The organism is Gemmiger sp. An120, assembly GCF_002160955.1.
GTDB classification, from domain to species: domain Bacteria; phylum Bacillota; class Clostridia; order Oscillospirales; family Ruminococcaceae; genus Gemmiger_A; species Gemmiger_A avium.
In genome coordinates this window covers 56,558-112,368 of the sequence record NZ_NFLN01000008.1, presented here as the reverse complement: position 1 = coordinate 112,368, position 55,811 = coordinate 56,558, and the positions used below count along the sequence as shown (strand labels likewise).

Genomic DNA, 55,811 nt, shown 5'->3' with positions numbered 1-55,811 from the left:
CGTAGGCAATGTGCTTGTCCATTCTGTGCCGCCCCCTTTCACACCAGTTCCCGGTATCGCCGGACATAGATCGATTTGACGGCGGTCACCGTCAGCAGATAGAGCGCCGCTACCCCCGCCAGAAACACAAAGTAGACCGGCGGCAGCGGGGCCATGCCCGCCAGCGCCCCCAGCGGGGTGAAGGTCAGGGCGGTGAACAGCGCCAGACCCGCCGCCGTTACCGCCAGCACCCCGGCGGCGGGGCGGCTCTGGATAAAGGGCAGGCGCGGGGTGCGCAGCAGATGCAGGATCAGCACCTGGGTCCAGAGGGATTCCAGGAACCAGCCGGTCTGGAACAGCGCCGCGAACCGGGCCTGCCCCGCCGCGTCCAGTGCTCCGTAGGCCCCGCCGCACACCTGCGGGCAGAGCACAAAGAACAAGAACCCGAAGGTCAGCAGGTCAAACACCGAGCTCACCGGCCCGAATACCCCCATGAACCGCCCCAGCGTGCGGCCGGACCAGCCCCGGGGGCGGCGCAGCTGGTCTTCGTCGGCGGTGTCCCAGGCCAGCGCCAGGCACAGCAGGTCATACAGCAGCCCCAGCAACAGCAGCTGCACCGACGCCATCGGGAAGAAGGGCAGCGCCACGCTGGCCAGCGCCACCGCCGCGATGTTGCCAAAGTTGGAGGAAGCGGTGATCCGCAAATACTTGGACATGTTCACAAACACCCGGCGGCCCTCCCGCACCCCGTCCGCCAGCACGTTCAGGTCCTTGTGCAGCAGCAGTACCTGGGCCGCGCCCTGGGCGGTGCAGGCGGCCCCCTCGGCCGCGATGCCCACATCCGCCTGGCGCAGCGCGGGCAGATCGTTCATGCCGTCCCCCAGGTAGCCCACCGTGTGGCCGTTGGCCTTGAGAATGGCCAGAATATCCGCTTTCTGGGCGGGGGTCAGCTCGGCAAATACCGTGCCGCTCTCGGCCAGGGCGGCCCGGTCGTCCGGGCCGGCGGCCTCCAGATCGGCCCCGGTGTACACCCGCTCGCAGGGGATGCCCAGCCGCCGGCAGACCGCCCCGGTCACCTCCCGGGCGTCCCCGCTCAGCACCTTCACCGGCACCTGCAGCGCCCGCAGCCGGGCGATGGCGGGCCCGGCGCTCTTTTTCGGCGCGTCAAAAAAGGCCAGATAGCCCAGCAGGGTCAGGTCCTGTTCATCCTCCGGGCGCAGGGTGTCCCCGTCCAGATCCCGCACCGCCACCGCCAGCACCTTCATGCCGTCCCGGCGCATCTCGTCCACCACCGCCCGCACGTCCCGCTCGCTGTCCGGGCCCATGGGCAGGGTCCGGCCCCGCCACACCGCCCGGCTGCACCGGGCGCAGACGGCCTCCACCGCCCCTTTCACCAGCAGGCGGCCGCCCGCGCCGTCCCGCACCAGCACGCTGGCCAGCCGCCGCTCGTAGGTAAAGGGCAGCTCGTCCAGGCAGGGATGCTGCGTTTCCAGCCGGGCCAGCTTTTCCTGCCAGCCGGGGGCCTGGGCCATCCGCAGCACCGCCTCGTCCAGGTGGTTGCGCACCCCGGTATGCCAGCGGCTGTTCAGCCAGGCGGCCTCCAGCGCGTCGGCGCTCTCGTTGCCCAGCACGTCCAGATAGTATTCCAGCCGGATGTGGTCGCCGGTCAGGGTACCGGTCTTGTCCACACACAGCAGGTCCATGCCGCCAAAGGCCTGCATGGCGTCGATGTCCTTGATGATGGTGCCCCGGCGGGCCAGGGCGCCGCTGCCCCGGGCCAGGCAGGCGGTCACCACCATGGGCAGCAGTTCCGGGGTCAGCCCCACCGCCGCCGACAGGGCGAACACCGCCGCGGCCCCCCACTGCCCCTTGGTCAGCCCGCTGAGCAGAAAGATCGCCGGGGTCAGCACCGCCGAAAACCGCAGCAGCACCCCCGCGATCGACCGGGCCCCCCGGTCAAAGCCCGCCCGGCGGGGCTCCTCGTCCGGGGCGGCGTCCGGCCGCAGGGCCAGCACAACGCCCTCCCCGGTGCCGCCTACGACGGTGGAACCCGCCCACACCAGGCACCGCCAGGCGGCGGGCCGGGCGGCGGGGTCGGTTTCCGGGTCGGGGGTCTTTTCGGTCATGGCGCTCTCCCCCGTCAGCAGCGACTGGGACACAAACAGGTCCCGCGCCCGGGTCAGCCGCACGGTGGCCGGGGCCGGGTCGCCCGCCCGCAGCCGGATGCGGTCACCGATCACCAGTTCTTCCGCGTCCCGCTCCTGCCAGCGGCCCTCCCGCAGCACCGGCACCGTCAGCCGGGTGCGGCGCTGCAGCTGCTGGGCCTGCCGGTGGGCGCGCATCTCCAGCGCCAGCCGCACCAGCCCGCTGAGCAGCAGCATCCCGGTCATCAGGGGGGCGGTGCCCTCGTGAGCAAGTCCGCCGCCCGGCAGCAGTTCGGTCACCCAGGCCAGAACGCACAGCGCCAGCAGGGTCAGGCTGAACGGATTCAAAAAGGCCCGGCGCAGCCGGGGACCCAGCGCCCGGCGGGCAGCGGCGGGGCGGTTGGCCCCGTATCGCTCCCGCTGCTGGGCGGCCTGCCGCTCGGTAAAACCGCCCTCCGGCAGCTGCATCTCCCGGCAGACCGATTCCCACCCGGCGCGGGCGTACCCCGCCAGGCGGGGGTCCAGTCGTGTATTCGGCACAGCGCGGGCCTCCTTTCCCGGGAAATTTCCCGTCCCTTTCATCATACCATATCCGGCGGGGGGAAGATGTTGCGAAATTCTTGCTTTTGTGTGGTACAATAGAAATTACAGAAAAGGAGGTGCGCGCTTTATGGAGGAGATGGAGATCGTCCGCAGTGCCCAGATCAGCGGGCTGCATCTGTTTTTGGATTCTCTGGCCTACCGTACCCCTCATATGCACCGGGAGTTCGAGCTGCTGTGGGTGCTGCGGGGCGCGCTGACCGCCAAGGGCGAGGGGTTCGACTGCACCGCCGGGCCGGGCGGGCTGCTGCTGTTCAACCCCTGCCAGACCCACGAGTTCCGTGCCGCCGACGGGCCGGAATGTCTGTTCCTCTGCATGCAGCTGGCCCCGGAACTGGTGCAGACCGCCTACCCCGCCGCCGACAAGCTGCGGCTGAACCGGATGGACCCGTCCTGCCCGCTGCCGCCGGAAACCGCCGCCCGCGTCAAGGCCGGTCTGCTGGCGGCCACCCGGGCCTATCTGCGCCGCCCGGCGGGGTATGAGCTGTTCTGTGCCGGGCAGGCCCAGCTGGTGCTGTTCGAGCTGATGCAGGCGCTGCCGGTGCAGCTGCTTACCGAGGCGGAAAAGGCCGAGCAGGAAAAGCGCAGCGCCCGCCTGCTGCGCCTTTTGCGGTTTGTGGACGAGCGGTACGCCGGGCCCTGCCGCCTGGGGGATTTTGCCGCCGGGGAGGGCCGGTCGCTCAGTTACCTGTCCCATTTTGTGCGCCAGGCCCTGGGCCAGAGCTTTCAGGAATACGTCACCGGCGTGCGGTTCAACGCGGCCTGCCGCCGGATCGCCGCCGGGGAAAACCGGATGCTGGACGTGTGCCTGGCGTCGGGGTTTTCCGATTACCGGTACTTCTGCCGGGCGTTCCGCCGCCGGATGGGGGTCACGCCGGAAACCTACCGCCAGAACCTGCACCGGGCCGCCCCGCCGGACACCGTCACCCACCACAGCCTGCACTCGCTGGAGCGGTTCTACACCCGGGGCGAGAGCCTGCGCCTGCTGGACGAGCTGGCCGGGCCGAACACATAAACCAAAACGGGCACGCCGTCAGGCGTGCCCGTTTTGTTGTTCAGTTCAGTTCCAGCGGCAGGGGATACCAGTCCTCGGTGCCCTCCGGCCGGTACAGCAGGGTGGGCCGTACACCCAGTTCCACCTGTACCGAGTCCAGGGTGCAGGGGCGGCCCAGATCATCCCGGGCGGTGCACAGGCCGCCCGCGTCCAGCCGGGCCTTGAGCGCCGCCAGCCGGGCCGGGTCCTGTTTGGACAGCCCCGCCTGGTTCATCCGGAACACCAGCGGCACCTCCTGCCCGTCCACCGGGTAGGGGAAGATGCAGAAGGGGTCGTCTGCCTCGTACCGGTCCGGATCGGGGCCGAACACCGCCAGCGCCCGTTCCAGCCCCGCCGCGTCCAGCCGGATGCAGGCCAGGCACTGCTGCTTGTCAAACATGTCGTTCTCGTCCGCCCGGCCCTCCTGCAGCAGGGCGTCGCTGGCCGGGTCGATCCAGTGGTACTCCATCTCTTCCAGCGTGGCCCCCGCCTCGATCTCCCGGCGCAGGGTGCGGAACTCGTAGTCCCCGGGCACCAGTTCCAGGCCCCGGTCCGCCGCGGCCAGGGCCCCGGCCCGGTCCCCGAAGTGGCTGCGCAGGCGGCCCAGCAGCAGCCACACCCAGGGGTAGCCCGGTTCCTGCCGGGCGCCTTCCTCGGCGTAGCGCCGGGCCTCTTCCAGCCGCCCGCAGTAGACCAGCGCCGAGGCGTACCGGTAGTACCAGGTGCCGCAGCCCGCCGCGTTCTTTTCGGAATCGGGCATCCACTGGGTCACCTGCCAGTAGTTCAGGTAGGTGTCCAGGTTGTTGTTCGCAAAGGCGTACCACAAAGCGATCTGCAGATCCTCCCGGGCCTGCCGGTAGGAAAAGCGGTCCTCCTCCACCCCGTTCTGGATAAACTCCTCCAGATACTGCAGCATCCGGCCATAGTAGCCGCTGGTCTTTTCCTCAAAATCCTGCAGGGTCTGGAGATCCGCCATCGTCAGCAGGGAGCCGGTCTCCGGGTCCACCGGGGCGGGGGTGTTGTCCGCCAGGCGCACCGTGCCCACCGTCCGGCGGAAGCTGTGAAACGCCCCCCAGGCCACCCGGCTGCCCTGCAGGAAATCCGCCGCCGCGTCCAGCACGGCGGGCAGATCCCAGGCGATCAGATCCAGGTACTGGGCAAACAGCCCCTCGGCCCAGCCGGTGCAGGTCACCGCATCCGGCCCGGCCTCCCGCTCCAGCGCCGCCTGCAGCTCGTTCCGGAAGTCCCGGGCGGCCTGGCCCGGGTCGGCTTCACAGGCAAAGGTGTCGGTAGGGAACAGCAGGAATCCGGCCACCGCGCCCTGCCGGTGCAGCCGGTCCATGTGGTCGGAGCGGTTCTGCATGTACTCCGCCACCAGCCCCGGGCAGCGGGTCACGCCCCGGGAAACGTCCATCCGCCAGTCCGCGTCGGAATCCCTGTCCGGCTGCCGCTCGTAGTCCAGATCGCTGGTCTCCAGCCAGGCGTCGACGCTGGCCGGGGCTTCCAGCCCCAGGGCCGCCAGCCGCCGGGGCAGCTGATCCAGCGAAAAATCCCCCCGGCCCAGGGGCTTGTTCTTTACCTCGAACCCGTCCACCAGGGCCATGGCAGACAATTCGCCCAGCACCTGGTCGGTGAGCAGACTCAGCAGCCACCAGACCTGATCCTCGTCCTGCTTCCACAGATCGGACAGCTCCGGGCAGTACAGGGTCAGCGCCGCGCCGTGCTCGGTCTTTTTGGCCTTGACCCGCACGGTTTCGGGCCGCACCTCCCGCCCGGCCGCCTGCAGGGTGAAGCCCGGGCTGGGCTGGCGGCCCATCTGCACGTTCCAGTGCGCCGCCACCGGGGCCGGAATCCGCCGGGCAAAATACGCCAGCACAAACAGCTGGGTGCGGTCCCCGTTGGGGCAGAGCACCAGCTCGTGTTTCTGCCCGTTGAAGCCCAGTTCAAAGGCCGGGTCGTCCAGCGCCAGCTCCAGCGCGGCGGCGCACCGGTCCAGCAGTTCCTGCTGGGTCTTGGCCCTATCCGGCGCGTCGATCAGCGCCCGCAGCTGTTCCTCTGCCTGGCCGAACGCGGCCCAGGCCTCCTCCACCCGCTGGCGGAAGCTGCGGTCAAACTGGGGCAGGGTCAGCCGGTGGCGGCAGTCGTCGATGAACTGCTGGGTATCCTCGTCGCCGGGGCGGGCTTCCAGCGCCTGTTCAAAGTAGTGCAGCGCCGGGCCCTCCTCGTCCAGGTAGTACCAGGCGTACCCCATGCGGAAGTTCCAGCAGTGGTCGTTCTGAAAATACGCCTCGTGGGGGGCCAGCAGCCGGATGGCCTTGCGGAACAGCTCCTTGTCCCCCGGCCCGGCCAGGTTGTTATAGGCCCGGGCCAGCTCGCTGTCCAGCTCGGGGGTGCGCTGGTCGGCGGGCAGCGCCTCGATGGCGTCGATGATGTTCTGGTACGCGCCCTCTTCGTGCCAGCGCGCGCATTGCTGCAGCAGATCCATGGTCGGTTCCCTTTCCCGGGCTTTGTGCCCGCAAAAAGATAAATCGGTAGAAATTGTCTTTATTTTATCACGCCCCCATCCGCAAGATGTTACGGAAAAATGAAAACCGGCCGCTTTCCTGCCGAAAGCTGCCGGTTGATGAGGATTTCGGGCCGCGTACACAAAAAGGCCCGCAGGGCTGGGGCCCCCGCGAAAGTTTGCGAAGCAAAGTTTCGTGGGGAAAAGGAGGAATGACGGAGCGATATGAGAAAAGCCCGGGCAAAGCCCGGGCTTTTTGAATGGAGCGCAGTCCATTCCGACGTGGTTGGGTTGGCGGGATTCGAACCCACGCATGCGGGAGTCAAAGTCCCGTGCCTTACCGCTTGGCGACAACCCAGAGAAAAGAAAAAGCGGAAACCGTGCTGCATAACAACCGGGATCCGCTTTCTCTGTGGGGTGGCTAGTGGGGCTCGAACCCACGGCCTCCAGAGCCACAATCTGGCGCGCTAGCCAACTGCGCCATAGCCACCACGTATGGTGCGCCCAAAGGGACTCGAACCCCTGGCCCACTGCTTAGAAGGCAGTTGCTCTATCCACCTGAGCTATGGGCGCACGCCAAAGGTCATTCCCGACTGGGACACGCTGCGCCATATATAATACTATACTTTCTCCATTTCGTCAAGGGTTGTGGCGGATTTAATGAAAAAATTTTTGCCGCGCCTCACATCCGCTTTTCCAGCAGGCTGCTGATCCCGATCAGGATCAGCGGGTTCACCGTGATCAGCCCCCACACCACCAGCGCCGGCACCGTGTAGCCAAGGCCCAGGAACACCACCGCCGCTATCCCCATCAGGGCCAGGTTGGCCGCGTTGGCGATGTTGCCGGCCTTTTCCCTCAACGCCAGGTTGCGCTCGTCCAGCACCGCCACCCGGTAGTCCGGATCGGTGCGCAGCATCTTCTCGTGCAGCAGGCTGGTGTGGCACACCCCGACCAGGGCCGCCGCCGCTACACCCAGCGCCAGCCGCACCGCCTCGGGCACACCGCCCCACACCGCGGCGGCCGCCAGTATCGCCGCCGCCGGATAGCCCAGATACCACAGCTTCTGGTTACGCTTCATCGCCGCTCTCCTCCTCGTAGATAAAGATCTCCTCGATGGGCAGCCCGAAATACCGGGCGATCCGAAAGGCCAGCAGGATGCTGGGGTTGTACCGCCCGTTCTCCAGCGAGCCGATGGTCTGGCGGGACACCTCCAGCGCCCGGGCCAGTTCCTCCTGATTGATGCCGCGCGCACGGCGCAGTTCTTCCAGCCGGTTTTTCAATCCTGTCCCTCCAATGGAAAGTTTGCTTTCCATCCACAGGATACCATGACAGAAACAAAATGTCAAGCATACTTTCCGTTTTGAGGGCGGATTTCAGCCGCAAGGGCCCGGTTTTTTGCCGTCCGGGGTGGAAAAAACGGCGCATCCGTGCTACAATAAGGCGTGCAAGGGAAACACACGCGGCCCCTGGCCGCCTGCGAAAGGAAGAGAGAATAATGGGTAACATTTGGCATGATATGAACCCCGCCCGTATCACCCCCGAGGACTTCGTGGCCGTGATCGAGATCGAAAAGGGCTCCAAGAAGAAATACGAACTGGACAAGGAAACCGGCTTCATCATTCTGGACCGGATCCTGTACACCTCCACCCACTATCCGGCCAACTACGGCCTGATCCCCCGCACCCTGTCCGATGACGGGGACCCGCTGGACGTGCTGGTGCTGTGCAGCGAGACCATTGAGTCCATGAGCCTGGTTCGCTGCTACCCCATCGGCGTGTTCACCATGCTGGACGGCGGCAAGATGGACGAGAAGATCATCGCCATCCCCTTCAGCGATCCCACCTACAATACCTACAAGGATATCAGCGAACTGCCCGCCCATATCTTTGCTGAGATGCGCCATTTCTTCAGCGTCTACAAGAGCCTGGAGGAAAAGGAGACTGTGGTAAACGAGGAGCAGGGCGCGGAGGCCGCCAAGGAGGTCATCCGCAAGTGCCGGGAGGCCTATATCCAGAAATACTGCTGACCGCGGCAGGCCGGCGGCGGCGCGTGTGCGCTGCCGCCCTTGCTTTGCCCTGTGCCTTATTTTCATACAGAAAGGAACCGATGCGATCTATGAACTGCACTGTGAACATTGCCCGGGATACCTGGTGGCTGGGCGCCAGCGACCGGCGTCTGGCCCGGTTTGAAAACCTGTTCCCTCTCACCCGGGGGGTGGCCTACAACAGCTACCTGATCCTGGACGAGAAGACCGTTCTGCTGGACACCGCCGACTGGTCGGTGGGCCGCCGCTTTTTTGAGAATCTGGCCGGGCTGCTGAACGGCCGCGGGCTGGACTATGTGGTGGTGCACCACATGGAGCCGGACCACGCCGCCACCCTGGGCCAGCTGCTGGCCGCCCATCCCGAAACCACCGTGGTCTGCAACGCCAAGACCCTGGCGATGATCAACCAGTTCTTTGCCCTGCCGCTGGAGGGCCGTACCCAGCTGGTGGCCGAGGGCGGCGAGCTGTGCACCGGCGCGCACACCCTGCGCTTCTGCATGGCCCCCATGGTGCACTGGCCGGAGGTCATGGTCAGCTACGATACCCTGACCGGGGCGCTGTTCAGCGCCGACGCTTTCGGCAGCTTCGGCGCGCTGGAAGGCGATATCTTCACCAACAAGCAGGATTTTGCCGCCAACTGGCTACCGGAGGCCCGCCGCTACTACGCCAACATCGTGGGCAAGTACGGCGCACCGGTGCAGGCGCTGCTGAAAAAGGCCGCCGGGCTGGACATCCGGCTGGTCTGCCCGCTGCACGGGCCGCTGTGGAAAGAGGATATCGACTACCTGGTGGGCCTGTACGATACCTGGAGCCGGTATCAGCCGGAAGAGCGCACCGTGTCGGTGCTGTACGCCAGCATGTACGGCCACACCGAGGCCGCCGCGCTGCGCCTGGCCCAGCTGCTGGCCGAGCGGGGCGTGGAGGGCGTAACGGTGCATGACGTCTCCGGCGAGGATACCAGCTGGCTGATGGCCGAGGTATGGCGGTGCAGCCATCTGGTGCTGGCCGCCCCCACCTACAACGGCGGGCTGTATCCCAAGATGGAGAACCTGCTGGCCGATATGAAGGCCCTGGCCGCCCAGAACCGCACGGTGGCCCTGATCGAGAACGGCAGCTGGGCCCCCGCCGCCGCCAAGGTGATGCGCGGCGAGCTGGAAAGCCTGAAAAATGTAACGGTGCTGGAGCCGGTGGTCACCATCAAGTCCGCCGTGAGCCCCGCCCAGGAGCAGGCGTTGGCCGATCTGGCCGACGCCCTGGCCGCCGATCTGGCCAAGGGCTGATACACAAAACAAAAACGAGGCACGCTGTTCAGCGTGCCTCGTTTTTTATGGTTCAGTTCCGGTCCATGCGGCCGATGGCTTCCTGCGCACCGGCCACATCCTCCAGGTTTTCCAGCCGGAAATACTGGCGGCCCCGGCGGCCGTAGTACTCGGTGACAAAAAGGATGGTACCGGTTCCGTCCCGGTTCAGATGGATGTCCATGGGGGGCAGGTCCCGCCCGTCAAACACCTGTACGTGCTGCCCGGCCCGGATCAGCAGCTTTCGGTTGGTGATCACATAGCAGGTGCGGCCCCGCAGCCGGATGGCGTTCAGCGGGCGGCCCACCAGCATATAAAGACCCACCAGAATAAAGGGCACGCCCCACAGAACCATGAAATTCCCGCCGCTGCGGATGGCCATATACTCCCAGTACCCGCAGAACGCCAGCCAGGGAATGGCAAACAGGGCGGTGGACAGGTAAAACGGATCCAGCAGCCGGACCTTGCCCGGCTTGCCCTGCCAGAGCACGTATTCCCCGCCGCTCAGATAGGACTGTACAAAGGAAAATTCATCCATGCGGTATCCCTCCCGTTCAGCTCTGTGCCATCTGCATGACAGCGTCCTGGGCGGCTTCGGCGTCGGCCAGGTTTTCCAGCGCAAAGTTGCCCCGCAGCCGCCGGCCGTAAAACAGCAGGGTGCCGGCGCCGTTACGGTGCATCCGCAGATGGGGCACCGTCAGTTCTTCCAGCGGGTGAGACACGACCCGGTCCCCCTCCTTGATCAGAATCTGCCGGTTGGTCACCACATACCAGGTCTTGTCCCGCAGCCGGGCGGTGTGCAGCGGTTTTGCCGCCACGATCAGCAGCCCCGGGATAACCAGCACCGCCCCCAGCACGGCCAGCGCCCAGGACCGGTCCTGCCAGGCTGTGAACAGGCAGTCGCCCGCCAGAAACAGCCAGGCGGCCCCGATGATCAGCACGATCGGCTCTGCCGCGGCAAATACGCCGCCCTTCTGCGGCTTGCCCTGCCAGAGAATCTGCTCACCCTCCTGCATACGGGAGCGGCAAAAATTGTATTCGTCCATTGTTGGCCTCCCACCCCGGCGCACGGCCGGTTCTATCAGCGCCAGTATAATCCGTCCGCCCGGCTTTTACAACCCCGTGGCCTCCCCGGCGGAAGCCCGGCGCAGCAGCCAGAGCGCCGCCGCGCCGATCACCACCGCGGTGGCGGGGTAAGCGGCCCATACGCCCTGCAGGCCCAGACCGGTGAGCGGCAGCAGGAACAGGAAGATAGGCTGCACCACCAGCGGTTCCCCGTAGGCCAGCAGGGACGCGGCCCGGGCCTGGCCCACCGCGCAGAAATAGCTGCAGGAGAACCGGGCCAGCCCCACCAGCGGAAAACTGACCACCAGATACCACAGCGCCTGTGCCGCGGCGGGGATGGTGGCCTCCCCCGCGCCGAACAGCACCGGCAGCATCTCCCGCCCGGCAAAGCAGAGCAGGCTGCACGCCGCGCCCGCCGCCAGCACCGTGGTCAGCCCCTTGCGGCGCAGATGCACCAGGGCGGTGTGATCCTTGGCACCGTTGGCGTAGCTGATCAGGGGCTGGGCACCGTCGCCCACGCCGGTCATCAGCGGCAGGAAACTGCCGGTCACATAGCTCAGGATGGCGTACACCGCCACCGCGCCGGTGCCGCCGTACCGCTGGGCCTGAATGTTGTTGAGCAGCAGCACGATGCTGGTGGACACCGACAGCCCGAAAGGCGAAGCCCCCAGCCGGATGATCTGCCGCAGCAGCATCCCCCGGGGCCGCAGATCGGCGGGACGGGGGGCGGCGGTGCGGCCGGTAAGCACCAGCGGCAGGGCCACCGCCACGCAGCCGCCCTGGGCGGCCATGGTGGCCACCGCGGCGCCCCACAGTCCCCACTGGAACCGTTCAATGAACAGCCAGTCCAGAAATATGTTGGCCACAAGCCCCAGAATCATCACCGCCATGGCGGTCATGGAGCGGCCGGTGCCCCGCAGCAGGGGTACCAGACCGTTGGCAAAAATCTGGGTAAAGGCCAGCGCGCTGACCACCCGCAGGTATTCGCAGGCCAGCGGCATCAGGCTTTCGTCCGCGCCCATCCAGGGCAGCAGGTAGGGATGAGCAAAGTAAAAGACCAGGCTGATCACCACCGAGGCGGCGGCCAGGGCGGTCAGGGTGTTGCCCACCGCCCGGCGGGCGGCGGCCTCGTCCCCGGCGCCCAGGGCGGTGGCGGCGCAGACCGAACCGCCTACCCCCAGCGCCAGACCCACCGCCAGCAGCACCTGCACCAGCGGCCAGGCCACGTTGATGGCGGCCAGGCCCGCGTCGCCCATGTTGCGGCCGATGAAAAAGCCGTCCACCACCACAAAAAAGCCGCAGAGCAGCTGGCTGGCCATACTGGGCAGCACAAACCGGAAAAATTGCCGCTCCAGCGGCTGATCCTGTCGCATGGTATACCTCCTTTAAAAGCCAATATGGGGGTGCGTGGGCTGCGGGCGCAACAAGGATGCGCCCGCTCTGCTTTGCAGACCGCCCTGCCGGTCCAAGGCCACATCGTGGCCTTGGCCGCTTCGCGGGCCCGGCCCCCATGCCCCCATTCTGCGGACGAAATATCGTCCGCGGGAATGAAATATAAACAAAAGCATCCTCCGGCGGGACATCAATACCGTCGGGGGATGCCTGTTCCGCCCACCGGGGGCGGGGCGCGGAGAAATCCGCGCGGATGTCGTTCACAGGTTTAGTATAGCATACCAGTTTTTTGCCGTAAACCCCCGCCCATAAAAAAGGCCCGCGCCGAACCGTTCCGCGCGGGCCTTGTTCTGTATAAATTCCCAGGGCCGGAGTATTCCGGCCCGATTTCCGGGGGTCTGGGGGAGATGTTATCTCCCCCAGATTGGCTTTATCAAACGCTGAGCTCCGCGTTCTGCCCCACGCAGTCGGGGTTGGCGGCCAGCACCGGGCGGATCACCTCGTCCAGGTAATGCCGCACCTGGGCGGGGGCCAGGCCGGTGAAATGCTCCGGCTGCAGCACCGCCTCGATATCGGCGCGTTCCAGGCCGAAGGCCGGGTCGGCCACCACCCGGTCGATCAGGTCGTTGGGCAGGCCCTGCTCCTTGACGCAGGCCGCCGCCGCCACCGAATGCTGACGCAGCCGCTCGTGCAGCTCCTGCCGGTCGCCGCCCTTCTTTACCGCCTGCATCATGATGTTCTCGGTAGCCATGAAGGGCAGTTCCGCCATCACGCGGGCACGGATCACCTTCGGATATACCACCAGCCCGTTGCAGACGTTCAGCAGAATGTTCAGGATCGCGTCCGCCGCCAAAAAGCCTTCCGCCATGGCGATCCGCTTGTTGGCGGAATCGTCCAGCGTGCGCTCAAACCACTGGGTACCCGCGGTGAAAGCCGGATTCAGCACGTCCACCATCAGATACCGGGCCAGGGCACAGATACGCTCGGCACGCATGGGATTGCGCTTGTAGGGCATGGCGGAAGACCCGATCTGATGCTTCTCAAACGGCTCCTCCATCTCCTTGAAGTTGGCCAGCAGGCGCAGGTCGGTGGCAAACTTCATCGCGCTGGAGGCAAGCCCCGCCAGGGCGTTCAGCACCATGGTGTCCACCTTGCGGCTGTAGGTCTGGCCGGATACCGGCACCACCTTGTCAAAGCCCAGCGCGGCGGCGATGTCCGCCTCCACCGCCCGGATCTTGCCCTCGTCACCCTCAAACAGCTCCACAAAGCTGGCCTGGGTGCCGGTGGTGCCCTTGGAACCCAGCAGCGCCAGGCTGGCGATCCGGTGATCGATCTCCTCCAGATCCATGTACAGCTCGTTCATCCACAGGGTAGCCCGCTTGCCCACGGTGGTCAGCTGGGCGGGCTGGCAGTGGGTGTAGGCAAGACAGGGCATATCCTTGTACTTGTCGGCAAAATCCGCCAGCAGCGCCAGCACGCCGATCAGCTTCTTGCGCACCAGCTGCAGGCCTTCCCGCATCACCAGCACGTCGGTGTTGTCGCCCACGTAGCAGCTGGTGGCACCCAGATGGATGATGCCCTTGGCCTCCGGGCACTGCAGCCCGTAGGCGTAGACGTGGCTCATCACATCGTGGCGGCATTCCTTCTCCCGGCGGATGGCGTCCTCGTAGTTGATGTCGTCGGCATGGGCCTCCAGCTCGGCGATCTGCTCGTCGGTGATGGGCAGACCCTGCTTCTGTTCGGCCTTCGCCAGCGCGATCCACAGACGCCGCCAGGTGCGGAACTTGTTGTCCTCCGAGAAGATGTACTGCATCTCATCCGAGGCGTAGCGGGTGGAAAACGGCGAAATATAACGGTCATGGGACATAGGTTTTGTGTTCCCCTTTCTTGGTTTTACAGCGCGAAGTAGGCCACGCCGCCCTCAAACAGCGGCTGCCAGGTGTCGCCCGGCACGTTCTTGTACAGGTTTACGCCCCGGCGCTCGGTGTGGCCCATCTTGCCCAGTACCCGGCCGTCCGGGCTGGTGATGCCCTCGATGGCCCAGACGCTGCCGTTGGGATTGTACCGCAGATCCATGCTGGGCACGCCCTCCGGCGTGGTGTACTGGGTGGCGATCTGACCGGCGGCTGCGAGCTGCTGCAGCAGTTCCGGGCTGGCCACAAACCGGCCCTCGCCGTGGCTGATGGCGATGGTGTGCCGCGCGCCCGGCTCGCACTTGGACAGCCAGGGCGACAGGGTGGAGGCCACGCGGGTGGTCACCAGCATGCTCTGGTGCCGGTGCAGGGTGTTGAAGGTCAGGGTGGGGCAGCTTGCGTCGATGGGCCGGATCTCGCCGTAGGGCACAAGCCCCAGCTTGATCAGCGCCTGGAACCCGTTGCAGATGCCCAGCATCAGGCCGTCCCGCTCTTTCAGCAGCCGGTGTACCGCCTCGGTGACCGCCGGCGCCCGGAAGAAGGCGGTGATGAACTTGGCGCTGCCGTCCGGCTCGTCGCCGCCGGAGAAACCGCCCGGCAGCATCACGATCTGGCTGCCGTCGATGGCCTTGACCAGCGCCTCGCAGCTTTCGGCCACGGCGGCGGGGGTCAGGTTGTTGATCACCAGCACCTGCGGATCGGCCCCCGCCTGACGGAACGCCCGGGCGGTGTCGTACTCACAGTTGGTGCCCGGGAATACGGGGATAATGACCTTGGGCCGGGCCACGCCGATCTTCGGCGCGCGGCGGCTTTCCGGCTTGTAGCTGATGACCGGGGCCTCGCCGGGGTTTGTGCCCCGGTAGGGCATCACCGGCTCCAGCTTGCCTTCCCAGATCTCCTGCACGGCGGCCAGATCCACCAGCTCGTTTTTGGTGCGGAAGGTGTAGTCCCCGGTGGTCACGCCCAGCACCGCGCCCAGCGGCTGCTCGTCCTCCATCTCCAGCACAAAGCTGCCGTAGGCCGGGCGGAACAGGCTGTCCACATCCACGCCGGTGGACAGGGCAAAGCCGATGCGGTTGCCCAGACCCATCTTGAACAGGCACTCGGCCACGCAGCCGTAGCCCGGGGTGGCGCAGGCCAGCACCTTGCCGGAGGCAATCAGCCCCTGCACGATGGCGTACAGGGCTTTCAGGCTGTCCGCGTCGGGCACAAGGCCGTTGTATTTGGGCTGCAGCAGCATCACCTTGCTGCCGGGCAGCTTGAATTCAGGGCTGATGATGCGGCGGGTGTCCCCGATGGCGGCGGCAAAGCTTACCAGCGTGGGGGGCACGTCCAGCTTTTCAAAGCTGCCGGACATGCTGTCCTTGCCGCCGATGGCCGCGAGACCCAGATCCATCTGGGCATCCAGCGCGCCCAGCAGGGCGGCCAGCGGCTTGCCCCAGCGGGTGGGCTCTGCGCCCAGACGCTCGAAGTATTCCTGGAAGGTCAGGTAGGCGGCCTGATGGTCAAAACCGGTGGCCACCAGACGGCTCACGCTCTCCACCACCGACAGATAGGCGCCCCGGTAGGGATCCTGCTCCATCAGGTAGGGGTTGAAGCCCCAGGCCATGCCGCTGCAGGTGGTGGTCTCCCCGTCCACCGGCAGCTTGGCCACCATGGCCTGCGCCGGGGTCAGCTGGGTGCGGCCGCCGAAGGGCATCAGCACGGTGGCCGCGCCGATGGTGGAGTCAAACCGCTCGGAGAGGCCCTTCTTGCTGCAGACGTTCAGATCGCCGGCCAGCGCCTTGAACCGCTCGCTCAGGGTATTCCCCTGCCAGCTGCGGGCGTACTGGCCCGCCGCCGTCACATGGGCCGCGGCGTGCTTCTCCGCACCGTTGGAGTTCAAAAACTCCCGGCTGATGTCCACGATGGTGGCGCCGTTCCAGGTCATGGTCAGGCGGGGGGCTTCGGTGACGGTGGCCACCACGGTGGCTTCCAGGTTCTCGCCGTTGGCCAGCCGGATGAATTCCTCCACATCGCCCGGGGCCAGCACCACGGCCATGCGCTCCTGGCTTTCGGAGATGGCCAGCTCGGTGCCGTCCAGACCGTCGTACTTGCGGGGCACCGCGTTCAGGTCGATGGCCAGGCCGTCGGCCAGCTCACCGATGGCCACGCTCACGCCGCCTGCGCCGAAGTCATTGCAGCGCTTGATCAGGCGGGTGGCCCGGGGATCCCGGAACAGCCGCTGCAGCTTGCGCTCCACCGGGGCGTTGCCCTTCTGTACCTCAGCGCCGCAGGTTTCCAGGCTTTCCAGCTTGTGGGCCTTGCTGGAACCGGTGGCGCCGCCGCAGCCGTCACGGCCGGTGCGGCCGCCCAGCAGCACCACGATGTCGCCGGGGGCGGGCACCTCGCGGCGCACGTTGGCCGCCGGGGCCGCGCCCACCACCGCGCCGATCTCCAGGCGCTTGGCCACATAGCCCGGGTGGTACAGCTCGTCCACCTGGCCGGTGGCCAGGCCGATCTGGTTGCCGTAGCTGGAATAGCCCGCCGCCGCGGTGGTCACCAGCTTGCGCTGGGGCAGCTTGCCGGGCAGGGTCTCGCTCACCGGTACCAGCGGGTCGCCCGCGCCGGTCACACGCATGGCCTGGTACACATAGCTGCGGCCGGACAGCGGGTCCCGGATGGCGCCGCCGATGCAGGTGGCCGCGCCGCCGAAGGGCTCGATCTCGGTGGGATGGTTGTGGGTCTCGTTCTTGAACAGGAACAGCCAGTCCTGCTCTTCCCCGTCCACGTCACAGGTGATCTTGACGGTGCAGGCGTTGATCTCGTCGGATTCGTCCAGATTCTTCAGGATGCCCCGCTTCTTCAGCGCCTTGGCCCCGATGGTGGCCAGGTCCATCAGGCAGACCGGCTTCGGGGTGCGCCCGGCGTATACCTCCGCCCGCAGGTCCTCGTACCGGTCCCAGGCGGCGGCCACGGCGGGCTCGTCAAATTCAGCTTTGTCCAGAATGGTGCCGAAGGTGGTGTGGCGGCAGTGATCGGACCAGTAGGTGTCGATCATCCGGATCTCGGTGATGGTGGGGTCCCGCTGCTCGCTGCGGAAATACTGCTGGCAGAACGCGATGTCCCCCTCGTCCATGGCCAGGCCCTTTTCGGCCACAAAGGCCGCCAGACCCGCCTCGTCCAGCTGGTTGAAGCCGGTCAGGGTCTCCACAGTGGTGGGGATGGGGTACTCCACCGCCAGGGTGTCCTTTTCCTCGAGAGACGCCAGGCGGGCCTCCACCGGGTTGATAACGTATTTTTCGATGGCGGCCAGCGCCTCGTCGGTGATATTGCCGGTCAGCAGATAGACCCGGGCTGTGCGCACGGCGGGCCGCTCGCCCTGGCTGATCAGCTGGATACACTCGCTGGCGGAATCCGCCCGCTGGTCAAACTGGCCGGGCAGATACTCCACCGCAAACACCCGGTCGGCGGCGGGCAGCTGGTCGTAGGTCACATCCACCGGCGGTTCGCTGAACACGGTGGGCAGGCAGGCCTCAAACAGTTCCCGGCTGATGCCCTCCACGTCGTACCGGTTCAGCAGCCGCAGGCCGGTCAGGCCCTGGATGCCCACCAGGCCGGTCAGCTCGTTCAGAAGGCCCTGGGCCTCCCCGTCAAAACCGGGCTTTTTTTCCACATATACGCGATATACCATGGGCACTCCCCCTTATTTGTTTTGCTCGGCCAGGGCGGCAAGGGCCCGGCGGCCGATGTCGGTGCGCTTGTGCGCCCCCTCGAACCGGATGCAGGCGGCGGCGGCGTAGGCTTTGGCCAGCGCCGCGGGCAGGTCGGCCGCCGTGGCGGTGACGCCCAGTACCCGGCCCCCGGCAGTCACCAGACCGCCGTCCTTGGCCGCGGTGCCCGCGTGGTAGACCACCGCGTCGCTCTGGGCCAGCTGGCCGTTTTCCGCCAGGCCCTCAATGGGCAGGCCCTTGGGGTACTTCTGGGGATAGCCGCCGCTAGCCAGAATCACGCAGGCGGCAGAGCCCTTGTCAAACTCCACCGGGGTGTCGGCCAGGGTGCCGTTTGTGCAGGCCTGCATGATGGTCAAAAGATCGCTGTGCAGCAGCGGCAGCACCACCTGGGTCTCCGGGTCGCCGAAGCGACAGTTGTATTCGATCACCTTGGGCCCGTCCGGGGTGAGCATCAGGCCGAAGTACAAACAGCCCTTGAAGGGGCAGCCCTCCGCCTGCATGGCCCGCACCGTGGGCAGGAAGATCTCCTCCATGCACCGCTCGGCCACCGCCGGGGTGTAGAAGGGGTTCGGGGCGATGGTTCCCATGCCGCCGGTGTTCAGACCCTCGTCGTTATCCAGCGCCCGCTTGTGGTCCATGCTGGACACCATGGGCTTGACCGTTTCGCCGTCGCAGAAGGCCAGCACGCTGACCTCCGGCCCGGTGAGGAATTCCTCCACCACCACCCGGGTGCCGGAGGCGCCGAACACCTTTTCCTCCATCATCTCGTGGAGGGCTTCCCGGGCGGCGGCCTCGTCGGGGCAGATCAGCACGCCCTTGCCCAGGGCCAGCCCGTCGGCCTTGATGACCACCGGGTACTTGCCCTTTTGCTGGATGTAGGCCAGGGCGGCGGCGGGCTCGGTAAACACCGCGTAATCGGCGGTGGGGATGCCGTACTGCTTCATCAGGTTTTTGCTGAATACCTTGCTGGCCTCGATGCGGGCCGCGGCGGCATTGGGGCCAAAGGCCGGGATGCCCGCTTCGGCCAGCCGGTCCACCAGCCCCAGGGCCAGCGGATCGTCCGGGGCCACCACCACATAGTCAAAGGCTTCTTCCTTGGCAAAGGCCGTCATGGCGTCCAGATCGGTGGCGGGAATCGCCCGGCAGACAAAGCCGTCGGCGGCAATGCCGCCGTTGCCCGGCGCGGCCCACAGCTCGGTGGCCGCGGGGCTTTTGCGCAGCGCGCGCAGGATGGCGTGTTCCCGCCCGCCGCCGCCTACTACGAGAATTTTCATAGCGTGAATGCTCCCCTTTCCGTTGGGCTGAGAAACCGCCAAAGCCCCGGGCGCGAAAACTCGTGCCGGGGCGGCGGTAACTGATTAGTGGTGGAACAGCCGCAGGCCGCAGAAGGCCATGGCGATGCCGTACTTGTTGCAGGTGTCGATGACCTGCTGATCCCGGATGGAGCCGCCGGGCTCCACGATGGCGGTCACGCCGCTGCGGCGGGCCCGCTCGATGTTGTCGCCGAAGGGGAAGAACGCGTCGCTGCCCAGGCACACGCCGGTGACCTTGGCCAGCCACTCCTTTTTCTCGGCGGCGGTCAGGGGCTCGGGCCGGGTGGTGAAGGTCTCGGCCCAGACGTCCTCGCCGATCACGTCCTCGTACTCGTCGGAGATGTACACGTCGATGGCGTTGTCCCGGTTGGGGCGGCTCACATCCTCGCGGAAGGGCAGGGCCAGCACCTTGGGATGATGGCGCAGCTGCCAGATGTCCGCCTTGTTGCCCGCCAGACGGGTGCAGTGGATGCGGCTCTGCTGGCCGGCGCCCACGCCGATCACCTGCCCGCCCTGGGCGTAGCAGACCGAGTTGGACTGGGTGTATTTCAGGGTGATCAGGCAGAGCACCAGATCCCGCTTCTGCTCCTCGGTGAGGGTCTTGTTCTCGGTGACCAGGTTCTCCAGCATACCCTCGTTGATGACCAGGTCGTTGCGGCCCTGCTCGAAGGTCACGCCGAACACCTGCTTGCGCTCGATGGGCGCGGGCTGGTAGTCCGGGTCGATCTGCACAATGTTGTAGTTGCCCTTGCGCTTGGATTTCAGGATGGCCAGCGCCTCGGGGGTGTAGCCGGGGGCAATGATGCCGTCGGTCACCTCATGCTGGATGACCTTGGCGGTGGACTCGTCGCACTCGTCGGAGAGGGCGATCCAGTCGCCGAAGCTGCTCATGCGGTCGGCGCCGCGGGCCCGGGCGTAGGCACAGGCCAGGGGGGACAGCTCCAGCCCCTCGCAGAAGTACATCTTTTTCAGGGTGTCGTCCAGGGGCAGGCCGTAGGCCGCGCCCGCCGGGGACACATGCTTGAAGCTGGCGGCGGCGGGCAGATTGCCGGCGGCCCGCAGCTCCTTGACCAGCTGCCAGGAGTTCAGCGCGTCCAGCAGGTTGATGTAGCCGGGCTTGCCGTTCAGCACGGTGATGGGCAGCTCGCCCTGCTCCATGAACACCCGGGCGGGTTTCTGGTTCGGGTTGCAGCCGTATTTCAGTTCCATTTCGGTCACGATGTCTACCCCCTTTTATTCCTCGTCCCCGGCTTCGTCCCACACCGGGTCGTATTTGTTGATGATCACGTCCTCGGTCTCCTGGGTGGCCAGGTCGATGGCCCGCACAAACAGGCTGACCTTGTTGTCCTCGTTCAGGGCGTTCCAGATATCCACTGCGAAGTCCTCGGCCTCCTCCGGCACGCTCACCCGCTCCGGCTCGCCCTCAAAGCTGGGGATGGGGCTGCCGTCGCATTTGTAGGTGTGGATGAAATGGCCCTCCCCGGCCACCGGCTGGGGATACTCGAAGAAGTACCGGCGGCAGCTTTCGCCGTTGCCGTCGGCGCTTTTCAGGATGGACAGCTTGTAGGCGCATTCGCCGCCACTCACTTCCACCACGCCGCTGATGCGGGGGGTCCAGTTGGGACCGTCCGGCTCAAAGGTGCGGGTGCGCAGCGCGTCCTCAAAGCTGCCGCCCGCCGCCAGGAAGTCATACACCGTGTCGGTCTGGTCGCCGTTGGTGGCGATGGTCACGTCGCCCCAGGTGCGCACCGGGTTGTAGATGATCAGGCTGGGGTCCTCCAGCTTGGCCGGGTCGGCAGCCTTGGTGCAGATGCCGTCCAGTTCGGGCAGCGGATCAAAGATACGATTGCGGCTGTTGGCGCTGCGGCCCATGATAAAGTAGGCGATCAGGGCCTTTTTGCCGCTGGGGGCCAGCCCCAGCACGATGCCCCGGCCCGGATAGGTGTTCTCCCGCAGCAGGGCGTACAGATCCATCTTTTCCATCGTCGGCTCCCTTTCTTACGGCGGATGCCGTATACAAACTGTATAATTTTACTTGTCGTATTCTTTGCAGAGCATCTCCACGGCGGCGGGCAGCAGCTTCCATTCGGCCTGCTCCATCACCCGCTTCTGCAGGATCTCCGGGGTGTCGCCGGGTTCAACATCCACCGCTTTCTGCAGCAGGATGCGGCCGCCGTCGCACACCTCGTTCACCAGATGCACTGTGGCGCCGGTCACCTTGACCCCTTTGGCCAGGGCGGCCTCGTGTACCCGCAGGCCGTAGAACCCCTCGCCGCAGAAGCTGGGGATCAGGCTGGGATGCACGTTCACGATCCGGTCCGGATAGGCCGCAATGACCGACGGCCCCAGAATCGACAGAAAGCCCGCCAGCACCACCAGCTGGATGCCGTGGCTCTGCAGGGTGTGCAGCAGGGCCGCGTCAAAGGCCTCGGCGCTGGGATAGTCCCGGCGGCTGACCACCGCGCTCTCCACACCGGCCCTGGCGGCCCGTTCCAGGGCGTAGACCCCGGGTTTCGAGGCCACCACCAGGCTTACCTGCCCGTGGGGGATGGTCCCGGCGGCCTGGGCGTCCAGGATGGCCTGCAGGTTGGTGCCGCCGCCGGATACCAGAACCGCTACTTTCAGCATAGCTCCACCCCGCTGCCGGCGGCGATCTCGCCCAGTTTCCAGGCGCCGGGTTCGCCGTTCTCGTGCAGCACGGCCAGGGCCTTGTCCGCATCGGCGGCGGCCACGGTCAGCACCATGCCCACGCCCATGTTGAAGGTGTTGAACATATCCCGCTCGGGGATGTTGCCCACCTTGGCGATCAGGTCAAACAGGGCCGGGGTGCGCACGTCCGCCTTGCGGATGCGGGCGCAGCAGCCCTCTTTCAGGCTGCGGGGAATGTTCTCGTAGAAGCCGCCGCCGGTGATGTGGCTCACGCCCTTCACCGTCACCTGCTCCATCAGGGCCAGCACCGGCTTCACATAGATGCGGGTGGGCTCCAGAAGCGCTTCGCCCAGGGGGCGGCCCAGTTCCTCGGTGTAGCGGGTGAGAACCTCGGGGTCATGCTCCAGATCGAACACCCGGCGCACCAGCGAGAACCCGTTGGAGTGCACGCCGGAGCTGGGCAGGGCGATCAGCACGTCGCCGGGGGTCATGGTGCTGTTGTCCAGCAGGCGGCTCTTGTCCACCGCGCCCACGGTAAAGCCCGCCAGGTCGTACTCGTCCTCCGGGTAGAAACCGGGCATCTCGGCGGTCTCGCCGCCCACCAGGGCGCAGCCGGCCTGCACGCAGCCCTCGGCCACACCGGCCACCAGCTGGGCGATCTTCTCCGGCACGTTCTTGCCGCAGGCAATGTAGTCCAGGAAGATCAGGGGCTTGGCGCCCGCACAGATCACGTCGTTCACGCACATGGCCACGCAGTCGATGCCCACGGTGTCGTGCTTGTCCATCATAAAGGCCAGTTTCAGCTTGGTGCCCACCCCGTCGGTGCCGCTGATCAGCACGGGATGGGGCATATTGGTGCAGTCCAGTTCAAACAGGCCGCCGAAGCCGCCCAGGCCGCCGATGCAGCCGGGGGTCAGGGTGCGGGCCACGTGCTGGCGCATCAGTTCCACCGCCCTGTAGCCGGCGGTGATGTCCACGCCGGCGGCGGCGTAGCTGGCGGAATAGCTTTTTTCCATGACGATGGCTCCTTTGTTATTGTCAGTCCATGCTCTCGGAGAGCTTCTTCTCAAACTTGCTCTTTTCGGTCACGGCGGGGATGTCGGCGGGGTACTGGCCGGTAAAGCAGCCGGTGCACAGGCCCAGATTGCAGCCCTCGGCGATCTTCTTGACCCCCTCCAGGCTCAGGAAACCGAGGCTGTCCACCCCCAGGATCTCCCGCATCTCCTCCAGCGTGTGGTTGGCGGCGATCAGGTTTTTCCGGCTGTCCACGTCCACGCCGAAGTAGCAGGGGTACAAAAATTCCGGCGCGCTGGACAGGAAATGCACCTGGGTAGCCCCGGCCTCCCGCAGCAGCTGCACGATCTGGCGGCTGGTGGTGCCCCGCACGATGGAGTCGTCCACCAGCACCACCCGCTTGCCCCGCACGGTGTCCGCGATGGGGTTCAGCTTGATGCGCACGGTGTTTTCCCGCTGCTTCTGGTTGGGCTGGATAAAGGTGCGGCCGATGTACTTGTTCTTCAAAAAGCCGATGCCGTAGGGGATGCCGCTCTGCTGGGAGTAGCCCAGCGCCGCGTCCAGGCCGGAATCCGGCACGCCGATGACCACGTCCGCCTGCACCGGATGCTCCAGCGCCAGGAAGGCGCCGGCCCGGCGGCGGGCCCGGTGCACCGAGGCCCCGTCCACCACCGAGTCGGGGCGGGCGATGTAGACAAATTCAAAGGCGCACAGGCTGGTGGGCTGGCCGCAGTGGGTGCGGATGGAGCGCATGCCGTTCTCATCAAAGATCACGATCTCGCCGGGCTCCACGTCCCGCACGAATTCGCCGCCGGCGGCGCTGATGGCGCAGCTTTCGCTGGCGATCACGTCGCTGTTGCCCAGCTTGCCGATGCACAGCGGGCGGAACCCGTGGGGGTCCCGGGCGGCGATCAGCTTGCGGGGGCTCATGATGACCAGGCTGTAGGCCCCTTTCAGCAGGGGCATGCTCTTTTCCACCGCTTCCTCGATGCTGTGGGTCTCCAGCCGCTGGCGGGTGATGGTGTAGGCGATCACCTCGGTGTCGCTGGTGGAGTGGAAGATGCCGCCGCCCAGCTCGATGTCCCGGCGCAGCTCGTAGGAGTTGGTCAGGTTGCCGTTGTGGGCCAGCGCCATGGCGCCCTTGATGTGACGGATCACAAAGGGCTGGGCGTTGGCGCGCAGCGGGGTGCCGGTGGTGGCGTAGCGGCAGTGGCCGATGCACATCCGGCCCCGGGGCATGGTCTCCAGCACCTGCTTGGTGAACACCTCGTTCACCAGGCCCAGTTCCCGGCGCTTGTAGATCACGCCGTCATCGTTCACGGCCATGCCGCAGCTTTCCTGGCCCCGGTGCTGCAGCGCGTACAGACCATAGTAGGTGGTGGCCACCACGTCCTGGTCCTCGTCCCGGCGGTAGATGCCGAACACGCCGCATTCTTCATGCAGTTTTGCGTCGATCGTTTCCATAGTTTCCCTTTCCCTCAAACAGAATACGGCGGCTCAGCCCAGCAGACGGGCCATGACCTCCTGGTAGGCTTCCTCCTCGCCGCCCAGATCCCGGCGGAACAGGTCCTTGTCCAGATGGGCGCCGGTGGTGGCGTCCCAGAAACGGCAGGTGTCGGGACTGATCTCGTCGGCCAGCACGATGGTACCGTCGGGCAGGCGGCCGAACTCCAGCTTGAAGTCGATCAGGCGGATGTTGAAGTTCAGCAGGTAGGCGCTCAGGATCTCGTTCACCTTGAAGGCGTACTCGCTGATGGTGTCGATCTCTTCCTGGGTGGCCAGGCCCAGGGCCAGGGCATGGTAGTGGTTGATCAGGGGATCATGGTACTCGTCGTTCTTGTAGCTGAACTCCAGGGTGGGGCATTTGAGCGGGGTGCCCTCGGTCACGCCCAGACGCTTGGAGAAGCTGCCGGCGGCCACGTTGCGCACGATGACCTCCAGGGGAACGATCTGCACCTTCTTGACCAGGGTCTCCCGGTCGCTCAGCTCTTCCACGTAGTGGGTGGGCACGCCTTTTTCAGCCAGCATCTTCATCAGGTTGTTGCTGAGCTTGTTGTTCACAACGCCCTTGCCCCGGATGGTGCCCTTCTTGGCGCCGTCGCCGGCGGTGGCGTCGTCCTTGTAGTCCACGATCACCAGGTTGGGATCGTCGGTGGCGAATACCTTCTTGGCCTTGCCTTCGTACAGCTGTTCACGCTTTTCCATTTTTCTCTTCTCCTTTTTATGTATAGATGGGTGTGTGGATACAAAGTTGGGGGATCAGCCGTTCAGCTCCGCCTGGAGCGCGGCTTCCTTTTTGGCGATCTGCTCGGCCATGGCGGCGCGGGCGGCGTCCAGCCGGGCGGCCAGGGCCTCGTCGGCCACGGCCAGGATCTGGGCGGCCAGCACGGCGGCGTTCTTGGCGCCGTTCAGCGCCACGGTGGCCACCGGAATGCCGCTGGGCATCTGCACCGTGGCCAGCAAAGCGTCCAGCCCGTCCATGGCGCCGCCCTTCATGGGGATGCCCACCACCGGCAGGGTGGTGTTGGCGGCGATGGCGCCCGCCAGATGGGCGGCCATGCCGGCGGCACACAGGATCACGCCAAACCCGTTGGCCCGGGCGTTTTTGGCAAATTCCGCCGCGGCGGCGGGGGTGCGGTGGGCGCTGAGGATGTGGGCCTCAAAGGGAATCTCCCACTCTTTCAGCTGGGCGCAGGCGGCCTTGACCACCGGCCAGTCGCTGTCGCTGCCCATCAGAACGGCTACTTTTTTGGTATCGCTCATAACAAGATGCCTCCCTTACAAATGAAAAAAGGCTGCAGTTTACACTGCCGCCTTTTAGAATTGGTTGCTCGTATCCCTGCAAGAAGCCCCATGCCCGTACCGGCCGCCGAAACCGGCCTTGCCTTTTTGCTTGAACATTCCAGCAGCCCTCCTACACGAAGAATCAAACAGGTTACTTTAAGTGTAAACGCCGTGTAAAGGAATTGCAAGCCCCCGCCGGTTTTTCTCCAAAACCAGCCAGCCGCCGCCGGGATTGTGTTTGCTTTTTGGCATAAATCACAAGGCAAATGCCGCAATAGTCATACTTTCCTTTTTCGACACCCCGCGGGCCCCGTTTTTGGTCGCTTTGACCAAAAAAAGAGGAAAAGCGGCGGCCCTCAGCCGGGCATCCGCTTTTCCATGAGCAGGTTGGTCAGGATCACGCCCCGGCGTTCCACCTGCCGGGTGTGTACCACCCGGTAGCCCCGGGCCTCAAAAAAGGGCCGGGCGGTCAGAGAGGCGTGCACCGTCACCTGTGTGCCGGGGGCCAGCAGCCCCTCCAGCGCGTCGCACAAAGCGGTGCCCACCCCCTGCCGTTGGCAGCCGGCCGCCACATACAGCCGGTCCAGATACCCGGCGGCCACATCCATGTCGGCAAACCCCAGCAGACGGCCCGCCTCGTCCTCCGCCACCAGCGCGGTGTGCTGGCGCAGCGAGCTGTCCCAGCGGGCCGTGTCCGGGTCGGCCGGGGCCCAGGCGTCCAGCTGGTCGGGGGCGTAATCCCGCCGGTTCACGGTGTGCACCGTGTGGTAAAACAGCGCCAGCACCGCCGGACAGTCGGCGGCGGTATAGGGACGGATGCGCATACAGGTTCCTCCTTTTCAACAAGTAAAGTCCAGAATGTTGAAAACCTGGCCGTGGTTGAAAAAAGGCGGGACGAATTCCGTCCCGCCGGATAGCCGTTTATTCGGCGTGCTGGTACGCCAGCCGGGGCGAGCCGTCCCGGGTGTAAATCACGCCGCAGTACACAAACCCGGCCCGGGCCAGGGTGCGCTGCATGGGCAGATTGTCCTTGTGGGTGTCGATCCGTACCCGGCCCCCGGCCTTTTCACAGCACCAGGCCAGGCACTCCCCCGCCACGCCCCGGCGCAGCCCGGCGCTGGCGATCCGGTGCACCACCCAGTAGGGTTCCTCGTCCGGCCAGCGGCCCTCTTCGATATGGGCGTAGGTGGGATCGGGGCCCGGGGCAAAGTAGAACACCGCCTGTACCGCCCCGTCCTCACGGGCCAGATACAGCCGCCCTTCCTGGATATCCGTGTCCACCTGTTCCGGCGGCGGGTAGCCCCCGGCCCATTGGGTGGGGTTGCCGTGCCCGGCCATAAAGGCGCGGGCCCCGGCGTAGATGGCCAGCGCCGTGTCCCGGTCGGCGGGCGCGGCGGGCGTGATGGTCAGCATCCGGCACCCCTCCTTACGACTGGCGCAGATGGGCCTCAAAGCCCTCGGAATACACAATGGCGCCGTCGGTCAGCATCCACATGGCCTCCACGTTGTCCAGGCTCTCCACCAGGGCCTGGCCGTCTTCCAGATCCATGCAGAACAGCCCGGTGGACAAACAGTCCGCCCAGCCGCTGTCGTCGGTGTACACCGCCACCGCGTCAAAATAGCGGGCGGGCATCAGGGTATCCATGTCGATCAGGTGGTGGTAGTTCACACCGTCCACCGTGTAGTAGCGCTGGTAGTCGCCGCTGGTCACCAGGGCCGCGTCCTCCACGTTCACCACCTGCACGTAGCTCTCCCCGGCGAAATACTCGGTCCAGGGATTTTCAATGCCGCCGGTCCAGGCGGTACCGTCGGGCTTGTGGCCCACGCCCCGCAGGTTGCCGCCCACGCTCAGCAGAAAGCTGGTCAGACCCCGCTCCTCGGCGGCACGGGCCACCTGTTCCACCGCGTAGCCCTTGCCCACGCTGCCCACGTCCAGCCGCATATCCGGGTCGGCCAGGTAAACGGTGCCCGCCTCCCGGTCGATCTGCACATTGGCCGGATCGGTGTGGGCCATGGCCGCCTCCAGCTGATCCATGGGGGGCAGCGCGGCGTTGTCCGGGTCATCCAGACCGGCGGTGCGGTAGTCGTGCCAGATGCTCAGCATGCTGCCCGCCGCCACATTCATCTTGCCGCCGGTCTTTTCATAGCCTTCCAGCGCCATCTCCAGCATGTCCAGCACCGGCTCGTCCACCGCTACCGGCTCCTGCCCGGCGGCCGCGTTCACGGTGGCCAGGTTGTTCACGCCCTCGTAGGTGTTGTAGATGTCAAACAGCTTGTGGTAGTACAGCAGGTCCTGGTGCATGGCCTCGGCCTGCTTGTCCCATTCCTCCTGGCTGGGGGCATAGCCGGTCAGGATGGTCACGGTGTCGAATACGTCAAACCAGTAGGCGGAATATTTCTCCCAGCCCCGCATGTCCGCGTCGCCGCTGCCGCAGCCGGCGGCCAGCAGGCAGAGCGATGCCAGCAGCCCGGCGGTCAGGCGCCGGACCCAATGTGCGTGTTTCATTTGTCCTCCTGTGCGGCACGGATGGCCGCGTGTTCTTCGGTCAGTTCTTCCATAAGCCGGGCAAAGGGCCAGGCCCGGTTGTGGGCGGTGACCACCGCCTTCAGCGGGATCTGTACCCCGGCCGCGCGGATGGCGGCCAGAAGCCCATCCAGCTCCGGGCCGGACAGCCCGCAGAATACCGCTGCCGCCGTGGCAGGCACCGGCAGCGCGTCCGCGTTCCGGCCCTCGGGCAGCCCGCACAGGCGGCCCACCGTCAGCCCGGTCTCGGCCGGTTCCACCATCCGCAGGGTCAGCCCCGCGGTACGGCAGACTGTTTCCAGCGCGGCGCGGTCCGCGTCGGGCAGCGCCCAGCCCAGTACCAGGCGGGGCAGCGCGGCAATATGTGCTTTCATGGCAGGCACCTCCGGCATGCAGTTTGCTTTACTATTATACACGAAAAACGCCGGGAGTCAAAAAGAAGCGGGATTTCGCCGTTCATCGGCCCCGGGTCTTGCGGCGGAAAAACCGCCAGGATACCGCGCCGGGGATCCCCAGCCAGACGCAGAAAGCCGCCAGGGTGACCGCCTGGAAGTCCGGCACCGTCGCCGCGCAGACGGCGTACAGCAGCGCGGCGGGCAGCGACACAGCCCCCAGCACCCGGTGGGCCAGGTTCCAGGTTTCCTCGTCCAGCACCGTCCAGGGCAGCCGCAGGCCGATGTGGCGGTTGTAGGGCATCCGGGGGGCGCTGCCGCCGGCAAACAGCATCAGCGCAATAATAAGCCCCGCCGCGAACCGCTTTTCCCCCTGTTCGGTCACCGGCAGAACGCCCGCCGCCTGCAGCGCGGCAAAGCCGGCACAGGCCGCCAGCACCGCCGCGGATACCCCGACCGTCGCCCGCAGCGTCCGGCGGCCCGGCCCGTCCTCCACGCCGGTGAGCAGCTCCATATGACGCCACAGGATTCCCGTGGCCGCCAGAATGCACCCCGCCGCCAGCAGCACCGACACCACCGGGTTCCGGATAAGGCCGGCCAGCGCCATCGCCCAGAAGGTGAGCGCCAGAATGCGCCCCCGCACCCGGCCCGCCTGCCGTGCGCGCTCCGCCTGCTGCCGCAGACTGGCCAGTTCCGCCCGGGCCTGTTCCCCGGCCGGGTCGGGCGGAAGGTCCAGCAGCCGTTCTGCCGGTACGTCCAGCGCCCGGGCCAGCTGCAGCAGAAGCTCCGCGTCCGGCACCGAGGCGCCCTTTTCCCATTTGGAAACGGTCTGCCGCACCACATGCAGCCGTTCGGCCAGCTGCGCCTGGCTCAGCCCCTTTTCATTCCGGAACTGCCGTATCCGTTCGCCCAGCATACTTGTCTCCTCCTGTACGGAATCTCTCCCTACCAGTATGCCGCCAAACCGGCCCGGGCGCAAGCAATGAAAGCTGACATAATAAAAACCGCGTGGTATTTTGTGTGGTATAATAGAAAAAACCGGAAACCGCAGAGGAGAACCATCATGAAAGTTGAATGCGTTTGGGAGCACAATGGCGATGACACCCTGCTGTATGCGATCAACCCCGTTGGTGTCTGCACAAGGGGGCCTGACCTGAAAATTGCGCTGGAGAAAATGCAGCAGGAAGTGATCTCCTGCCTGAAATGGCAGAATGCTCCCGTGCCGGCCGATATATGCGCTGCAATCGTACAGGAGAAAAGCAGTACCCTGCATATCGCCGATGCGGATTCGGATGTTATCTTTGAAACGGAAACACTTCCGTTAAGTATGGAAGAATACATCGCCCTGAAACGCCTGGCCTTGAAGTCAGCGGAAGATTTTCTGCAGCTCTATCTGTCCATACCCGACGCGGATGTCAGTTCCAATCCCGGCCGGGAAACCTTTTATGGCAAGGTCCCGCGGACCGCACAGGAAATGTATGAGCACACAAAGAATGTGAATGCCTATTATTTTAACGAAATCGGAATCCCCGCGGATAACGAGGGAACGATCCTGGAGTGCCGTGAAAGAGGGTTTGCCCTGCTGGAGAAATCCGCCAGTTTTTTGGACAATCCCGTTGTGGAAGGCAGCTATGGCGAAATCTGGTCCTTGCGAAAAGTGCTGCGGCGGTTTTTATGGCACGATAGAATTCATGCAAAAGCCATGTATCGGATGGCGCAAAAAACCTTTGGCAAGACCGGATGCAATCCCTTTATGTTTGCGCTATAAAGCCTGGCTTTCAGGCAAAACGGCGGGCCGGAATTTCCGGCCCGCCGTTTTAGCGGTCAGTTCACCCGCTTGCCCAGGTAGCCGGCCAGCGGGGCAATCTGGCCCATCAGGGCGGCAAACTGGTCGGGGGTCAGGCTCTGGGCGCCGTCGCACAGGGCCCGGGCGGGGTCGTTGTGCACCTCGATCATCAGCCCGTCCGCCCCGGCGGCCACCGCCGCCTTGGCCAGCGGCTCGACCATCCAGGCGATGCCCGCCGCGTGGCTGGGATCAATCACCACCGGCAGGTGGGTCATCTTTTTCAGCATTGGCACCGCGCTGATGTCCAGGGTGTTGCGCATACTGGTCTCAAAGGTGCGGATGCCCCGCTCGCACAGAATCACCTGGTCGTTGCCCTCCGCCATGATGTATTCCGCGCTCATCACCAGTTCCTCCAGCGTGGCGGAAAGCCCCCGCTTGAGCAGCACCGGCCGCTTCATCCGGCCCACCGCCCGCAGCAGTTCAAAGTTCTGCATATTCCGCGCCCCCACCTGGATCAGGTCCACGTCCTCAAACAGGGGCAGATGCTCGGTGTTCATGATCTCGGTCACGATGGGCATGCCGGTCTTTTCCCGGGCGGCGCGCAGCAGTTCCAGCCCCTCGGCCCGCATCCCCTGGAACGAGTAGGGCGAAGTGCGCGGCTTGAACGCCCCGCCCCGCAGCAGGCTTGCCCCCGCGGTCTGCACCGCCCGGGCCACCGTCAGCACCTGCTCCTCGCTCTCCACGCTGCAGGGGCCCGCGATCACCGCAAAGTTCCCCCCGCCGATTTTGGTGTTCCCCACCTGCACCACCGTGTCCGCCGGGTGGAACTTCCGGTTGGCCTTCTTGTAGGGCTCGGTCACCCGGCGCACGTCCTCCACCACCGGGTTGGCCCGCACCCAGCTTTCCGCGATGGCCTTGGTGTCCCCCACCAGGCCTAGGATCCGGGCCTCGCTGCCGGTACTGGCGTGGATCTGCAGCCCCCGGGCTTTCAGTTCGTCACACAGCGCCTGCACCTGCTGTTCCGGCGCGTTCTGCTTTAAAATGATGATCATGGCGTTTTCTCTCCTTATCGGCAGCCCGCCCGGCGGGGCGGTGAATTCTCTGTGTGGCCTAGTATAATACATTAAATCGTTAAAGTCAAGAGAGACTTGCACACGCGCGCGCGGGGGAGTATAATCCGGGGCAGAGAAATGAAAAAGGAAGTGGCAGCCATGGCCAAACACAACGCCATACAGAAAACCAACGCGATGCGGATGCTGGACAAAGCCCGCACCGCCTACGAAGCCCGGGAGTACCCCCACAAGCCCGGCGAACCGGTGGACGGGGAGACGGTGGCCGCCCTGCTGGGGCAGGACCCGGCCCGGGTGTTCAAGACGCTGGTGACCCAAGGGGCCGGCGGCGGGTATTTTGTGTTTGTGGTGCCGGTGGCGGCCACCCTGGACCTGAAAAAGGCCGCCCGGGCGGTGGGCGAAAAGAGCGTGGCCATGATCCCGGTGGCCCGTATCGAGCCGGTCACCGGCTACGTGCGGGGCGGCTGCAGCCCGGTGGGCATGAAGAAAGCCTTCCCCACCGTGCTGGACGCCACCGCCGCCGACGGGGACACCATCATGGTCAGCGGCGGGCGGATCGGGCTGCAGATCCAGCTGGCCCCCGCCGATCTGCTGGCGGCCTGCGGCGGCAAGCTGGCCGACCTGTGCGCGGAATAAATACAAAAAAGAAAGGAGTGCGTGCCCCGCGGGGTACGCGCTCCTTTTCTGTACGAAAAACTTACTTGAGCATCGCGGCCAGCTTGCTCTCGGGAACCAGGCCCACCGACTTGTCGGCCAGCTGCCCGTTCTTGAACAGCAGCACGGTGGGGATGCTCATGATGCCGTAGCGGCGGGCCAGATCGGGCTGCTCGTCCACGTTCACCTTGCCCACCTTGTAGGCGCCGCCGGCCTTGCCGGCCAGGGACTCGATCACAGGGGCCAGCATACGGCAGGGACCGCACCACTCCGCCCAGAAATCCACCAGCACGGGCACGTCGGAGCCCAGAACCTCTTTTTCAAAATTCTCCACAGTAAACTGCATCGCCATATCCGGCACTTCCTTTCTTTGCGTATCGGGCGCTTGCGGCGCCCTGTTGTTCGTTTGTTGTGACCTGAGTATACCACGCCCGGCGCCGCCTGACTGTGACCGGGTCACACTGGGCGGTTATTCCTCCGCAGGCTCGAACTTGATCGCTGCGTCCCGGGGCAGGGCCAGGCGGCACTCGGCCTCCACGCATTTCAGGATGCCGCCTATCACCGGGCAGGCCGCGTGCACCGGGAAATGCTCCCCGGCCCAGTCGTACAGCGGGCCGGTGCCGGGCTTGGTCAGACAGAGTTCGTAGGCGTCAAAGGTGTCGCCCAGCTCTTCCATCATCTTGCGCACGCTCTCGCAGCCGCTCTTGACCTGCACGGTCACCTCCATCTGATCCTCGCTGTGGGCGCTCACAGTGGTCACAAATCCGCACACGCCCGGTTCAATACGCACTTTGGTCATGGTTTATCTTCTCCTTTTTGTTCTAAAGTATGCGGGGCGGGCGCCTCGCCGGTAAACATCCGTATAATCAGCCCTACAAACTGCTCCAGGTTCATCCGGCCCGGGTCCTGCAGCCAGCGGGCCAGCATCGCCTGCAAGCCGGACAGATGGTATTCCAGCAGCAGTTCGCTTTCGGTGTCGGTGAAGCCTTTCCCGTCCAGCACGTACCGGCGCAGCACCGGCGCCAGCAGTTCCTTGAACCGGGCCGCAAACCGGGGGTCGCCCCGGCTGCTCAGCAGCACCGCGCCGTACTCCGCGTGGATCAGGTTGATCCCCACCACAAAACTCATGTATTCGCTCAGATCGTGCTCCAGCACACCGGGCAGACGCTGCTCCAGCAATTGCTGCAGCTCGTCCAGCAGTTCGTCCTCGATCTGGTTCAGCAGATCGTACACATCCTGGTAGTACAGGTAAAAGGTGCCCCGGTTGTACCCGGCCAGGGCGGTGATCTCCCGCACCGAGATCTTTTCCAGCGGCTTCTGGGCATACAGGCTCCAGAACGCCGTGCGCAGGTTGCGCTTGGTCTGTTCGGTCAGTTCGGGCCGTTTGTTCATGCCCCATCCCCTCCCTGTTTTTCTCCAGCATACCACGCCTGCGGCCGGTGCGCAAGGTGCTGTTCACAGCCTGTTCACGGCCTGTTCACACCCGTCACAGAGCTTTCACGGGGTTTCGACAGCGGCACCGGGATTGTTGATTGATGGGCCCTGTTCCTGTGACGTATAATTATAACACAACATGGTGTTCAGTGCATGGGAGGCCATCCCGTGCGCGGAAGGGAGGGTGCCATGTCCTACATAGAATTCAACCACATCGTCAAGGAATACGCCACCGGCGGTGAGGCCATCCGGGCGCTGGACGACGCCAGCTTTGCTGTGGAAAAAGGCGAGCTGGCGGTGATTTTGGGCGCGTCCGGCGCGGGCAAGACCACCGCGCTGAATATTCTGGGCGGGATGGACACCGCCACCTCCGGCCAGGTGCTGGTGGACGGGCAGGATATTACCCGCTATACCCAGCGCCAGCTGGTGGGCTACCGCCGCACCGATATCGGGTTTGTGTTCCAGTTCTACAATCTGGTGCCCAACCTGACCGCGCTGGAAAACGTGGAGCTGGCTGCCCAGATCTGCAAGGATTCCCTGGACGCGGCCGAAACCCTGCGCAAGGTGGGGCTGGGCCACCGGATGGGCAACTTCCCGGCGCAGCTGTCCGGCGGCGAGCAGCAGCGGGTGTCCATCGCCCGGGCCCTGGCCAAGAACCCGAAACTGCTGCTCTGTGACGAGCCCACCGGCGCGCTGGACTACAACACCGGCAAGCAGATTCTGCAGCTGCTGCAGGACACCTGCCGCAAGGAGGGCATCACCGTGCTGATCATCACCCACAACTCCGCCCTGGCCCCCATGGCCGACCGGGTGATCCGGTTCAAGAGCGGCAAGGTGACCGACATCACCCGCTGCGACGCCCCCACCCCCATTTCCGAGATCGAGTGGTGATACCATGAACACCGCCTACCGTAAAGACGTCCGGCGCACCGTTGCCGGGCATAAAAAACGATTTTTCTCGCTGCTGATCATCACCACCCTGGGGGTGGCCATGTTCACCGGCCTGCAGGCCTCCTGCCGGGACCTGCGGCTGAGCGCCGACGCGCTGTTTGACAGCCAGAAGCTGTTTGACATCCGCGTACAGTCCACCCTGGGGCTGACCGGTGAGGACGTGGCCGCCCTGGCCGCGCTGGACGGGGTAGAACAGGCGGAGGGCGGGGTGAGCATCAACGCCGACACCCCGGCCCAGGGCGGCACCGGCAAGGTGGAGATGCGCACTCTGAGCGGCGCCGGCCTGAACGAGCCCTATCTGCTGGAGGGCAGCCTGCCCGCTGAGCCGGGCCAGATCGCCGTGACCCAGAAATACCTGGACGATACCGGCAAGACGCTGGGCGATACCCTGACCCTGATCCCGGAAGAGGACGAGGAAGAAGAGGAAGAGGAAGAGCCCGCCGCCGAAACGGACGAGGACTGGGACATCCAGGTGGAGGACACCGGCGCGTCCGAGCCGGCACTGACCCGCACCGAGTTCACCATCACCGGCGTGGTGCTGGACCCGATGGACGTGAACAGCGGCGGCAGCGCTTCGGCCTTCCGGGTGAGCAGCAACACCGATTATACCTTCTTTGTGCTGCCGGAGGATATCGAGAGCGAGATCTACACCGCCATCTACCTGCGGCTGGACGATACCGCCGACCTGAACTGCTATTCCGACGCCTACGACGACCGGGTGGCGGAGATGGTGCGGCAGATCGAGGACGAGATCCAGGCCCAGCGGGAGCAGGCCCGGTACGACCAGCTGCAGGCCGAGGGGCAGCAGACGCTGGACGACGCCCGGCAGGAGATGAACGACAAATTTGCCGAAGCGGACGAGGAGTTTGCCGACGCCCAGCAGGAGCTGACCGATGCCCGCACCGAACTGGATGACGGCTGGGCCGAACTGAACGACGCCCGCACCGAGCTGGATGACGGCTGGGCCCAGTGGCAGGACGGACAGACCAAGCTGGCGGAGAACGAGCGAACCGCCGAACAGGGCATCAACGACGCGGCCGCCCAGCTGGAGGAGGGCCGCCGCCAGCTGGAAGAGGGCGGCAAGACCCTGGACGAGAGCCAGACGCAACTGGACGCCGCCCGCACCGAGACCGAGCAGCAGCTGACCGATGCCCAGGCCCAGCTGGACGAGGGAAAGGCCCAGGCCCAGCAGGGGCTGGAGCAAGCCCAGCAGGGCGAGGCCGCGATCGCAAACGCGGTGGCGGGGATGGGGATGGCCGCGCAGTGGGAGCCCTGGAAAGCCGCTGCCGTAGCCGCCTGGACCCCGGTGGGCGAGGTGACGGTGCAGGCCGAGAGCCTGCAAAAGCAGCTGGACGCCCTGCCCGCCGACGATCCCCAGCGGGCGGAACTGCAGGCCCAGCTGGACGCGCTGAACACCCAACTGGCCCAGGCCACCGCCGCCGCCCGGAGCGACGCGGCCACCGCCGAGGCCCGGCAGGCCTTTAAGGATAATACCGGCGGCCTGATTTCCGAGGAAATGCTGAATCAGCTGGACACGCTGGCCCAGGGCCTGGGCACCGCCCAGGGCGCGGTGAACGGCATGGACGCCCAGCAGGCCGCTTTTGATGAGCAGGCAGCCGCCGCCCGGGCCCAGTTGGACGAGGCGCAGGCGAAGATCGACGCGGGCCGGGCCGAACTGGCGGCGGGCTGGAAGCAGTTCAACGACGGGATGGCCCAGTTTGAAGAGCAGGCGGCGGATATCCGCGGCCAGATTGCCCAGGGCAAGACCGAACTGCAGGACAGCCTGACCGAACTGCAGGACGGCGAAGCCGATTACGCGGACGGCCTGGCGGAGCTGCAGGACGGCGAGACCGAGTATCAGGACGGCGTGGCCGAGTACGAGGAGAACAAACAGGACTACGACGAGGCCCGGGCCGAGGCGGAACAGAAGCTGGCGGACGGCGAGGCGGAACTGGCGGATCTGGAGATGACCCACTGGTACGTGCAGGACCGCACCAGCCTGAGCAGCTATTCCAGCATACAGAGCGATACCGCCAGCATTGAGGCGCTGGGGGTGATGTTCCCGGTGATCTTCTTCACGGTGGCGGTGCTGATCAGCCTGACCAGCGTCACCCGCATGGTGGAGGAGGAACGGGGCCTGATCGGAACCTACAAGGCGCTGGGCTTTGGCCGGGGCGCCATCTACGGCAAGTATCTCACCTATGCGGCGGCGGCCTGCGTGCTGGGCGCACTGCTGGGCGAGGTGGGCGGCTATATCCTGATGCCGCTGTTCATGCGGTATATTTTCCAGGAAATGTATACCATTCCCCGGTATCTGCTGGGCTTTGATGCGGCGTTCGGCCTGGGCGGCCCGGCGCTGTTCCTGGCGGGGATGCTGGGGGCCACCGCCCTGGCCTGCCGCAGCGAGCTGAACCAGACCCCCGCAGCCCTGATGCGGCCCAAGAGCCCCCAGGCCGGGTCCCGGGTGCTGCTGGAACGGTTCCCGAAACTGTGGAACCGGATCCGTTTTTTGAACAAGGTCACCATCCGGAACCTGTTCCGTTATAAAAAGCGGCTGACCATGACGGTGTTCGGCATCGCGGGCTGTACGGCCCTGATGGTCTGCGGCCTGGGGCTGCACGATTCGGTGGTGGCAATGATGCCGCTGCAGTACGAGCAATATTACCAGTACGACCTGCTGGTGGCGGGTACCGGCGAGGATGACCCGGCCCTGCTGGACCGGCTGGCCGCGGACGAAGCGGTGGAAGCCATCCAGCCGGTGTATATGGAGACGGTGACCCTGCGGGGCGCCGACGGCCATGAAGAGAGTGTGCAGCTGACGGTGTTCCCGGAAGGCGTGTCCACCGAAGGGTGGTACGGGCTGGTGAACGGCGAGGGCGAAAGCCTGACCCTGACCGACGGGCAGGTGATCCTGACCCGCAACGCCGCCGAGCTGATGGGCCTGACGGAGGGCGACAGCCTGACGGTGCGGGATATGGAACTGCGGGAGGCCGATACCACCATCGGCGCCCTGGCGGAGAACTGCCTGGGCAACAGCGTGTACATGACCGAGGCCACCTATGAGGAACTGTTTGAGGCGTATACCCCCAACGCGGCGCTGGCCCGGCTGAAGATCGACGAGAGCGAGCAGCGGGCCTTTGCGGACGAACTGCGCCGGGAGGACGGGGTGGCCAGCGCTACCAGTACCCAGGCGCTGAAGGAGGATTTCTCCCAGAATTTCGCCATGATGAACGCGGTGGTGTATCTGCTGACCGGATTGGCGGCGGGGCTGGCGTTTGTGGTATTGTTTACCCTGTCCACCACCAATATCAGCGAGCGCCAGCGGGAACTGGCCACCATCAAGGTGCTGGGATTCTATGACCGGGAGGTTCACGCCTATGTGAACAAGGAAACCCTGCTGCTGACCCTTATGGGGATTCTGGTGGGGCTGCCTTTCGGCCGGCTGCTGACCGGCTGGCTGATCGGGATGCTGTCCCTGCCGGCGGCCCAGGTGCCGGTGGTGCTGAACCCCACCAGCTACCTGCTGGCGGCCGTCGCCAGCTTCGTGTTCGCCCTGGCGGTGGACCTGCTCACCGATCGTATCCTGGACCACATCGACATGGTCGAAGCCCTCAAGAGCGTAGAGTGACGGAAGTTAATCTGGGGGGAATCAACAAGGGCTGCGGGCGCGACAATCATGCGCCCGCTCGGCTGCGCCGACCGCCCTGCCGGTCCGGGTCTCCACCGGAGACCCGGCCGCTTCGCGGACCCGGGCCCCCAGACCCCCGGAACCCATGGCCGGAATACTCCGGCCCTGGGGAAAAGAATATAACAAGGCCCGCGCAAGCCATATCGGTTTGCGCGGGCCTTATTTCTATAAAATATTCCTATGGCCGAATATATTCGGCCATGATTTCCGGGGGGTCTGGGGGGAATCGTTGATTCCCCCCAGATCAGCCATGCCTCACAGCCCGAACCGGGTATAGGGATGCCAGCAGTCCAGGCAGACGGGCTGGCCGTTTTCCAGCCGCAGCATGGATTCCATGGTCATCTCGCCGCACACCGAACACCGGCGGCTGGTCATAAGCCGGGCCGGTTCCGGCAGCGGGCAGGCGGGCTCTTTCACCTCAAACAGTTCGGCGGGGGTACGGGCCTGCATCCAGGCAAAACTTTCCTCTTTGCTCATTCCCTCCGGCCGCGGGCGCAGCACCAGCCGCACCCCTTTCCCGTCCGACCGGCGGTAAAACCCGAACGCCTGCTTGCCCCGCAGCCGGAACAGCAGATTCCCCTTTCCGGCGCTGCATCCCAGCACCACCTGGATCGCGTCCACACCGCAGGCGTCGTTCTCGCTGATGCACACCAGCTGTTCGTCATCCGAAAACCCGGCGTTCAGCAGTTCCATCGCGTACAGTGCCGCCTTGAACCCGATGGTCAGGCCGCCGCAGGCATGGCCGTGAAACGCCACGCATTTGTCCCAAAGCTGTTGTTCTTTCTCGGTCATTGCGCATCCTCCAGTTCCTGTTCGATTCTGTCCGGGTCCACCGCTTCCAGCCGCCCGGCTTTCAGCAGCAGTACCCGGTCCGCAATCTTGCGGGCCGCGTGCGGGTCATGGGTCACCACCAGCAGCGCGCAGCCCGCCGCGTTCTGCATCCCTTTCAGCAGCCGCAGCAAATTCGCCCGGCCGGACGCGTCCAGCTGTGCCGTGGGCTCGTCCGCCACCAGCACCGCCGGGTTCAGCACCAGCGCCCGGGCCATCGCCACCCGCTGCGCCTGCCCGCCGCTCAAATTCGCCGTGGGCCGGGCCAGCAGTTCGGGGGTGGGGTCCAGCCCCACCTGCTCCAGTAATTGCACCACCCGCTCACGCTGCTGCTGCGGGGTACTCCACAATTTCGCCAGCACTCCCGGCTCCGCCACCGCCCGCTCCACCGTAAAGCGGGGATTCAGGGCGGCAAAACTGTCCTGCCACAGCAGCTGTACCCCGCCCGGGGTGCGGTGCAGCTTGTTGTAATCGGCCGGTTCGCCGTTCACCAGCACCCGCCCGCTGTCCGGGGCCAGAAACCCCGCCAGAATCGCCGCCAGGGTGCTTTTGCCGATTCCGCTGGGCCCCACCAGCGCCACCGTTTCCCCGCAGTCCAGCCGCAGGTTCGCCCCGGTCAGCACCGGTTTTCCATCAAACTGTTTTGTGATGTCCCGGGCGGTCAGCGCCGCCGCGATGCCGCCCCGCCAGCAGGCCACCTGCCGCCCCGGCCCGATATCGGCCAGTTCCGGCACGCCCCGGTCACAGTCCGCCGTGCATTGGGTGCACCGACCCCGGAACGGGCATTCCCCCTCCCGGGGGCCGGGCCCCGGCCGGATTCCCCACAGATCCCGCTGGGGATACAGTTCCGGGAACGACCGGATCAGCCCCCGGCTGTAGGGATGCCGGGGATCGGTCAGCAGTTCGCTTGTGGGGGCCAGCTCCATCACCCGCCCGCCGTACAGCACGCAGGTGCGGGCACAGAGCTGGCGGGCCACCGTCACGTCGTGGGTCACCACCAGAAAAGCCGTGCCCGTCGCCGCCCGCCGCCGGATCACCTCCAGCACCTGCCGGCGGGATACCTCGTCCAGCGCGCCGGTGGGCTCGTCCAGCACCACAAAGGCCGGGTCCAGCGCCAGGGCCAGCGCCAGCAGGGTTTTCTGCACCATGCCGCCGGACGCCTGCCGGGGCAGCAGCCCCAGATCGGCCACCTCCAGCCCCACTTCCCCGGCCAGCACCGCCGCCCGGCCCGCCCGCTCGGCGCGGGGATACCGGCGGGCCAGCAGCTCTTCCAGATGCTGCCCCAGGGTCAGGCTGGGATTCAGCCAGCCGTGGGAATTCTGAAAACAGATCGAAAACCGGGCCATCCGCCAGTCGGCCAGTTCCTTCGGCGGCAGGGCGGTTAGATCCTGCCCGTCCAGCCATACCCGCCCGCCCGGGGCGGCGGAGGGTTCCAATAACTGCACCGCGGCCCGGGCCAGGGTGCTTTTTCCGCTGCCGCTCTCCCCCAGCACGGCCAGGCATTCCCCCGCCGTCAGCTCCAGGGTCACCGGGCCCAGGGCAAAGCCGGGATAGCGGGCGGTCAGCCCTTCCAAACGTATACGCGGCGTCATACATCCCCCTCCAGCAGTTGCTGCTCCAGCCAGCGGGCCAGCAGCCGGGTGAACAGAATGGTCAGCATCAGCGCCGCCACCGGCGCAGCCAGCCACCATTTCCAGTAATCGGTAAAATAAATGCCCGCAAACCGGGACGCCCGGTTGATCATCAGGCCCCAGCTTTTGGCGGTGGGGTCGGACAGGCCCAGGTAGGCCAGGGCGCTCTCCTGCAAGATGGCCTTGCCCACCACCGCCAGCGCTCCCACCAGCACCACCGGCAGCACATCCGCCGCCAGATGGTTTTTGAAGATATACCAGCTGCCGGCGCCCCAGCTTTTGGCAGCCCGCACATAGGTGCGGTGCGCGGCCGAGCGGGTCTTGGCGGCGGTCTGTTTGGCCACCGGCGCCCAGGAAAAGGCCGCGATCAGCCCGATCACCAGCCGCCGGTCCTGGCCCCAGAACGCCCCCAGCACGATCAGCACCGGCAGCTGCGGCACCGCCAGGAACACGTTCACCGCAAAATCCACCGCGGCCTGTACGCCGCCGCCCTTATAGCCCGCCAGCATCCCCAGGCCGCCGCCGACCAGGGCGGTGAGCACCCCGCAGGCCAGGCCCAGGCTCATGCTGGCGAAAAATCCCTGGCTCAGCTGGGCGTAGATGTCGATGCCCAGATCGTCGGTGCCCAGCCAGTGGGCGGCGCTGGGCGCTTCCAGCGAAGCGCCGCTGGGCTGGGTGGGGCTGCAGGGCCAGCCCAGCACACCCCAGCCGAAAAACAGCGTCAGCGCCAGCAGCCCGGCGCAGAGGACAAGGCAGGGCCGCCAGCGGGCCCGGTTGCGTTTACCCGGCATGGCGCACCCCCTTGTCCAGCCCGGCGCAAAGCCGGTCACTGATCAGCATGCCCGCCAGCACCAGCACGGTGGAGAACAGAAACACACCCTGGATCAGCGGGTAATCCCGGTAGCGCACCGCCTCCCGCAGCACGGTGCCCACGCCCGGATAGGCGAATACATTTTCCACCAGCAGGGTGCTGCCCATCAGCCCGCCGATGCTCAGAAACAGCTTGGCCACAATGGGGGTGGCGGCGTTGCGCAGGATGTACCGGCGGCGCACCAGCCCCTCTTTCAGCCCCCGGGAACGGGCGCCCAGCAGATAGGGCTGCCGCCGCACCGAGAGAAAGCTGGCCCGGGCGGTAAAGAAGTAGCCGGGCAGGCTCACCACGCACAGGCTCACCGCGGGCAGCAGCCCGTGCAGCGCCAGATCCGCCAGCCGCTGGCCAAAATGGGCGTACCGGGCAAAGGCGGTTTCGCCCCCGGACAGGGGCAGCCAGTCCACCCGGGCGGCCACAAGAAACAGCAGCGCCAGCCCCACCAGATAGGGCGGAAGCTGGCAGATGGCGGAGAATACCCCGTACACCGCCTTGTCCACCCGGGGGCGGCGCACGCACACCAGCGCCAGCCCCACCGCCAGCGGCAGGCTCAGGGCGGTGGAAAAGGCCATCAGGCCCAGCGTCCAGGGCAGGCGGCTCAGAATTACGGTGCTCACCGGCTGCTTGTAGTGGATGCTCTGGCCCAGATCCCCCCGCAGGTTTGCCGCCAGGGTGCGGCCAAACTGGGTGAGAAGCGGCTGATCCAGCCCGTAGTAGGCCCGCAGCTGTTCCAGCTGTTCGGCGTTGTAGGCCACGGTCATGTCCTCCCCCGATACCGAGGAGGAATACTGCAGCGGATCCCCGGGCATCAGGCGGGGGATAAAAAAGTTGCACACATAGATCACCGCAAAGGTGGCCAGCAGCAGCGCGGCACGGCGCATATCTCTCCCCCTCCTTTCCCGTTAAAATGGTCAGCGCAGCATATAGCTCAGCCGGTTCTGCTCCGCCTGCTGGTAGGCGTAGGTCTTCATCCAGCCGTCGTACACATCCTTGCGGTACATGCTGTAGCTGGACTGGTTGGCAATCACGATCAGCGGGATCTCCTGGCTGATCAGCACCTGCAGTTCCTGGAAGATGGCCTTGCGGGCCTCAAAATCGGTTTCCAGCTTCTGGGCCTCGGCCAGCTCGGTGATTTGGGCGTTTTCGTAGCCGATGGGCCCCATGCTGTGGGGGTTGCCCCCCTGGTTCTTGGAAATATCCGAAAAGATGGTGCGCAGGTAGGTGGGCGGGTTGTTGCCCCAGCCCCCGTTGCCCACCAGGGCAAACTGGTAATCCCCCGCGTTGACCATGCTGTCCCGGGTGGCGGAATCGTAGCTTTCCACCGTCACCGCCACGCCGGCGGCCTCCAGGTCGATCTTGATCAGCTCCGCGATGGCCACGTCGTTGCCGCTGTCGGCGGCCAGCAGGGTCACCGACAGGTTCTTGTCCGCCAGTACCGCCCGGGCGGCGTCCGGGTCATAGTCGTACTCCACGCAGTCGGGGGAATAGTACAGGCTGGTGCGGGGCACATACCCGGCGCTGCCCACCGAGCCCGCGCCCCGGAACACCTTATTCACCACCGCCTGCCGGTCCAGCGCCGCGTACACGGCCTGGCGCAGGGCGATGTCCAGAAATTCCGGGCACTGTTCAAAGTTGATCAGCAGCTTGTAGCCCATGTCGTTGGCCTTTTCCACAAAGCCCAGGGTCTCGTCGGCCTGGTACTGGCTCAGCAGATCGGCGGGCACGCTGGTGATGTCGATTTCTCCGTTCTCAAAGGCCAGCAGTGCGTCGCTCACCGGCACAAACTGGATGCGGCCCGCCGCCGGGGTGCCGGCGCAGAAGTCCTCCACCGCGGTGAATTCATAGCTGCCGGTGGGGCCGTCGTAGGCGGTGCAGGCGTAGGCGCCGCTGCCGGTCAGCCAGCCCTCGCCGGTATAGGTGTAGGGGTCCTCCACCGGTTCCCACACATGGCGGGGAATGATCTCAAAGCTGCCCAGGTTGGACAGGGTGTCCCCGTCCGGGCTCTTGACGGTCAGGGTGATGGTGCGCTCGTCCACCACCGTGTAGTGGTCCACGATGCAGGCCTCGGTGCCCGCCGCCAGCGGGTTGCTCACCGGCGGGTGGGCGTTGTAGTAGTCGATGGTAAAGGCCACATCGTCGGTCGTCAGGGGCTGCCCGTCCTGGAACGCGGCGCCCTGGCGCAGGGTGAAGGTATAGTCGTTGCCCTCCACCGTCCAGCTTTCGGCCAGCCAGCCGATGTCGCCGGTCTCGTCCTTTTCCAGCAGGCTGGCGTAGGCCAGCTCCATCTTGGCGGTGCCGGGGCCCCGGCTCTGGCACTGGAAGGGGTTCGGCGCGCCCCAGTCGGTGCCGCCCTCCAGCCGCAGCACCTCCACCCAGCCGTCGGGATGGGCGGAGTCGGCCCCATAGGCGGGGGCCTCATAGGAGGCGGCGGAACAGCCCGCCGCCAGGCTCACCAGCAGAACAAGTGCCAGCACGGCGCTGAGGATACGGATACGATGCATAAGGTCCTCCTTTGAAAAAGCGACGGGGGCACAGAAACAAAAAAGGCGACCAGACGCACCGCGCACCGGCTGCAAAAGCCCGGTGCCCGGTTTTGTCTGACCGCCGCGCCGCTGCCGTATGGGCCGGGGCTTCCGCCCGGCGCCCGGCGGGGCCTCCCTGGCCCCCTCGCAAGCAATCGTTTTGTTGTCTGCGCCCCGGTGTAAGGGGCGGATCAGGCCCGCCGCAAGGGGCGGGCGGCCGCACCTTCCTGGCGGGCCGTTTGCTGGTTATAAGGATACCATATCCGGCCGTGACGGGTCAAGCACAGGGCACAGCAATCGTTTGTCTTGCACCGGGGGCCGCCGGTGGGGTATAATCAGAAAAAAGCTCCAAGGAGGCCGCCCCATGTACACCGAAACCCTCAGCCGCCTGCCGTTCTGGCAGCATCTTACCCCCGCCCAGCAGGCGGCCGCCGCCGACCAGTGCCGCCGGGTGGAGTACGCTGCCGGCCAGGCGGTGCACAGCCCCGGCGAGGGGTGCCTGGGGGTGCTGCTGATTGAAAGCGGCGCGCTGCGCATCTACCTGAGCAGCCCGGAGGGCCGCCAGGCCACCATCGACCGGCTGCACGCCGGGCAGATCTGCGTGATGACCGCCGCCTGCATGATGCGGGGGGTCAGCTTTGACGTGCAGGTGGAGGCGGAAAGCGACACCGCGGCCCTGCTGCTGCCCGCCCGGCTGTTTGCGGGCCTGATGCAGGAGAATATTTATGTGGAGGCGTTTTTGTACCGGGCGGCCACCGAGCGGTTTGCCTCGGTGCTGACCGGGATGGAGCAGATGCTGTTTCTGACGCTGGAGCAGCGGGTGGCCAGTTTCCTGCTGGACGAGGCGGCCCGCACCGGCAGCGACGCGGTGCGCGTGACACAGGAGCAGCTGGCCCAGGCCATCGGCAGCGCCCGGGAGGCGGTAAGCCGCACCCTGAAAAAGCTGGAGCGGCAGGGCCTGGTAACGGTGGAGCGGGGCGCGGTGCGCCTCGCCGACCGGCCGGCTTTGTACCGGCTGCTGTGAGGGAGGAAAAGGATGGAACTGCTGGAAACGACCCTGTGTTATCTGGAGCGGGAGGGCTGCTACCTGATGCTGCACCGGGTAAAAAAGGACAAGGACGTAAACCGGGACAAGTGGATCGGGGTAGGCGGCAAGTTTGAGCCGGGGGAAACGGCGCTGGCCTGCGCGGTGCGGGAAGTGCGGGAGGAGACCGGCTACACCATGGTCGCGCCCCGGTACCGGGGCATGGTGGATTTCTACAACCCGCCCTGGCCCGCCGAGCGGATGCACCTGTATACCTGCTGTGAATTCACCGGCACCGAGCACCCCTGCGACGAGGGGGAGCTGGCCTGGGTGCCCAAGGAGCAGGTGCCCGCGCTGCCGGTGTGGCAGGGGGACAGGATCTTTCTGGAACTGCTGGCGCAGGGCGCGCCGTTCTTTCACCTGGCGCTTTACTACGCGGGCGACACGCTGACCCGGGCCGTGCTGGACGGCCGGGAGCTGCCCCTGCCCCAATGACGGGAGGTATGTATGGACAAGCTGGAACAGGCCTTTGTGGCCGAGATGGCAAAAAAGACCGAACAGGCCCGCGCCGTGGGCGTGGACGGGGGCCGCACCCTGGCGGCGCTGGAAAAACAGGGCCCGGCCCGGCTGCTGGGCCAGCAGGCGCGGCGGGGCTGCGTGAGCGCCGAGTTTGAGACGCTGGCCGCCGCCGGCCGGCTGGACCTGAGCCTGGAGGCCGCGGCGGTGCAGGGCCGCTACGGCGCGTTGTTTGACGACGATACCGTGAACTTCTGCTTGCAGGTATTGTGCGAGAAAGGGTATTTTGCCCTGTAAAACAAAAAAGGCAAACCCCCGCGGCCAAAAGCCGCGGGGGTTTGTGCGTTTACTGGCTCTCGATCTTGTAGCCCACGCCCCAGATGGTGCGGATGTACCGGGGGCTGGCCACCGTGTCCTGCAGCTTGCGGCGCAGATGGCGCATATGCACCGAGATGGTGTTGGCCGCGCCGCAGCAGCGCTCGTCGTTCCAGATGCGGCGGCACAGTTCCTCGGCGCTGATCACGGCGCCGTCCTGTTCCAGCAGGATGCGCAGGATGGCAAATTCGGTGGGGGTCAGGGCCACGGGCCGCCCGTGCAGCCGGCACTCGTGGCGGGCCACGCTCAGCTGCAGATCGCCCACGGTGTAGTCCCGGGGCGTTTCGGTTTGCGGCATCGTGGCCGCGGTATCGTCAAACATAAAGGGTTCCTCCTTGCGGGCCGCCCGTCCGGCTGTGCAAAGACGCGGGGGCGGCGAGGCTTTCCCGGCGAAAATGCCGGGCCGTTATCCATATAATAGACGATTTTGCCGCCGCTATTATTTCCTTTTTTATCACAAAGTGCCGCCGGGGCCGCCGCAGGCGGAACAAAAAGACAAAACGCCCGCCCCGTCAGGGGCAGGCGTTTTTGGCAGAAAACCAGGTTGTCAGGCCTGAGGATGGGCGGCTTCCACCGCAACGGAGGCAGGCTCGTTGCCGATCAGCCGCACCCGGCCCTCCCGCAGGCAGTCCACAAACAGCGGGGCCAACTTGGGGTCAAACTGGCGGCCGGCCTCCTCCTCCAGAATCTGGATGGCCCGTTCCAGCGGCACCGCCGGCTTGTAGCAGCGGCGGCTGGTCATGGCGTCAAAGGAGTCCGCCACGCAGAGGATCCGGGCGGCCAGGGGGATGTCCTCCCCGCCGATGCGCCGGGGATAGCCCCGGCCGTCGTACCGCTCGTGGTGGCCGATAACCGCGGGGATGATGTAGTCCAGGGCGGGCAGATGCCGGATGATGCCGATGGAGGCTTCCACATGGCCCTGCATCAGCTCGTATTCCTCGTCGGTAAGTCTGCCGGTCTTGTTCAGTACCTGCTCGGGAATGCCGATTTTGCCGATGTCATGCAGCAGCGCCGCCTGGCGGATGATCTCCACAAAGTCGTTGTTCAGCCCCACCGCCCGGGCCAGCTCGGTGGCGTAGTAGGCCACGTTGCGGGAATGGGTGAAGGTATAGTGATCCTTGGCGTCGATGGCGGCGGTCAGGGCCACCACGGTGGGCTCGTACTCCTGGTAAATGTGCCGGTGGTCCACCTTTTCGTTCGGCACGTCCCCCCGCAGCACCGAGTCAAACACCTCGATGGCGTTCTTGCCGCTGCGCTTCACATGGTATACCGCCATGTCCGCGTTCTCCAGCAGCTGCTTGGAGGTGGAGGCGTCAAAGGGCGCGGCGCTGATGCCGATACTCACGGTCAGAACCTTGAGCTTGCGGTCCACCGTGGCCCGGTTCATGTTGTACACCTGGCGCTGGATGCTCTCGGCCAGGGCGCGGGTGGCCAGCACGTCGTACCGGGGCAGCAGTACCGCAAACTCCTTGCTGGTGTAGCGGGCCACATAGCCGTTATCCCCCACGCTGTTCTGCAGCACCCGGGCCACGTTGCGCAGGGCCCGGTCGCCCTCGGCGGCGCCGTACAGCTGGTTGTACAGCTTGAAGTCGTCGATGTTGATGATGATCAGGCTCAGGGTGCTCTCCCGGTTGGCGGCGAACTCCCGTTCCAGAATCTCGTAGAAATACTTGCGGTTGTACAGGCCGGTCAGCTCGTCGGTGCGGGCTTCATGGCAGGCCTGCTCATACAGCTTGGCGTTTTTCAGAGCAATGGAGGTCACCGAAGCCACCGAGGGCAGCCACTGCATATCCCGCAGCCGGATGTGCTGGCCGGTGCGCTGGGTAAACAGCACCACCCCCTGCATCTCGCCGGAATCCCCCAGCAGCCCCAGCGCGCCGTGTACGCCCAGGGTGCGGAACCGGTCCTTTTCTTCCTGCCACATGGAGCGGTAGGCCACGGTGTTTTCAAAGTCCTTCCAGGCCACGCACTGCTGGGCGCGCAGTTCGTCCAGCAGCGGGCAGTCCGCCCGCAGCGCAAAGGACAGATCGTGCAGCGGCTGGTTGCTGCAGCGGGCCTTGAAAACCCCGTCTTCCAGCACGCAGATGTACACGTTGTCGATGCCCGGCACCATCTTGATGGTGTCCACCGTTTTCTGCAGAATATCGTCCACGTTCAGCAGCTGGCTCACCGCCAGGCTGTATTCCCGCAGCGCGTCGGCCAGATGGTTTTCCTCCCGCACAAACAGGTTGTTGGCCAGCCGTTTCCACAAGAAGGTAAAGGCCACCGCCGAGAACAGGAACAGCGCCGCAAACAGCAGCACGGCGTATTCCTCGCCGCCGGGCAGCCGGGTCAGCGCGCCCATGCAGTAGGGCTGCAGATACAAAAACAGCACCAGGGTGATGCACAGGCCCACCAGGTAGCACACACTCTCGCTGGCCAGCAGCTGCAGCTTGAACAGCCGCTTTTTGGCCAGGGCGTAAACCAGCAGCACCGCGTTGACGATGCCGCCCAGGATGTCCACCGGGAACCCGCTGAACACCGGCAGCAGCATGGCGGCATGGCCCAAAAACAGGATGGCGATGCCCCAGATCACCGGGCGCAGCTGCCCGCGCAGATAGGGTTTGTCCCGGTAGGCGCCGATCAGGTTGGCCACCCCGTGCAGAATGACCACGCCCTCGATCAGGAACAGAAAGACCACCGGCCAGTGGATGGCGTCGTAGACGAACTCCACCCGGTCGCCCCGCTGTACCATGACCGGCCAACGCATAAAGAAGCCGGAGGGGATATTGCCCAGAAAGACCGCCAGCAGGATCACCAGATACAGCTTGTCCGCGCCGGAACCGGGCCTGTCCACAAAGGCGTTCATGAACCGGTAGTAGGCGTAGGACATGAGCAGCAGCCCGCCCAGGGACACATGATACCAGAACACATAGTCCGGCGGCATCTGCCAGCGCATCAGCAGCGAACCGCCGGTCCAGCAGATCATGGTGAAGAGCAGCACCAGGAACTGGCGCACCACGCGGTTTTTCTTCACCGCCAGAAAGATCAGGAACTGGCAGGCGTACACGAACACCGCAATGGCGGAAATATACCCGTAGATGTCCATGCCGCTTACCTCCCCTCGCCGGCACAGGCCAGCAGTTCATCCAGCTGGTACCGGTCCGGGTTCATCTGCCGGGGGCGGCGGCCGTGCCGCGCCTCATAGGCCGCAAAGGAACCGGTGCGCAGCACCGTGACCCGCAGCGGGTCCATGCCCAGCAGCTTTTTCAGGTCCCGGTAATCCTGATCGGTGTACTTGAAATAGGTGGTCAACAGATCCCGCAGCACGTCGGTGCTGATGGCGTGCTTGAGGAACGCCTCCCGCTGAATCTCCACGTACAGGTGGAAATAGGGCCGGTTTTCGCTGGTGAATTCCTTGGCGGCCACCCAGCCGGTCACCGGCAGGCCGCTGAGCTCGATCACCGAGCGGATGCCGTTGGCCGAGATGCGGGTAAAGCCCGCGATGTCGATGATGTCCGGCACCCGGTCCACATACTCGAACCGGGGGATATGGGTGCCGTCCTCCCGGCTGGACAGGCCCAGGCAGCGATAGGTGTCCCCCACCCGGTAGCGGGCAAAGGCGCCGCCCTTGAGCACCGTCAGGATCAGTTCGTACTTTTCGCCGGGCTGTACCTCGTCCATCAGGCAGGTGCGGGGCTGGTAGTCCGGCTCGTCCATCAGGCGCAGCATGTCCCGCTCGGGCAGAAACTCGTAAAAGCAGGTGTCCGGGAAGAAGTACATGCCGCTGCGGTTCCAGATCTCGGTGCCGATGATGGAGGGCTCGGTGCCGGCAAACAGCTCCATGGGCCGGATGCCCCACAGCTCTTCCAGATCGTCCTTGTAGCAGCGGTTGTCGGTGCCCGCCACCATAAAGCCTTTCAGATGGAACAGGTCCGACGGGCGCAGGGGCCGGTTTTCCCGCTTGCAGCGGGACTTGGCCCGCAGAATGCGCAGCAGCATGGAGGGCTTGAACTTCAGCAGATCGGCCGGGCGCAGCTTGCCTCCCTTGCCGCTCATCTCGCCCAGGCTCAGGCTGACCGCGTAGGCCACGCTGCCGAGACCGAAGAAGAACTCCACGTCCCGCTGCATGGCCATCTTGAAGCCCAGCTTGTTGCGCTGGCTGAAACTCATCTCCACCGCGTCCTTGACGGCGGGCAGGAACTCGATGCCGATGGCCTCGTTCAGGGTCAGCGGGAACAGGCCGGTGGCGTAGGGCAGCGGGGCCAGCCCGTACAGGAATTTATCGGTGGGGGACACGTTGAACTGCCCCCGCCCCTTGCTGGTGCTCAGAATCAGGCAGGAGACCACATTGTCCCGGAAGGTGTCCAGCATGGCCCGGGTGTAGGGGGCCACCTTGATGGGGTGCCGCCCACCCTCCCAGGTGGTCTGGATCCAGATCACCGGGGTGCCGGGCAGCATGTCCGCCTGCTTGCGCAGCAGCACGTCGGCGTAGTCCTCGTAGCTGGTCAGGGGCACCTGCTGGCGGAATTCCTCAATGGTGGCGGGCCGTTTGCCCCGCAGGATGCTCTGCCCCAGGGCGCTGGCGCTCCACAGGCGGATCTGCTCTTCCATCAGCCGGCGCTGGATGCGCATATAGTCTTCCATGGAAAGATCCAGGAATCCGCAGTAGCGGTTCCATACCGCCTGGTAGTCCTGTTGTTCCAGTTGTTCTTCCAGATTCATCCGCGGCGGACCTCCTTTCGCAAAGTCTGTATACAGCGGCGCAGGCTGGCGGGATTCGGGATCAGAAAAGGCGCCAGAGACCGGTATTCCGGGTAGTTGTCAAAGGTGCGGGGAAAGGTCCACAGATCCTGCAGCACCACATAGGCCACATCCAGCCCGCTCATCAGCAGGCAGAACCCCCACAGCCGCCCGCTGCCCATGGCCCCGGCCAGGCACAGATACCCGCCCGCGAACCAGAGCACGCCGGGATGCCGGCAGAGGGCGTAGACCCCCTCGGTGTAGGCCAGCCGGCCCTGGGATTGCTGCACATAGGTGTCGGAAAAGGGAAGCGCAAAAAACAGGGTGTAGATTTCCAGCGCCAGAAACACCAGCGCCGCCGCCAGCAGCGCCCAGCCGCCCGCACCGCGCACCGCCGGCGCGGTCCAAACCGCCAGCGCCGTGGCCGCCGCCAGACAGGCAAGACCCGCCGCGAAGGCCCCGCCGCAAACCGGGGCCAGCGGCCGCACGCTGTGCCGGTCATACAGGGCAAACAGCGCAAACCCCGCCGCACACAGGGCAAATTCCATAGCAGATTCCTTCCTCTCGGGGATACCCTCCCCTATGCTGAAAAATGCGACAAGCGCATAATTCGACTTTTTATATCATACCATGTTCCCGGTCAAGAAAAAAGGGCGGAAACAGAAAAGTTCCTGTGTTTTATCACAAAATTAGCGGAATATTTTACCATTTTTTGCAAGCGGCGGCAGATACAGAAAAAAACAGCCCGTTCCCGGGCGGGAACAGGCTGTCGAAGCGGGTTCAGCTTTCCATCAGATCGGTCAGCAAGGCGCTGATCTGACGGTAGTATTCCTTGTATTGCGGGTCCACCTTGGCCGGGTCGCCCCAGTCGGTAAACACCGCCGCATAATAGGGATCGGGGGCGTAGACGATGGCAATGTCGTGCAGCGCGCCTTTCCAGTTGCCGTACTTTTTGGCCATGGGCCAGTCGGTCACCAGATAGGTGTGCCGCGCATCCAGAAAGGCCTGCTTCAGCTCCAGCGCGTCGGAGGTGCCGGTGTCAAAGAAGGCCTGCAGCGCGGTGAGGATCTTGACCGCATCGGAAGCCGACAGGGTGCCGGTCATGCTGGTGGCGGGGCTCAGGGCGATGTTGCGGCCGGTCATATCCAGGCCCAGCCCGGTGAGAAAGTCGGCAAAACCGGTGGCGCTGGTGGCGGGCCAGCGGGTGTACAGCTGCTCCGCCGCGCCGTTGCTGCTCTTGCTTACCATCTCGGCCACCGCCGCCCGGGCGGTGCGGTCCGGCACCGTGACCAGCTTTGGGGTGGGGCTGGGCAGCCCGGCGGCCGCGTCCTCCTCCGACAGGGTCACCTCTTCGGTACGGCTCCAGCCGGGCAGCACCTCGTCCAGGTTCACCTCCCCCGCCGCGGCCCGGGTATACAGCCACAGGGCGTAGGGGGCTTTCAGCAGGCTGGCGGCGTAGTACTGCTGGTCAGCGTTGCGGGCATAGGTCAGCCCGTCGGAGGGCCGCACCGCCAGCACCGACACGCTGCCGGGCAGGCTGTCCAGATAGGCGTCCAGCGCGGCCCGGGCCTGGGCCTGCTCCGGGGTATCCCCCGCCGGGGCCGGGGTGACGGTGGGGGCGGCGGTATCGCCCTCCTCTCCGTCCTCCTCGTCCGGCTCGGGCGAGGGCTGCGCCGTGGGCGCGGGTGTGGCGGTGGGCGCCGGCGCCACTGCCTCGGCATCGGGGCCGTCGGCCCCCGCCAGCATCCAGTACACGCTGCATGCCAGCATGGCCAGCACCGCCAGAAGCGCCACGGTGCGCAACCGCCGGCGCCGGCGGCGGCGACGCCGGGCGGCCTTGGGGTCCTTGTGGTAGACCCGGCGCGCGCCGGGCTGTTGTTCCTCTCGTTTCATGGGTTCCCTCTCCCTCTTGCTATGGATCAGACCATCTGTATGGCAACCCCGCTCACACAGCACAGGCGGGCGTCGTAGTAGATGCAGAGCATCCCGCTGCCGTACCGGTCGGTCAGGGTCAGCAGCACCTCGTTTTCCAGCCGGATGATCTGCGCGTCCAGCATCAGCTCGTCGCACAGCTGCTGCAGCCGCACATCCAGGCTGGTATCCGCGGGCATTTCCGAAAGAGGACGGTTCTGCAGCCGGTCCAGCAGCTCAAACGGGGCGCCCTCGGTAAGGGAATACCACCCTTCCGCCGAGATGCCCAGCAGCGTGTTCCGTTCGCCGCCCAGAAACTCGCACAGCCCGTTCTGCACCAGTTCCACCGCCTGATCCAGCTGCGAGGCGCGGGCCGCTGCCTCACCGGGAAAACGCAGCCGCAGCGATATCTGCGTCCCGGTGCTGTCCTGCCCGAGGGCCAGATCCATCCGCACATCGGTCTGTTCCACCATCCGGCCGCTGTACAGGTTGGTCAGCAGCAGGGTGTCGGGCAGCGGGTAATCAAGCAGATAGTAGGCAAGGATGTCTTCGGTGACCAGCCTTTTAAAGGCGAGCGGGTCCTGCGGCACTTCCTCCTGGGAATCGTAGATCCCCATGGGCCAGAACATATACGCGTAGATCCAGCCCAGATCGATGAAAACTTCCTCCTCCTCGGTGTCGGTGACCTGTTCCGGATCGTACCGCTGCCAGACGGGCAGCAGGGGCTCGTCCTCCGCCGCCAGGCTCAGAGAAGTATACACCGGCAGCGGGTCGGCCGTGCCGCCGGCGGGCAGGGCCCGGGCCAGGCCGATGCCGCACAGCCCGGCCAGCAGAGCGCCTGCTATCACCACCAGCGCTGCCCACAGCACCACCCGCAGATTGCCGGAAAGTGCCGCTTTGTTGCGCATCGGATCTTCCCCCCTCTTACATCTGCATCACATACCCGGTAACGCAGCGCAGCCGCACATCGCAGTACAGTCCCAACATTCCGCTGCCGACCTGGTCGCTCAGAATCACCAGCAGTTCGTTGTCCAGCCGGATGGTCTGCAGGTCGATCATCAGTGCCTCGCACAGGGCCATCAGCCGGTCTTCCGCCGTGCCCTCCTGGGGATCCACCGCGTCCAGCCATTCGTCCATAGGGTAAAACGATATTCTCTCCTCCAGCCAGGTGTTGGCGCTCAAAGACTGCATATCAGCCCCCATCAGGGCAGTGCTGCGGCCGTAAAACAGATCCAGCAGCCTTTCCTGCACCAGCGCCTGGGTCTCCTCAAACCGGGCCGGATCGGCCTTTTCCAGATCGGGGAAGGAATAGCGCACCGATATACAGCCGTCCTGCAGACCCATGTCCAGCATGCTGGAGCCGCACGTCACGAGTTCGTTGACGCCCTGATCAATGCAGGTCAGCCCGTCGGGCAGGGCCACCTGATACAGATAAAAGGCCGAGCCGGGATCGGTGGTCGGGGTCTGCCAGGGCAGTTCCATGTCCAGGGTGCCGCCTGCCCAGAACAGGCCGACAGAGTAAATATGCTGGTCGAACAGGCTGTACAGGCCGGTGGGCAGCCAGCCCATCCCCAGGGACATCTGCTCCTCCAGCGTAAAGGAGGACAGGTTGACCATCCCCTCCGGGTCAAAGTCCTGCCAGACCGTGGCCACCGGCTCGTCCTCCGCCACCAGATTCAGCGAGGTATACACCGGCAGCGCCTGGGCACTGCCGGCGGCAGGCAGGGACAGGGCCAGCGCGCCGCCGCCCAGGCCGCACACCAGCGCCCCCACCGCAACGATCGCCGCTGTCCACATCCCGGTGCGCAGCGCGCCGGCCCGGTCTTCGTTCCGCTTATTCCTCATGGCCCTGCGCCTCCTGCCCGCCGCTGCCGGCCAGCGGCAGATACAGGGTGATCAGGGTGCCCTGACCAACCCGGCTGTCCACCTCGAAGCGGCCGCCGTGGATCCGCACGATCTGTTCGCACAGGGCCAGGCCCAGCCCCGCGCCGCCCGCCTTGCGGGCCCGGGACTTGTCCACCATGTAGAAGGGCTGGCGGATCTTGTCCAGTTCGGCGGCGGGGATGCCCCGGCCGTAGTCCCGGATGCAGATCTCGGCCCAGCCGTTCTGGGGCCGGCCCGCCAGCACCAGCTTGCCGCCCGCGGGGCTGGCCTTGCGGGCGTTGTCCAGAAAGTTGTACAACAGGCTTTTCAGCAGTTCCCGGTCGCCGTTCACCACCATGGGCTGGCAGAACTGTTCCAGACGCAGCTGCCCGCTGGTCAGCAGGGGCTGGATGGCGGTGGCCACCTCCTTGAACAGTTCCGGCATGTCCACCGGGGTCAGCACCAGGTTGCGGTTCTCCACCGCCAGCAGCTCCATCAGCTTGCCGCTCAGACTGCGCAGGCGGCGGGTCTCCTCCACAATGATGCCCGCATACCGCATCCGCTGCTCGTCCGGCACCTGCTTCTGCAGCTGCAGCAGATCCGCAAACCCCAGGATGCTGGTCAGGGGCGTTTTCATCTCGTGGGCCATATTGGCGGTAAAGGTCTTCTGGCTTTCGGCGGTGTGTTCCAGCTGCTCCACCCGCTGCTGCACCGCCCGGGCCAGCCGGTTCATATCCTGGGCCAGGCCCGCCAGCTCGTCGCCGCTGGTCAGTTCCAGCCGCTGGGCATAGTCGCCCCCGGCGATGCGGCGGGCGGTGCGGCTCAAAGTATGCAGCGGACGCAGCATGGTGCGCACCACCACCACCAGCAGCCCGGCGCCCGCCAGGCTCACCGCCAGGCTTACCGCCATCAGACGGATGCTCTGCCCGGCCAGCCGGTCCACCCCGGCCTGCACCGAAAACCGGCACACCAGCCGGTAGTCGTGCTGCTCGGCGGTAAAGGGCAGGCTGCATACCAGCACCGCCCCCTCCGGCCCCCGGCTGTATTCATACAGGGTGCCGGGGGCGGTTTCGGCATTGTCCTCCGCCCCGGCCATGGCGTCGGTACAGCCCTCCACCGGCGCGTCCAGGGCCTGCCCGTTCCGGTACAGGCCCAGCTGCAAAAGATACTCGTCGGTCAGCTGGCTGGAGGCGCTGCGCACCGCCGCCGTGTCCGCCGCGTCGGCGTCCAGCATCATCAGGCCGTTCTGCAGCCGGGTGCTCACCACGCCGGTCTTGATCAGCCGCGCCAGATACTGCTGCTGGGTCAGCGCCCGGTCCAGCTGCTGGTCCCACACCGTCTGCCAGCTGGCCCGCACAAACAGCAGGGTCAGCAGGCTGGTGCAGCAGACCATCAGGGCCAGCGTGCCCAGAAAGATCTTCTGCCACAGTTTCATCTTACTTCTCCAGCCGGTACCCCACCCGGGGCAGGGTTACCAGCTTGTCCGCCAGGCCCAGTTTCTGGCGCAGCCGCTGCACATGGATGTCCACGGTGCGGGTCTCCCCCGCAAACTCGTAGCCCCACACCAGCGCCAGCAGCTTTTCCCGGGAAAGCGCCAGATCCTGATGC

At 65.7% G+C, this 55,811-nt stretch carries 51 protein-coding genes and 3 tRNA genes (2 of these 54 running past the window's edge); 10 read left to right on the top strand and 44 right to left on the bottom strand.

Annotated features, from left to right (window positions below; genetic code table 11):
• Positions 1-22, bottom strand: the 5' end (the start) of a protein-coding gene (locus B5E65_RS08650; protein WP_143402991.1) for a winged helix-turn-helix domain-containing protein. The gene continues 464 nt to the left of window position 1, outside the view; 22 of the gene's 486 nt are visible here — the first part of the coding sequence; it begins with the start codon at positions 20-22; its stop codon lies off the left edge, out of view.
• Between the two features lie 16 nt (positions 23-38).
• Positions 39-2,663 (bottom strand): magnesium-translocating P-type ATPase, encoded by a 2,625-nt coding sequence (gene mgtA, locus B5E65_RS08645; RefSeq protein ID WP_242957512.1) that lies wholly within the window; start codon positions 2,661-2,663, stop codon positions 39-41.
• Between the two features lie 130 nt (positions 2,664-2,793).
• Between mgtA and B5E65_RS08640 the strand changes: the two genes are divergently transcribed.
• Entirely contained in the window at positions 2,794-3,738 is a 945-nt protein-coding gene (locus B5E65_RS08640) for an AraC family transcriptional regulator (RefSeq protein ID WP_087171372.1), read from the top strand.
• Positions 3,739-3,778: 40 nt separating this feature from the next.
• Here the strand turns inward: B5E65_RS08640 and B5E65_RS08635 are convergent, their stop codons facing one another.
• The 6 genes from B5E65_RS08635 to B5E65_RS08610 form a co-directional block, all read right to left on the bottom strand.
• On the bottom strand, positions 3,779-6,241 hold the full coding sequence (locus B5E65_RS08635; protein ID WP_087171371.1) for a tetratricopeptide repeat protein: 2,463 nt from the start codon (positions 6,239-6,241) through the stop codon (positions 3,779-3,781).
• A gap of 301 nt (positions 6,242-6,542) precedes the next feature.
• A tRNA-Gln gene (locus B5E65_RS08630) sits at positions 6,543-6,617 on the bottom strand.
• Positions 6,618-6,672: 55 nt separating this feature from the next.
• A tRNA-His gene (locus B5E65_RS08625) sits at positions 6,673-6,749 on the bottom strand.
• 6 nt (positions 6,750-6,755) lie between these two features.
• A tRNA-Arg gene (locus B5E65_RS08620) sits at positions 6,756-6,832 on the bottom strand.
• A gap of 109 nt (positions 6,833-6,941) precedes the next feature.
• Entirely contained in the window at positions 6,942-7,337 is a 396-nt protein-coding gene (locus B5E65_RS08615) for a hypothetical protein (RefSeq protein WP_087171370.1), read from the bottom strand.
• Positions 7,327-7,539 (bottom strand): helix-turn-helix transcriptional regulator, encoded by a 213-nt coding sequence (locus tag B5E65_RS08610; RefSeq protein WP_087171369.1) that lies wholly within the window; start codon positions 7,537-7,539, stop codon positions 7,327-7,329. The genes B5E65_RS08615 and B5E65_RS08610 overlap by 11 nt, the downstream gene beginning before the upstream one ends.
• A 215-nt stretch (positions 7,540-7,754) precedes the next feature.
• Here B5E65_RS08610 and B5E65_RS08605 point away from each other — a divergent pair, with 215 nt between their 5' ends.
• Both B5E65_RS08605 and B5E65_RS08600 read left to right on the top strand, forming a co-directional pair.
• Positions 7,755-8,285: an inorganic diphosphatase gene (locus B5E65_RS08605; RefSeq protein ID WP_087171368.1), complete on the top strand. Its 531-nt coding sequence runs from the start codon at positions 7,755-7,757 to the stop codon at positions 8,283-8,285.
• Positions 8,286-8,374: 89 nt separating this feature from the next.
• Positions 8,375-9,583, top strand: a complete 1,209-nt coding sequence (locus tag B5E65_RS08600) for an FprA family A-type flavoprotein (RefSeq protein WP_087171367.1) — start codon at positions 8,375-8,377, stop codon at positions 9,581-9,583.
• Between the two features lie 52 nt (positions 9,584-9,635).
• Here B5E65_RS08600 and B5E65_RS08595 read toward each other — a convergent pair whose 3' ends face one another.
• The 18 genes from B5E65_RS08595 to B5E65_RS08510 form a co-directional block, all read right to left on the bottom strand.
• Positions 9,636-10,139, bottom strand: coding sequence for a hypothetical protein (locus B5E65_RS08595; RefSeq protein WP_087171366.1), 504 nt, complete (start codon positions 10,137-10,139; stop codon positions 9,636-9,638).
• Positions 10,140-10,155: 16 nt separating this feature from the next.
• A complete protein-coding gene (locus B5E65_RS08590; protein WP_087171365.1) occupies positions 10,156-10,647 on the bottom strand; it encodes a hypothetical protein in 492 nt (163 codons plus the stop codon).
• Between the two features lie 66 nt (positions 10,648-10,713).
• Positions 10,714-12,039 (bottom strand): MATE family efflux transporter, encoded by a 1,326-nt coding sequence (locus B5E65_RS08585; protein ID WP_087171364.1) that lies wholly within the window; start codon positions 12,037-12,039, stop codon positions 10,714-10,716.
• Between the two features lie 452 nt (positions 12,040-12,491).
• The gene (gene purB, locus B5E65_RS08580) at positions 12,492-13,925 is read right to left on the bottom strand and encodes an adenylosuccinate lyase (protein ID WP_087171363.1); all 1,434 of its coding nucleotides are present in this window, start codon (positions 13,923-13,925) and stop codon (positions 12,492-12,494) included.
• 26 nt (positions 13,926-13,951) lie between these two features.
• Positions 13,952-17,644 carry a phosphoribosylformylglycinamidine synthase gene (locus B5E65_RS08575; RefSeq protein ID WP_087171362.1) on the bottom strand — a complete coding sequence of 1,231 codons (3,693 nt, stop codon included), beginning with the start codon at positions 17,642-17,644 and terminating at the stop codon, positions 13,952-13,954.
• Between the two features lie 12 nt (positions 17,645-17,656).
• Entirely contained in the window at positions 17,657-18,958 is a 1,302-nt protein-coding gene (purD, locus tag B5E65_RS08570) for a phosphoribosylamine--glycine ligase (RefSeq protein ID WP_087171361.1), read from the bottom strand.
• Between the two features lie 84 nt (positions 18,959-19,042).
• Positions 19,043-20,215, bottom strand: a complete 1,173-nt coding sequence (locus B5E65_RS08565) for a phosphoribosylaminoimidazolecarboxamide formyltransferase (RefSeq protein ID WP_087171360.1) — start codon at positions 20,213-20,215, stop codon at positions 19,043-19,045.
• A 15-nt stretch (positions 20,216-20,230) separates the two neighbouring features.
• The gene (locus B5E65_RS08560) at positions 20,231-20,980 is read right to left on the bottom strand and encodes an IMP cyclohydrolase (protein ID WP_087171359.1); all 750 of its coding nucleotides are present in this window, start codon (positions 20,978-20,980) and stop codon (positions 20,231-20,233) included.
• Positions 20,981-21,028: 48 nt separating this feature from the next.
• Positions 21,029-21,625 (bottom strand): phosphoribosylglycinamide formyltransferase, encoded by a 597-nt coding sequence (gene purN / locus B5E65_RS08555; protein WP_087171358.1) that lies wholly within the window; start codon positions 21,623-21,625, stop codon positions 21,029-21,031.
• Positions 21,619-22,662 carry a phosphoribosylformylglycinamidine cyclo-ligase gene (gene purM / locus B5E65_RS08550; protein ID WP_087171357.1) on the bottom strand — a complete coding sequence of 348 codons (1,044 nt, stop codon included), beginning with the start codon at positions 22,660-22,662 and terminating at the stop codon, positions 21,619-21,621. The genes purN and purM overlap by 7 nt, the downstream gene beginning before the upstream one ends.
• A 22-nt stretch (positions 22,663-22,684) precedes the next feature.
• Positions 22,685-24,124: an amidophosphoribosyltransferase gene (gene purF / locus B5E65_RS08545; protein ID WP_087171356.1), complete on the bottom strand. Its 1,440-nt coding sequence runs from the start codon at positions 24,122-24,124 to the stop codon at positions 22,685-22,687.
• A 33-nt stretch (positions 24,125-24,157) separates the two neighbouring features.
• Complete coding sequence (gene purC, locus B5E65_RS08540) at positions 24,158-24,865, bottom strand: phosphoribosylaminoimidazolesuccinocarboxamide synthase (RefSeq protein ID WP_087171355.1); 708 nt, start codon at positions 24,863-24,865, stop codon at positions 24,158-24,160.
• 54 nt (positions 24,866-24,919) lie between these two features.
• A complete protein-coding gene (gene purE / locus B5E65_RS08535; protein ID WP_087171354.1) occupies positions 24,920-25,423 on the bottom strand; it encodes a 5-(carboxyamino)imidazole ribonucleotide mutase in 504 nt (167 codons plus the stop codon).
• 377 nt (positions 25,424-25,800) lie between these two features.
• Complete coding sequence (locus tag B5E65_RS08530; RefSeq protein WP_087171353.1) at positions 25,801-26,268, bottom strand: GNAT family N-acetyltransferase; 468 nt, start codon at positions 26,266-26,268, stop codon at positions 25,801-25,803.
• A gap of 97 nt (positions 26,269-26,365) precedes the next feature.
• Entirely contained in the window at positions 26,366-26,857 is a 492-nt protein-coding gene (locus B5E65_RS08525) for a GNAT family N-acetyltransferase (protein ID WP_087171352.1), read from the bottom strand.
• Between the two features lie 13 nt (positions 26,858-26,870).
• Entirely contained in the window at positions 26,871-27,950 is a 1,080-nt protein-coding gene (locus B5E65_RS08520) for an FAD:protein FMN transferase (protein WP_087171351.1), read from the bottom strand.
• Positions 27,947-28,342 carry a DUF3783 domain-containing protein gene (locus B5E65_RS08515; RefSeq protein WP_158098548.1) on the bottom strand — a complete coding sequence of 132 codons (396 nt, stop codon included), beginning with the start codon at positions 28,340-28,342 and terminating at the stop codon, positions 27,947-27,949. The genes B5E65_RS08520 and B5E65_RS08515 overlap by 4 nt, the downstream gene beginning before the upstream one ends.
• Before the next feature lie 82 nt (positions 28,343-28,424).
• The gene (locus B5E65_RS08510; protein WP_087171349.1) at positions 28,425-29,276 is read right to left on the bottom strand and encodes a helix-turn-helix domain-containing protein; all 852 of its coding nucleotides are present in this window, start codon (positions 29,274-29,276) and stop codon (positions 28,425-28,427) included.
• A 147-nt stretch (positions 29,277-29,423) separates the two neighbouring features.
• Here B5E65_RS08510 and B5E65_RS08505 point away from each other — a divergent pair, with 147 nt between their 5' ends.
• Positions 29,424-30,128 (top strand): hypothetical protein, encoded by a 705-nt coding sequence (locus B5E65_RS08505; protein WP_087171348.1) that lies wholly within the window; start codon positions 29,424-29,426, stop codon positions 30,126-30,128.
• 56 nt (positions 30,129-30,184) lie between these two features.
• On the opposite strand, the gene aroF is transcribed toward B5E65_RS08505, so the two are convergent.
• Positions 30,185-31,198, bottom strand: coding sequence for a 3-deoxy-7-phosphoheptulonate synthase (aroF, locus tag B5E65_RS08500; protein WP_087171347.1), 1,014 nt, complete (start codon positions 31,196-31,198; stop codon positions 30,185-30,187).
• Positions 31,199-31,357: 159 nt separating this feature from the next.
• Here aroF and ybaK point away from each other — a divergent pair, with 159 nt between their 5' ends.
• Complete coding sequence (gene ybaK / locus B5E65_RS08495) at positions 31,358-31,852, top strand: Cys-tRNA(Pro) deacylase (RefSeq protein ID WP_087171346.1); 495 nt, start codon at positions 31,358-31,360, stop codon at positions 31,850-31,852.
• Positions 31,853-31,913: 61 nt separating this feature from the next.
• Here ybaK and trxA read toward each other — a convergent pair whose 3' ends face one another.
• From trxA to B5E65_RS08480, 3 genes are all read right to left on the bottom strand, one after another.
• Positions 31,914-32,222 carry a thioredoxin gene (gene trxA, locus B5E65_RS08490; RefSeq protein ID WP_087171345.1) on the bottom strand — a complete coding sequence of 103 codons (309 nt, stop codon included), beginning with the start codon at positions 32,220-32,222 and terminating at the stop codon, positions 31,914-31,916.
• A gap of 117 nt (positions 32,223-32,339) precedes the next feature.
• Complete coding sequence (locus B5E65_RS08485) at positions 32,340-32,669, bottom strand: DUF6951 family protein (RefSeq protein WP_087171344.1); 330 nt, start codon at positions 32,667-32,669, stop codon at positions 32,340-32,342.
• Positions 32,666-33,262: a TetR/AcrR family transcriptional regulator gene (locus B5E65_RS08480; RefSeq protein ID WP_087171343.1), complete on the bottom strand. Its 597-nt coding sequence runs from the start codon at positions 33,260-33,262 to the stop codon at positions 32,666-32,668. Before B5E65_RS08480 ends, B5E65_RS08485 begins: the two co-directional genes overlap by 4 nt.
• Positions 33,263-33,493: 231 nt before the next feature.
• On the opposite strand from B5E65_RS08480, the gene B5E65_RS08475 reads away from it, so the two are divergent.
• Positions 33,494-34,195, top strand: coding sequence for an ABC transporter ATP-binding protein (locus B5E65_RS08475; protein ID WP_087171342.1), 702 nt, complete (start codon positions 33,494-33,496; stop codon positions 34,193-34,195).
• A gap of 4 nt (positions 34,196-34,199) precedes the next feature.
• The gene (locus B5E65_RS08470; protein WP_087171341.1) at positions 34,200-37,883 is read left to right on the top strand and encodes an FtsX-like permease family protein; all 3,684 of its coding nucleotides are present in this window, start codon (positions 34,200-34,202) and stop codon (positions 37,881-37,883) included.
• A 315-nt stretch (positions 37,884-38,198) separates the two neighbouring features.
• Here the strand turns inward: B5E65_RS08470 and B5E65_RS08465 are convergent, their stop codons facing one another.
• The 5 genes from B5E65_RS08465 to B5E65_RS08445 are packed head-to-tail and all read right to left on the bottom strand — an operon-like array spanning position 38,199 to position 43,771.
• Complete coding sequence (locus B5E65_RS08465; RefSeq protein WP_087171340.1) at positions 38,199-38,735, bottom strand: FmdE family protein; 537 nt, start codon at positions 38,733-38,735, stop codon at positions 38,199-38,201.
• Positions 38,732-40,363 carry an ABC transporter ATP-binding protein gene (locus tag B5E65_RS08460; RefSeq protein ID WP_087171339.1) on the bottom strand — a complete coding sequence of 544 codons (1,632 nt, stop codon included), beginning with the start codon at positions 40,361-40,363 and terminating at the stop codon, positions 38,732-38,734. Before B5E65_RS08460 ends, B5E65_RS08465 begins: the two co-directional genes overlap by 4 nt.
• Positions 40,360-41,193, bottom strand: a complete 834-nt coding sequence (locus tag B5E65_RS08455; RefSeq protein WP_087171338.1) for an ABC transporter permease — start codon at positions 41,191-41,193, stop codon at positions 40,360-40,362. Before B5E65_RS08455 ends, B5E65_RS08460 begins: the two co-directional genes overlap by 4 nt.
• Positions 41,183-42,151: an ABC transporter permease gene (locus B5E65_RS08450; protein ID WP_087171337.1), complete on the bottom strand. Its 969-nt coding sequence runs from the start codon at positions 42,149-42,151 to the stop codon at positions 41,183-41,185. Before B5E65_RS08450 ends, B5E65_RS08455 begins: the two co-directional genes overlap by 11 nt.
• A 30-nt stretch (positions 42,152-42,181) precedes the next feature.
• Positions 42,182-43,771: an ABC transporter substrate-binding protein gene (locus B5E65_RS08445; RefSeq protein WP_087171336.1), complete on the bottom strand. Its 1,590-nt coding sequence runs from the start codon at positions 43,769-43,771 to the stop codon at positions 42,182-42,184.
• Between the two features lie 385 nt (positions 43,772-44,156).
• On the opposite strand from B5E65_RS08445, the gene B5E65_RS08440 reads away from it, so the two are divergent.
• From B5E65_RS08440 to B5E65_RS08430, 3 genes are read left to right on the top strand one after another with little or no spacing between them, the layout of a single operon-like run.
• Complete coding sequence (locus B5E65_RS08440) at positions 44,157-44,816, top strand: Crp/Fnr family transcriptional regulator (RefSeq protein WP_087171335.1); 660 nt, start codon at positions 44,157-44,159, stop codon at positions 44,814-44,816.
• A gap of 12 nt (positions 44,817-44,828) precedes the next feature.
• Positions 44,829-45,311: an NUDIX hydrolase gene (locus B5E65_RS08435; protein ID WP_206406290.1), complete on the top strand. Its 483-nt coding sequence runs from the start codon at positions 44,829-44,831 to the stop codon at positions 45,309-45,311.
• A 12-nt stretch (positions 45,312-45,323) separates the two neighbouring features.
• Positions 45,324-45,629, top strand: coding sequence for a hypothetical protein (locus tag B5E65_RS08430; protein WP_087171334.1), 306 nt, complete (start codon positions 45,324-45,326; stop codon positions 45,627-45,629).
• A 49-nt stretch (positions 45,630-45,678) separates the two neighbouring features.
• On the opposite strand, the gene B5E65_RS08425 is transcribed toward B5E65_RS08430, so the two are convergent.
• The 9 genes from B5E65_RS08425 to B5E65_RS08385 form a co-directional block, all read right to left on the bottom strand.
• Positions 45,679-46,029, bottom strand: a complete 351-nt coding sequence (locus tag B5E65_RS08425; protein ID WP_087171333.1) for a winged helix-turn-helix domain-containing protein — start codon at positions 46,027-46,029, stop codon at positions 45,679-45,681.
• Between the two features lie 225 nt (positions 46,030-46,254).
• Positions 46,255-48,795: a histidine kinase N-terminal 7TM domain-containing diguanylate cyclase/phosphohydrolase gene (locus B5E65_RS08420; protein WP_087171332.1), complete on the bottom strand. Its 2,541-nt coding sequence runs from the start codon at positions 48,793-48,795 to the stop codon at positions 46,255-46,257.
• Positions 48,796-48,800: 5 nt separating this feature from the next.
• Complete coding sequence (locus B5E65_RS08415) at positions 48,801-50,411, bottom strand: GH3 family acyl-acid amido synthetase (protein WP_087171331.1); 1,611 nt, start codon at positions 50,409-50,411, stop codon at positions 48,801-48,803.
• Complete coding sequence (locus B5E65_RS08410) at positions 50,408-50,977, bottom strand: hypothetical protein (RefSeq protein ID WP_087171330.1); 570 nt, start codon at positions 50,975-50,977, stop codon at positions 50,408-50,410. The genes B5E65_RS08415 and B5E65_RS08410 overlap by 4 nt, the downstream gene beginning before the upstream one ends.
• 232 nt (positions 50,978-51,209) lie before the next feature.
• Positions 51,210-52,322 (bottom strand): serine hydrolase, encoded by a 1,113-nt coding sequence (locus B5E65_RS08405; RefSeq protein WP_087171329.1) that lies wholly within the window; start codon positions 52,320-52,322, stop codon positions 51,210-51,212.
• Between the two features lie 26 nt (positions 52,323-52,348).
• Complete coding sequence (locus B5E65_RS08400; RefSeq protein ID WP_087171328.1) at positions 52,349-53,248, bottom strand: hypothetical protein; 900 nt, start codon at positions 53,246-53,248, stop codon at positions 52,349-52,351.
• 16 nt (positions 53,249-53,264) lie between these two features.
• The gene (locus tag B5E65_RS08395) at positions 53,265-54,185 is read right to left on the bottom strand and encodes a hypothetical protein (protein WP_087171327.1); all 921 of its coding nucleotides are present in this window, start codon (positions 54,183-54,185) and stop codon (positions 53,265-53,267) included.
• Positions 54,175-55,638 (bottom strand): sensor histidine kinase, encoded by a 1,464-nt coding sequence (locus B5E65_RS08390; RefSeq protein WP_087171326.1) that lies wholly within the window; start codon positions 55,636-55,638, stop codon positions 54,175-54,177. The genes B5E65_RS08395 and B5E65_RS08390 overlap by 11 nt, the downstream gene beginning before the upstream one ends.
• 1 nt (position 55,639) lies before the next feature.
• On the bottom strand, positions 55,640-55,811 hold the end of the coding sequence (locus tag B5E65_RS08385; protein WP_087171325.1) for a response regulator transcription factor. Its footprint extends 503 nt past the window's final position; 172 of the gene's 675 nt are visible here — the last part of the coding sequence; its start codon lies beyond the right edge, outside the window; its stop codon occupies positions 55,640-55,642.

Bases quoted from the DNA above. Each gene is read 5' to 3' on its own strand.
- B5E65_RS08600 (WP_087171367.1), top strand. From the start codon at position 8,375: ATGAACTGCACTGTGAACATTGCCCGGGATACCTGGTGGCTGGGCGCC.
- purM (WP_087171357.1), bottom strand. From the start codon at position 22,662: ATGGAAAAAAGCTATTCCGCCAGCTACGCCGCCGCCGGCGTGGACATC.
- B5E65_RS08460 (WP_087171339.1), bottom strand. From the start codon at position 40,363: ATGACGCCGCGTATACGTTTGGAAGGGCTGACCGCCCGCTATCCCGGC.
- aroF (WP_087171347.1), bottom strand. From the start codon at position 31,198: ATGATCATCATTTTAAAGCAGAACGCGCCGGAACAGCAGGTGCAGGCG.
- B5E65_RS08505 (WP_087171348.1), top strand. From the start codon at position 29,424: ATGAAAGTTGAATGCGTTTGGGAGCACAATGGCGATGACACCCTGCTG.
- B5E65_RS08415 (WP_087171331.1), bottom strand. From the start codon at position 50,411: ATGAATCTGGAAGAACAACTGGAACAACAGGACTACCAGGCGGTATGG.
- B5E65_RS08430 (WP_087171334.1), top strand. From the start codon at position 45,324: ATGGACAAGCTGGAACAGGCCTTTGTGGCCGAGATGGCAAAAAAGACC.
- B5E65_RS08615 (WP_087171370.1), bottom strand. From the start codon at position 7,337: ATGAAGCGTAACCAGAAGCTGTGGTATCTGGGCTATCCGGCGGCGGCG.
- B5E65_RS08425 (WP_087171333.1), bottom strand. From the start codon at position 46,029: ATGTTTGACGATACCGCGGCCACGATGCCGCAAACCGAAACGCCCCGG.
- B5E65_RS08435 (WP_206406290.1), top strand. From the start codon at position 44,829: ATGGAACTGCTGGAAACGACCCTGTGTTATCTGGAGCGGGAGGGCTGC.
- B5E65_RS08470 (WP_087171341.1), top strand. From the start codon at position 34,200: ATGAACACCGCCTACCGTAAAGACGTCCGGCGCACCGTTGCCGGGCAT.
- trxA (WP_087171345.1), bottom strand. From the start codon at position 32,222: ATGGCGATGCAGTTTACTGTGGAGAATTTTGAAAAAGAGGTTCTGGGC.
- B5E65_RS08390 (WP_087171326.1), bottom strand. From the start codon at position 55,638: ATGAAACTGTGGCAGAAGATCTTTCTGGGCACGCTGGCCCTGATGGTC.
- B5E65_RS08575 (WP_087171362.1), bottom strand. From the start codon at position 17,644: ATGGTATATCGCGTATATGTGGAAAAAAAGCCCGGTTTTGACGGGGAG.
- B5E65_RS08455 (WP_087171338.1), bottom strand. From the start codon at position 41,193: ATGCCGGGTAAACGCAACCGGGCCCGCTGGCGGCCCTGCCTTGTCCTC.
- purE (WP_087171354.1), bottom strand. From the start codon at position 25,423: ATGAGCGATACCAAAAAAGTAGCCGTTCTGATGGGCAGCGACAGCGAC.
- B5E65_RS08515 (WP_158098548.1), bottom strand. From the start codon at position 28,342: ATGAAAGCACATATTGCCGCGCTGCCCCGCCTGGTACTGGGCTGGGCG.
- B5E65_RS08445 (WP_087171336.1), bottom strand. From the start codon at position 43,771: ATGCATCGTATCCGTATCCTCAGCGCCGTGCTGGCACTTGTTCTGCTG.
- B5E65_RS08465 (WP_087171340.1), bottom strand. From the start codon at position 38,735: ATGACCGAGAAAGAACAACAGCTTTGGGACAAATGCGTGGCGTTTCAC.
- B5E65_RS08585 (WP_087171364.1), bottom strand. From the start codon at position 12,039: ATGCGACAGGATCAGCCGCTGGAGCGGCAATTTTTCCGGTTTGTGCTG.
- B5E65_RS08440 (WP_087171335.1), top strand. From the start codon at position 44,157: ATGTACACCGAAACCCTCAGCCGCCTGCCGTTCTGGCAGCATCTTACC.
- B5E65_RS08405 (WP_087171329.1), bottom strand. From the start codon at position 52,322: ATGAAACGAGAGGAACAACAGCCCGGCGCGCGCCGGGTCTACCACAAG.
- B5E65_RS08520 (WP_087171351.1), bottom strand. From the start codon at position 27,950: ATGAAACACGCACATTGGGTCCGGCGCCTGACCGCCGGGCTGCTGGCA.
- B5E65_RS08530 (WP_087171353.1), bottom strand. From the start codon at position 26,268: ATGCGCATCCGTCCCTATACCGCCGCCGACTGTCCGGCGGTGCTGGCG.
- B5E65_RS08640 (WP_087171372.1), top strand. From the start codon at position 2,794: ATGGAGGAGATGGAGATCGTCCGCAGTGCCCAGATCAGCGGGCTGCAT.
- ybaK (WP_087171346.1), top strand. From the start codon at position 31,358: ATGGCCAAACACAACGCCATACAGAAAACCAACGCGATGCGGATGCTG.
- B5E65_RS08480 (WP_087171343.1), bottom strand. From the start codon at position 33,262: ATGAACAAACGGCCCGAACTGACCGAACAGACCAAGCGCAACCTGCGC.
- purF (WP_087171356.1), bottom strand. From the start codon at position 24,124: ATGGAAACGATCGACGCAAAACTGCATGAAGAATGCGGCGTGTTCGGC.
- B5E65_RS08510 (WP_087171349.1), bottom strand. From the start codon at position 29,276: ATGCTGGGCGAACGGATACGGCAGTTCCGGAATGAAAAGGGGCTGAGC.
- purC (WP_087171355.1), bottom strand. From the start codon at position 24,865: ATGGAAAAGCGTGAACAGCTGTACGAAGGCAAGGCCAAGAAGGTATTC.
- B5E65_RS08560 (WP_087171359.1), bottom strand. From the start codon at position 20,980: ATGGAAAAGATGGATCTGTACGCCCTGCTGCGGGAGAACACCTATCCG.
- B5E65_RS08400 (WP_087171328.1), bottom strand. From the start codon at position 53,248: ATGCGCAACAAAGCGGCACTTTCCGGCAATCTGCGGGTGGTGCTGTGG.
- B5E65_RS08475 (WP_087171342.1), top strand. From the start codon at position 33,494: ATGTCCTACATAGAATTCAACCACATCGTCAAGGAATACGCCACCGGC.
- B5E65_RS08450 (WP_087171337.1), bottom strand. From the start codon at position 42,151: ATGCGCCGTGCCGCGCTGCTGCTGGCCACCTTTGCGGTGATCTATGTG.
- purN (WP_087171358.1), bottom strand. From the start codon at position 21,625: ATGCTGAAAGTAGCGGTTCTGGTATCCGGCGGCGGCACCAACCTGCAG.
- B5E65_RS08410 (WP_087171330.1), bottom strand. From the start codon at position 50,977: ATGGAATTTGCCCTGTGTGCGGCGGGGTTTGCGCTGTTTGCCCTGTAT.
- B5E65_RS08525 (WP_087171352.1), bottom strand. From the start codon at position 26,857: ATGCTGACCATCACGCCCGCCGCGCCCGCCGACCGGGACACGGCGCTG.
- B5E65_RS08420 (WP_087171332.1), bottom strand. From the start codon at position 48,795: ATGGACATCTACGGGTATATTTCCGCCATTGCGGTGTTCGTGTACGCC.
- B5E65_RS08595 (WP_087171366.1), bottom strand. From the start codon at position 10,139: ATGGATGAATTTTCCTTTGTACAGTCCTATCTGAGCGGCGGGGAATAC.
- purB (WP_087171363.1), bottom strand. From the start codon at position 13,925: ATGTCCCATGACCGTTATATTTCGCCGTTTTCCACCCGCTACGCCTCG.
- purD (WP_087171361.1), bottom strand. From the start codon at position 18,958: ATGAAAATTCTCGTAGTAGGCGGCGGCGGGCGGGAACACGCCATCCTG.
- B5E65_RS08485 (WP_087171344.1), bottom strand. From the start codon at position 32,669: ATGACCAAAGTGCGTATTGAACCGGGCGTGTGCGGATTTGTGACCACT.
- B5E65_RS08590 (WP_087171365.1), bottom strand. From the start codon at position 10,647: ATGGACGAATACAATTTTTGCCGCTCCCGTATGCAGGAGGGTGAGCAG.
- B5E65_RS08605 (WP_087171368.1), top strand. From the start codon at position 7,755: ATGGGTAACATTTGGCATGATATGAACCCCGCCCGTATCACCCCCGAG.
- B5E65_RS08635 (WP_087171371.1), bottom strand. From the start codon at position 6,241: ATGGATCTGCTGCAGCAATGCGCGCGCTGGCACGAAGAGGGCGCGTAC.
- B5E65_RS08395 (WP_087171327.1), bottom strand. From the start codon at position 54,185: ATGAGGAATAAGCGGAACGAAGACCGGGCCGGCGCGCTGCGCACCGGG.